This window comes from Streptomyces sp. NPDC107562 (genome assembly GCF_055657325.1).
In genome coordinates, this window is sequence record NZ_JBVKBE010000015.1 from 55,670 (window position 1) to 110,943 (window position 55,274).

At 69.1% G+C, this 55,274-nt stretch carries 60 protein-coding genes and 4 pseudogenes (1 of these 64 cut by a window edge); 21 read left to right on the forward strand and 43 right to left on the reverse strand.

The window, feature by feature from the left end; all coding sequences use genetic code 11:
- Positions 1-126: 126 nt before the first annotated feature.
- From ACZ7LV_RS31635 to ACZ7LV_RS31655, 5 genes are all read right to left on the reverse strand, one after another.
- Positions 127-696, reverse strand: coding sequence for a hypothetical protein (locus ACZ7LV_RS31635; protein ID WP_471944388.1), 570 nt, complete (start codon positions 694-696; stop codon positions 127-129).
- 92 nt (positions 697-788) lie between these two features.
- Positions 789-1,160 (reverse strand): hypothetical protein, encoded by a 372-nt coding sequence (locus ACZ7LV_RS31640; protein ID WP_471944390.1) that lies wholly within the window; start codon positions 1,158-1,160, stop codon positions 789-791.
- Positions 1,161-1,207: 47 nt separating this feature from the next.
- Complete coding sequence (locus ACZ7LV_RS31645) at positions 1,208-1,639, reverse strand: hypothetical protein (RefSeq protein WP_471944392.1); 432 nt, start codon at positions 1,637-1,639, stop codon at positions 1,208-1,210.
- A gap of 38 nt (positions 1,640-1,677) precedes the next feature.
- Positions 1,678-2,409, reverse strand: a complete 732-nt coding sequence (locus ACZ7LV_RS31650) for a hypothetical protein (protein ID WP_471944394.1) — start codon at positions 2,407-2,409, stop codon at positions 1,678-1,680.
- Positions 2,410-2,415: 6 nt separating this feature from the next.
- Positions 2,416-3,324, reverse strand: a complete 909-nt coding sequence (locus ACZ7LV_RS31655; RefSeq protein WP_471944396.1) for a hypothetical protein — start codon at positions 3,322-3,324, stop codon at positions 2,416-2,418.
- Positions 3,325-3,525: 201 nt separating this feature from the next.
- On the opposite strand from ACZ7LV_RS31655, the gene ACZ7LV_RS31660 reads away from it, so the two are divergent.
- The 3 genes from ACZ7LV_RS31660 to ACZ7LV_RS31670 all read left to right on the forward strand — a co-directional run bounded on the left by ACZ7LV_RS31660 (position 3,526) and on the right by ACZ7LV_RS31670 (position 9,002).
- Positions 3,526-6,558, forward strand: coding sequence for a Tn3 family transposase (locus ACZ7LV_RS31660; protein ID WP_471944398.1), 3,033 nt, complete (start codon positions 3,526-3,528; stop codon positions 6,556-6,558).
- Positions 6,559-7,107: 549 nt separating this feature from the next.
- Positions 7,108-8,631: a gamma-glutamyltransferase gene (locus tag ACZ7LV_RS31665; protein WP_471944400.1), complete on the forward strand. Its 1,524-nt coding sequence runs from the start codon at positions 7,108-7,110 to the stop codon at positions 8,629-8,631.
- A gap of 113 nt (positions 8,632-8,744) precedes the next feature.
- Complete coding sequence (locus ACZ7LV_RS31670) at positions 8,745-9,002, forward strand: hypothetical protein (protein WP_471944402.1); 258 nt, start codon at positions 8,745-8,747, stop codon at positions 9,000-9,002.
- Between the two features lie 8 nt (positions 9,003-9,010).
- On the opposite strand, the gene ACZ7LV_RS31675 is transcribed toward ACZ7LV_RS31670, so the two are convergent.
- From ACZ7LV_RS31675 to ACZ7LV_RS31685, 3 genes and pseudogenes are all read right to left on the reverse strand, one after another.
- Positions 9,011-10,609 carry an ISL3 family transposase gene (locus ACZ7LV_RS31675; RefSeq protein WP_471944404.1) on the reverse strand — a complete coding sequence of 533 codons (1,599 nt, stop codon included), beginning with the start codon at positions 10,607-10,609 and terminating at the stop codon, positions 9,011-9,013.
- A gap of 247 nt (positions 10,610-10,856) precedes the next feature.
- Positions 10,857-11,369: a hypothetical protein gene (locus tag ACZ7LV_RS31680; RefSeq protein ID WP_471944406.1), complete on the reverse strand. Its 513-nt coding sequence runs from the start codon at positions 11,367-11,369 to the stop codon at positions 10,857-10,859.
- A 63-nt stretch (positions 11,370-11,432) separates the two neighbouring features.
- Positions 11,433-11,666, reverse strand: a pseudogene (locus tag ACZ7LV_RS31685) (transposase); the annotation flags it as partial.
- Between the two features lie 696 nt (positions 11,667-12,362).
- Here ACZ7LV_RS31685 and ACZ7LV_RS31690 point away from each other — a divergent pair.
- Positions 12,363-12,842: a hypothetical protein gene (locus tag ACZ7LV_RS31690; protein WP_471944408.1), complete on the forward strand. Its 480-nt coding sequence runs from the start codon at positions 12,363-12,365 to the stop codon at positions 12,840-12,842.
- Positions 12,843-13,094: 252 nt separating this feature from the next.
- On the opposite strand, the gene ACZ7LV_RS31695 is transcribed toward ACZ7LV_RS31690, so the two are convergent.
- Complete coding sequence (locus ACZ7LV_RS31695; RefSeq protein WP_471944410.1) at positions 13,095-14,102, reverse strand: hemolysin family protein; 1,008 nt, start codon at positions 14,100-14,102, stop codon at positions 13,095-13,097.
- Positions 14,099-15,433 (reverse strand): hemolysin family protein, encoded by a 1,335-nt coding sequence (locus ACZ7LV_RS31700; RefSeq protein ID WP_471944412.1) that lies wholly within the window; start codon positions 15,431-15,433, stop codon positions 14,099-14,101. Before ACZ7LV_RS31700 ends, ACZ7LV_RS31695 begins: the two co-directional genes overlap by 4 nt.
- Positions 15,434-15,815: 382 nt before the next feature.
- Between ACZ7LV_RS31700 and ACZ7LV_RS31705 the strand changes: the two genes are divergently transcribed.
- From ACZ7LV_RS31705 to ACZ7LV_RS31720, 4 genes are all read left to right on the forward strand, one after another.
- Positions 15,816-16,034 (forward strand): hypothetical protein, encoded by a 219-nt coding sequence (locus tag ACZ7LV_RS31705; protein ID WP_471944414.1) that lies wholly within the window; start codon positions 15,816-15,818, stop codon positions 16,032-16,034.
- A 92-nt stretch (positions 16,035-16,126) separates the two neighbouring features.
- Entirely contained in the window at positions 16,127-17,149 is a 1,023-nt protein-coding gene (locus tag ACZ7LV_RS31710) for a sporulation protein (protein WP_471944415.1), read from the forward strand.
- A 110-nt stretch (positions 17,150-17,259) separates the two neighbouring features.
- Positions 17,260-17,715, forward strand: a complete 456-nt coding sequence (locus ACZ7LV_RS31715) for a tellurite resistance TerB family protein (RefSeq protein ID WP_471944417.1) — start codon at positions 17,260-17,262, stop codon at positions 17,713-17,715.
- Between the two features lie 101 nt (positions 17,716-17,816).
- Positions 17,817-18,080: a GlsB/YeaQ/YmgE family stress response membrane protein gene (locus tag ACZ7LV_RS31720; protein WP_471944419.1), complete on the forward strand. Its 264-nt coding sequence runs from the start codon at positions 17,817-17,819 to the stop codon at positions 18,078-18,080.
- Positions 18,081-18,170: 90 nt separating this feature from the next.
- Here ACZ7LV_RS31720 and ACZ7LV_RS31725 read toward each other — a convergent pair whose 3' ends face one another.
- The gene (locus ACZ7LV_RS31725; protein ID WP_471944421.1) at positions 18,171-19,610 is read right to left on the reverse strand and encodes a SulP family inorganic anion transporter; all 1,440 of its coding nucleotides are present in this window, start codon (positions 19,608-19,610) and stop codon (positions 18,171-18,173) included.
- 379 nt (positions 19,611-19,989) lie between these two features.
- Between ACZ7LV_RS31725 and ACZ7LV_RS31730 the strand changes: the two genes are divergently transcribed.
- Positions 19,990-21,369 (forward strand): hemolysin family protein, encoded by a 1,380-nt coding sequence (locus ACZ7LV_RS31730; protein WP_471944422.1) that lies wholly within the window; start codon positions 19,990-19,992, stop codon positions 21,367-21,369.
- Positions 21,366-22,385, forward strand: coding sequence for a hemolysin family protein (locus ACZ7LV_RS31735; RefSeq protein ID WP_471944423.1), 1,020 nt, complete (start codon positions 21,366-21,368; stop codon positions 22,383-22,385). The genes ACZ7LV_RS31730 and ACZ7LV_RS31735 overlap by 4 nt, the downstream gene beginning before the upstream one ends.
- Positions 22,386-22,450: 65 nt before the next feature.
- Here ACZ7LV_RS31735 and ACZ7LV_RS31740 read toward each other — a convergent pair whose 3' ends face one another.
- The 6 genes from ACZ7LV_RS31740 to ACZ7LV_RS31765 form a co-directional block, all read right to left on the reverse strand.
- On the reverse strand, positions 22,451-22,606 hold the full coding sequence (locus ACZ7LV_RS31740) for a hypothetical protein (RefSeq protein WP_471944425.1): 156 nt from the start codon (positions 22,604-22,606) through the stop codon (positions 22,451-22,453).
- Positions 22,603-22,992: a TerC family protein gene (locus tag ACZ7LV_RS31745; protein ID WP_471944427.1), complete on the reverse strand. Its 390-nt coding sequence runs from the start codon at positions 22,990-22,992 to the stop codon at positions 22,603-22,605. The genes ACZ7LV_RS31740 and ACZ7LV_RS31745 overlap by 4 nt, the downstream gene beginning before the upstream one ends.
- Positions 22,993-23,035: 43 nt before the next feature.
- On the reverse strand, positions 23,036-23,428 hold the full coding sequence (locus ACZ7LV_RS31750; RefSeq protein ID WP_471944429.1) for a hypothetical protein: 393 nt from the start codon (positions 23,426-23,428) through the stop codon (positions 23,036-23,038).
- A gap of 81 nt (positions 23,429-23,509) precedes the next feature.
- Positions 23,510-24,397 (reverse strand): universal stress protein, encoded by an 888-nt coding sequence (locus ACZ7LV_RS31755; RefSeq protein ID WP_471944431.1) that lies wholly within the window; start codon positions 24,395-24,397, stop codon positions 23,510-23,512.
- A gap of 164 nt (positions 24,398-24,561) precedes the next feature.
- Entirely contained in the window at positions 24,562-25,494 is a 933-nt protein-coding gene (locus tag ACZ7LV_RS31760) for a M56 family metallopeptidase (RefSeq protein ID WP_471944433.1), read from the reverse strand.
- 6 nt (positions 25,495-25,500) lie between these two features.
- Positions 25,501-25,902 (reverse strand): BlaI/MecI/CopY family transcriptional regulator, encoded by a 402-nt coding sequence (locus ACZ7LV_RS31765; protein ID WP_471944435.1) that lies wholly within the window; start codon positions 25,900-25,902, stop codon positions 25,501-25,503.
- A 689-nt stretch (positions 25,903-26,591) separates the two neighbouring features.
- Here ACZ7LV_RS31765 and ACZ7LV_RS31770 point away from each other — a divergent pair.
- From ACZ7LV_RS31770 to ACZ7LV_RS31785, 4 genes are all read left to right on the forward strand, one after another.
- A complete protein-coding gene (locus tag ACZ7LV_RS31770) occupies positions 26,592-27,167 on the forward strand; it encodes a TerD family protein (protein ID WP_471944437.1) in 576 nt (191 codons plus the stop codon).
- 327 nt (positions 27,168-27,494) lie between these two features.
- Positions 27,495-28,076: a TerD family protein gene (locus ACZ7LV_RS31775; RefSeq protein ID WP_471944439.1), complete on the forward strand. Its 582-nt coding sequence runs from the start codon at positions 27,495-27,497 to the stop codon at positions 28,074-28,076.
- 92 nt (positions 28,077-28,168) lie between these two features.
- The gene (locus ACZ7LV_RS31780; protein ID WP_471944631.1) at positions 28,169-28,438 is read left to right on the forward strand and encodes a twin-arginine translocase TatA/TatE family subunit; all 270 of its coding nucleotides are present in this window, start codon (positions 28,169-28,171) and stop codon (positions 28,436-28,438) included.
- Between the two features lie 233 nt (positions 28,439-28,671).
- Entirely contained in the window at positions 28,672-28,842 is a 171-nt protein-coding gene (locus ACZ7LV_RS31785) for a hypothetical protein (protein ID WP_471944441.1), read from the forward strand.
- Between the two features lie 48 nt (positions 28,843-28,890).
- Here ACZ7LV_RS31785 and ACZ7LV_RS31790 read toward each other — a convergent pair whose 3' ends face one another.
- Positions 28,891-29,331, reverse strand: a complete 441-nt coding sequence (locus ACZ7LV_RS31790; RefSeq protein ID WP_471944443.1) for a GFA family protein — start codon at positions 29,329-29,331, stop codon at positions 28,891-28,893.
- Between the two features lie 183 nt (positions 29,332-29,514).
- On the opposite strand from ACZ7LV_RS31790, the gene galE reads away from it, so the two are divergent.
- Complete coding sequence (gene galE / locus ACZ7LV_RS31795; protein ID WP_471944445.1) at positions 29,515-30,510, forward strand: UDP-glucose 4-epimerase GalE; 996 nt, start codon at positions 29,515-29,517, stop codon at positions 30,508-30,510.
- 16 nt (positions 30,511-30,526) lie between these two features.
- On the opposite strand, the gene ACZ7LV_RS31800 is transcribed toward galE, so the two are convergent.
- From ACZ7LV_RS31800 to ACZ7LV_RS31825, 6 genes are all read right to left on the reverse strand, one after another.
- On the reverse strand, positions 30,527-31,264 hold the full coding sequence (locus tag ACZ7LV_RS31800) for an alpha/beta hydrolase (protein WP_471944447.1): 738 nt from the start codon (positions 31,262-31,264) through the stop codon (positions 30,527-30,529).
- Positions 31,265-31,331: 67 nt separating this feature from the next.
- Entirely contained in the window at positions 31,332-32,093 is a 762-nt protein-coding gene (locus ACZ7LV_RS31805; protein ID WP_471944449.1) for a sugar phosphate nucleotidyltransferase, read from the reverse strand.
- A gap of 13 nt (positions 32,094-32,106) precedes the next feature.
- Complete coding sequence (locus ACZ7LV_RS31810; protein WP_471944451.1) at positions 32,107-33,159, reverse strand: DUF2332 domain-containing protein; 1,053 nt, start codon at positions 33,157-33,159, stop codon at positions 32,107-32,109.
- 12 nt (positions 33,160-33,171) lie between these two features.
- A complete protein-coding gene (locus ACZ7LV_RS31815) occupies positions 33,172-33,837 on the reverse strand; it encodes an RraA family protein (protein ID WP_471944452.1) in 666 nt (221 codons plus the stop codon).
- 16 nt (positions 33,838-33,853) lie between these two features.
- Positions 33,854-35,062, reverse strand: a complete 1,209-nt coding sequence (locus ACZ7LV_RS31820) for an SIS domain-containing protein (RefSeq protein ID WP_471944454.1) — start codon at positions 35,060-35,062, stop codon at positions 33,854-33,856.
- Between the two features lie 21 nt (positions 35,063-35,083).
- Entirely contained in the window at positions 35,084-35,977 is an 894-nt protein-coding gene (locus ACZ7LV_RS31825) for a dTDP-4-dehydrorhamnose reductase family protein (RefSeq protein WP_471944456.1), read from the reverse strand.
- A gap of 220 nt (positions 35,978-36,197) precedes the next feature.
- Here ACZ7LV_RS31825 and ACZ7LV_RS31830 point away from each other — a divergent pair, with 220 nt between their 5' ends.
- The gene (locus ACZ7LV_RS31830) at positions 36,198-37,511 is read left to right on the forward strand and encodes an XRE family transcriptional regulator (protein ID WP_471944458.1); all 1,314 of its coding nucleotides are present in this window, start codon (positions 36,198-36,200) and stop codon (positions 37,509-37,511) included.
- Between the two features lie 481 nt (positions 37,512-37,992).
- Here ACZ7LV_RS31830 and ACZ7LV_RS31835 read toward each other — a convergent pair whose 3' ends face one another.
- From ACZ7LV_RS31835 to ACZ7LV_RS31845, 3 genes are all read right to left on the reverse strand, one after another.
- Complete coding sequence (locus ACZ7LV_RS31835) at positions 37,993-39,660, reverse strand: IS1182 family transposase (RefSeq protein WP_471944460.1); 1,668 nt, start codon at positions 39,658-39,660, stop codon at positions 37,993-37,995.
- Between the two features lie 143 nt (positions 39,661-39,803).
- Positions 39,804-40,796 carry an MSCRAMM family protein gene (locus tag ACZ7LV_RS31840; protein WP_471944462.1) on the reverse strand — a complete coding sequence of 331 codons (993 nt, stop codon included), beginning with the start codon at positions 40,794-40,796 and terminating at the stop codon, positions 39,804-39,806.
- A gap of 30 nt (positions 40,797-40,826) precedes the next feature.
- On the reverse strand, positions 40,827-41,627 hold the full coding sequence (locus ACZ7LV_RS31845) for an SPDY domain-containing protein (protein WP_471944464.1): 801 nt from the start codon (positions 41,625-41,627) through the stop codon (positions 40,827-40,829).
- Between the two features lie 232 nt (positions 41,628-41,859).
- On the opposite strand from ACZ7LV_RS31845, the gene ACZ7LV_RS31850 reads away from it, so the two are divergent.
- Positions 41,860-42,057, forward strand: a complete 198-nt coding sequence (locus tag ACZ7LV_RS31850; RefSeq protein ID WP_471944466.1) for a hypothetical protein — start codon at positions 41,860-41,862, stop codon at positions 42,055-42,057.
- A gap of 138 nt (positions 42,058-42,195) precedes the next feature.
- Here the strand turns inward: ACZ7LV_RS31850 and ACZ7LV_RS31855 are convergent, their stop codons facing one another.
- The 16 genes and pseudogenes from ACZ7LV_RS31855 to ACZ7LV_RS31930 form a co-directional block, all read right to left on the reverse strand.
- Positions 42,196-43,062: an SPDY domain-containing protein gene (locus ACZ7LV_RS31855; protein ID WP_471944468.1), complete on the reverse strand. Its 867-nt coding sequence runs from the start codon at positions 43,060-43,062 to the stop codon at positions 42,196-42,198.
- Between the two features lie 28 nt (positions 43,063-43,090).
- A pseudogene (locus ACZ7LV_RS31860) lies at positions 43,091-43,264 on the reverse strand (HAD-IA family hydrolase); the annotation flags it as partial.
- Positions 43,255-43,926: pseudogene (locus ACZ7LV_RS31865) on the reverse strand (ATP-grasp domain-containing protein); the annotation flags it as partial. The pseudogenes ACZ7LV_RS31860 and ACZ7LV_RS31865, both read right to left, overlap by 10 nt.
- A gap of 51 nt (positions 43,927-43,977) precedes the next feature.
- Positions 43,978-44,280 (reverse strand): hypothetical protein, encoded by a 303-nt coding sequence (locus tag ACZ7LV_RS31870; RefSeq protein WP_251100332.1) that lies wholly within the window; start codon positions 44,278-44,280, stop codon positions 43,978-43,980.
- 31 nt (positions 44,281-44,311) lie between these two features.
- Entirely contained in the window at positions 44,312-45,547 is a 1,236-nt protein-coding gene (locus ACZ7LV_RS31875) for an MFS transporter (protein ID WP_471944470.1), read from the reverse strand.
- Positions 45,544-46,059 carry a regulator gene (locus ACZ7LV_RS31880; RefSeq protein WP_471944472.1) on the reverse strand — a complete coding sequence of 172 codons (516 nt, stop codon included), beginning with the start codon at positions 46,057-46,059 and terminating at the stop codon, positions 45,544-45,546. The genes ACZ7LV_RS31875 and ACZ7LV_RS31880 overlap by 4 nt, the downstream gene beginning before the upstream one ends.
- On the reverse strand, positions 46,056-46,898 hold the full coding sequence (locus tag ACZ7LV_RS31885) for a winged helix-turn-helix transcriptional regulator (RefSeq protein ID WP_471944474.1): 843 nt from the start codon (positions 46,896-46,898) through the stop codon (positions 46,056-46,058). The genes ACZ7LV_RS31880 and ACZ7LV_RS31885 overlap by 4 nt, the downstream gene beginning before the upstream one ends.
- 43 nt (positions 46,899-46,941) lie before the next feature.
- On the reverse strand, positions 46,942-47,355 hold the full coding sequence (locus ACZ7LV_RS31890) for a hypothetical protein (RefSeq protein WP_471944476.1): 414 nt from the start codon (positions 47,353-47,355) through the stop codon (positions 46,942-46,944).
- A 10-nt stretch (positions 47,356-47,365) separates the two neighbouring features.
- A pseudogene (locus tag ACZ7LV_RS31895) lies at positions 47,366-47,808 on the reverse strand (hypothetical protein).
- Positions 47,805-48,287, reverse strand: coding sequence for a hypothetical protein (locus ACZ7LV_RS31900; protein WP_471944477.1), 483 nt, complete (start codon positions 48,285-48,287; stop codon positions 47,805-47,807). The pseudogene ACZ7LV_RS31895 and the gene ACZ7LV_RS31900 overlap by 4 nt, the downstream one beginning before the upstream one ends.
- 96 nt (positions 48,288-48,383) lie before the next feature.
- Positions 48,384-48,737 (reverse strand): SH3 domain-containing protein, encoded by a 354-nt coding sequence (locus ACZ7LV_RS31905; protein ID WP_471944479.1) that lies wholly within the window; start codon positions 48,735-48,737, stop codon positions 48,384-48,386.
- Positions 48,738-48,882: 145 nt separating this feature from the next.
- On the reverse strand, positions 48,883-49,626 hold the full coding sequence (locus tag ACZ7LV_RS31910) for a hypothetical protein (RefSeq protein WP_471944481.1): 744 nt from the start codon (positions 49,624-49,626) through the stop codon (positions 48,883-48,885).
- An 18-nt stretch (positions 49,627-49,644) separates the two neighbouring features.
- A complete protein-coding gene (locus tag ACZ7LV_RS31915; RefSeq protein ID WP_471944483.1) occupies positions 49,645-50,340 on the reverse strand; it encodes a hypothetical protein in 696 nt (231 codons plus the stop codon).
- A gap of 18 nt (positions 50,341-50,358) precedes the next feature.
- Positions 50,359-50,844, reverse strand: a complete 486-nt coding sequence (locus ACZ7LV_RS31920; RefSeq protein ID WP_471944485.1) for a hypothetical protein — start codon at positions 50,842-50,844, stop codon at positions 50,359-50,361.
- Positions 50,841-51,392 carry a DUF4913 domain-containing protein gene (locus ACZ7LV_RS31925; RefSeq protein ID WP_471944633.1) on the reverse strand — a complete coding sequence of 184 codons (552 nt, stop codon included), beginning with the start codon at positions 51,390-51,392 and terminating at the stop codon, positions 50,841-50,843. The genes ACZ7LV_RS31920 and ACZ7LV_RS31925 overlap by 4 nt, the downstream gene beginning before the upstream one ends.
- A 249-nt stretch (positions 51,393-51,641) precedes the next feature.
- Positions 51,642-52,397, reverse strand: coding sequence for a DNA-methyltransferase (locus ACZ7LV_RS31930; RefSeq protein ID WP_471944487.1), 756 nt, complete (start codon positions 52,395-52,397; stop codon positions 51,642-51,644).
- A gap of 513 nt (positions 52,398-52,910) precedes the next feature.
- Between ACZ7LV_RS31930 and ACZ7LV_RS31935 the strand changes: the two genes are divergently transcribed.
- The 4 genes from ACZ7LV_RS31935 to ACZ7LV_RS31950 all read left to right on the forward strand — a co-directional run.
- Positions 52,911-54,041 (forward strand): C40 family peptidase, encoded by a 1,131-nt coding sequence (locus ACZ7LV_RS31935; protein ID WP_471944489.1) that lies wholly within the window; start codon positions 52,911-52,913, stop codon positions 54,039-54,041.
- A 174-nt stretch (positions 54,042-54,215) separates the two neighbouring features.
- Positions 54,216-54,581 carry a hypothetical protein gene (locus ACZ7LV_RS31940; protein WP_471944491.1) on the forward strand — a complete coding sequence of 122 codons (366 nt, stop codon included), beginning with the start codon at positions 54,216-54,218 and terminating at the stop codon, positions 54,579-54,581.
- A 213-nt stretch (positions 54,582-54,794) separates the two neighbouring features.
- The gene (locus ACZ7LV_RS31945) at positions 54,795-55,109 is read left to right on the forward strand and encodes a DUF6112 family protein (protein ID WP_471944493.1); all 315 of its coding nucleotides are present in this window, start codon (positions 54,795-54,797) and stop codon (positions 55,107-55,109) included.
- On the forward strand, positions 55,109-55,274 hold the beginning of the coding sequence (locus ACZ7LV_RS31950) for a hypothetical protein (protein ID WP_471944495.1). 527 nt of this gene lie beyond the right edge of the window; 166 of the gene's 693 nt are visible here — the first part of the coding sequence; its start codon is at positions 55,109-55,111; its stop codon lies beyond the right edge, outside the window. Before ACZ7LV_RS31945 ends, ACZ7LV_RS31950 begins: the two co-directional genes overlap by 1 nt.

Sequence of the window (55,274 nt, forward strand, 5' to 3'; positions counted from 1 at the left end):
ATCGAGGTTCATCTTTCTCGCGCCGAGGTCGGTGCTGGATTACATTCAGTGAGGCGCTTGCACCGGGTTCCTTGCGGCACGGCAAGTGCTCTGGTGAGCGTTCTGTCGCCGAGCGCCGAACTCCGTTTACAGTTGGCGGCGCCAAAAGGGCAGCCACGCTCGCCGGGCCGGCGCCTCGTGGTCACCAACCTTGAGAGCGGATCTGGCTACCTTCAAGAACAGGTTGTGCTGGCCGTGGTAGGCACCGGACAATCTGTTCCGATCCGCCATCTGTTGGCCCCGGTCTCTTCGTACCGTGCCAAGCCGGACTGGTTCTGGGGCATGGTCGTAGAGGAGAGACTGCCGAAGCGCAGTGGCCATATCGACTAGGTCCATCGGAGCGCGAAGTTCGAGTGCAGCGAAGGCCCGCTTCAACGGTTGCGGATCCAGGTCCCGGGCCCGGCGCTCCATCTCGTCCCAGCGTTGGTTGAACGCGTCTTCGTACATGGCTTGATAGTCCTGGTAGACCTGCTCCGCCTGGAGGAGGAACTCTGCGCAGAGAGAGGGCAGGAGTTCTCTGATCCATGGGGCATCGGCTTGGTAGCGTGCCGCACTGGCCTGACTGCGTCCGGCTATAGTTACAGCACCGGCGCCCAGGAGAGCTCCGCCGAACGCCGCTCCCGCAGCGATCAAACCGAGCAGGAACTCGCTGTTCAAAAGCCCTCCAACTCGCCATGGAAACCGGCAAGTTACCACGGATGAACCATGCTGATCATTTGGGTTTCGGTCGATGCGCGTTACCTCAGTAGTCAGGCGGTGTCGAATGCGTGGTGACCCGCGAACGCTCGCGATTTCATGTTTCGGCACGGCGAAGTCGCCGAAGATCGATCGCGGTCGAGGCGCCCGTTCTCCGACGGGTAGAAGCCGGTGATGTGATAGCGGACCTGGTCGTGCCAGAGGTCGAGTTCCATGACCCAGGACTCGGCCAGGTCATCCACGACGGTCAGTGCCGGGTGAGTTCCAGCGGTGGGCCGGTACAGGAGTATGGCCACTGGAACCGGGCATTCGCCGAACACGGAGTCGGCATGGAAGGCCCTGGCTGTCACCATGTGCTCCACGAGCGCACCGGCCGCGTGGAATTCGGCCGGCACCCGCTGGAGGAGACCGTCCAGCTCGATCACGATGATGCGGTAGCGCTTTTCGGCGCCTCTGCGGCGTGGCTGCAAGGTCACAGGGTCACCGCCGGGTGCGAGGCGAGCGGGGTGTCGTAGCGCATCCATGAACGCATGGCAGCAGCGGTGTGGGGCTTGCCGGAACCGAGAGCGCGGTATCCGTCAAAGATCCAGCCCGTCACTTCCAGGAAGGTTCCGCGGCCCGTGCTGATGTCCAGTTCCGTGTTGAGGAAGGCGGGCCGTTTGGCCACCGCGAAGCCCTGCCAGGCGCGGTCCCAGCGGAACAGTGTGCCGAACTCCGGGTCGTCCCAGACCAGGAGGCGGTTGCGCGCCCGTGCGGCTCGGCAGTCGAGGATCCAGAGGTCTGTGTGGGCCTCCCGGCCGGCGACTTCCACCAGGGCAAGAGGGTGGGCCTGGATCTCTGCCCGCTTGCCGCAACGCAACAGGCAGTCGGCTCTGCGGTTCCCGAGTGCGATCTCGGTGGCCACACCCCAGTCCTTGACTTCTTTGTGCCACGCGGACTCGGTCACAGGGCGCCCGCGTACCGGAGGAGTTCGGCGTCTTCGTTGTCCAGGCCAAGGGCCTGGGCTCCGACCTCGGCAAGGTAGTCGGCGAGGTTGAAGATGCCGGGGATGCTGTCGATGCCGACGACGAGCCGGTCGTAGCGCTTGAACAGGGCGAGGATGCGGTTTCCGCGGGCCCTGTGTTCCTTGGCTCCTTGGGCGGATTCCTTGGCCGCACTCTCAAGCCGGTCCGCTTCCATGAAGTCGCGCTCGGCAAGAGGAGGCAGAACTTCCATGATGCGGTCGAGGTCTTCCAGCACGAGTTGCTGGGCCGATTTCTCCGTCAGCTCGCCGCCCTCACCGATCAGGAGCTTCGCGACGACCCTTTCGTCGTCGGATCCAGCGCCGGGAGAGCCGGGAACCGTAGCGTCGCCGGGGCCTGATGCTCCGGTTCCGCAGCTCGGACCCATGACGGTGGGGCCGCCCTGTGTGGGTCCGGCTGGGCCAGCGAGAGCGGCGATACGAAGTTCCTTGGAGACCTTGTTGAACGAGGTGGTGCACATCGATCTCACCGCGCGGTCGAACACAGGACGGTATTCCGCAGAGAGCACGTTGATCTTCGACCGGACGACGCTTTGCATCCGGGCGAGCTGCTCGGCTTCGCTCCCGCCCTGGCGGATGCACCGCAGAGCCTCCCGGTCGAGGACGTCGCGTACGGCGTTGGGGTAGCGGCCGGCGGCATTGGGGATAGGCACGGGTTTCTACTTTCCGGAGAGTAGTCGGATCGTGCGGGGACGCTTCTCCAGGACACGGCCGGCCCAGGAGACGACCGAGTCACGGATGGATTCGACGGACTGCCACACGTCGGGGTCGTCGACGTCTGCGAAATCGTCGGGACCCAGCAGGAGGATTTCCCTGCACTTGTGGACCAGGCCGAAGTAGCGGATGGTCCAGTCGGCACGCGGATCGCGTTCGTCGTCGCCGATCAGCTCGTTGAGCAGTTCTTCGTCCGGATCCGGCAGAGGGCGCATCTGCTCGCGCACGTACCGGGCGACCTCCTGGTCCTGGAGGACCTCGCGCACGGTCGGCTGGCGCAGGATGGACAGGACAGCTTCCGGTGTTTTGGTCAGTTCGGCGACCACGGCCTCCCGCACCCCTGCACGGCCGAGTTGAGCGACGATCTCGCCCGGCGTCTCCGTGCCGCAGGCCGCTCCGTCCGCCAGGCCCAGGGCCCGGCAGTACTCCCCGGCGTCGAGTACGGCTGGCCATCCCGCCCGCTCGGCGCTGGCGATCCGCCCGAGAAGAAGCCCGACACGACGCGAGCGCTCGGCCGGGTCGGTTACACAGGCCGCGACCACGCACTTCCACGGCACGTGGACGCAGGACGTGGCGAGACGTTCACGGAATGCCGCGCCTGCCAACGCCGTGACGCGCTGGTATCGCTCAAGCGTGTCGGCCGCATAGCCGAGTTGGCGTGCCAGCGGTTCCAGGGCACTGCTCACCGCCAGGCTGGACTGCTCAGCGATCTCGGCGCACACGTCGCCGAGTCCGAAGCGCGCCGCAAGCTGCACCCGCGTCGCCTGGACGTCCTGCTCCGCGAACCCTCTCGCGCGTTTGAGCTGATCGTCGGTGTAGCCGGGATCTGCGCTGCTGCCCGGCTCGATCCACACGTTCTCCATGGCCGAGGACGGTAGAAGCCCGAACCATCAGAAATGGCTGCGAGCCACTCGAACAGCCGCGCAGAAAACGGTTCGACGGCCAAGATCTCAAAAATGTGTCCTAAGGCCGATCACCCCCGAAGTCCGGTTTGACCCGGCCCAGTCGTGGGCCTGAATCTGCCCCGCGTGACAATCCGATCGTCAGGAGAGGTAATGCTCGGCGCAGAGGAGCGGCAGGAGTTGAGCGCGGGGTACCCGTCGTTCGTCAATGGAATCCCGGAGCGCGACTGGCCCCATCTTCGGCTGGGCGAGGAAGACCAGCGGCTGATCCAGAGCAAGCGGGGCGAGCACAACCGTCTCGGTCTCGCCGTACAGCTGACGGTCGTACGCTTCCTGGGTCGGTTCCAGACTGACATGGAGAGGATCCCCGAGGAACTGGTACTGCGCGTGGGCGAGCAACTCGGCATCTCCGACCCGCTCGCCAAGATCAGCCTGTACGCGAAGAACGGCGACACCGTTCGAAAGCACGTAAGAGAGATCAGACGGGAACACGGTTGGACTTCCTTCGTGGAGGGCGAGGCCCAGCTCGTGGCCTGGTTGGAAGACCGGCTGAAGTACACCACGGACGGCCCGAAGGCGATGACGCTCCAGGCCCTGGTCTGGCTCCGCGGGCAGCGTGTGCTCCTCCCCCGATACTCAACGCTGCGTGACCTGGTGACGCTCTGCCGGGGTAGAGCCGAAGACGCGGTGTCGAAGGAACTCGTCTCCAAAATGAGCCGTCAACAGGTCCGCATTGTCGACCGGTTGATGGAGGCTCCCGCCGACGCGCGCACCAGTCATCTGGACGGCCTGCGTCGCGGTGTCGGCATGCCCTCGTGGGCGAACTTCGTGAAGGCCCTGTCACGCGCGGACGAGATCCGCGCCCTCGGGTTCATTGATGTGGATGTCTCGTCCATCCCCGACCGCAAGTTGGCGCAGCTAGCCGATCACGCCTTGACCGAGCGGGTACCGCGCCTGAAAGAGCAGACCGGCAAGCGGGCCGCAGTACTCGCGGCCATCAAGCGCCTGGAGACGAGCGCCCTGGACGATGCCATCGACATGCTCGACAAGCTGATCACCGAGGGCTTCATCGCCAAACCCAAGAGGTGGGCCGACAAGGCCCTCCTCGACGCCTACCCGAAGTTCGCCCCTGACGGCACCCTGACCGCACAGGCACTGCTCGCCGTCCTTGAATCCGTGGCAGAGAGCATCGACCACGACAGCGGTGAAATCACCGACCCAGTCACCGACACCGACTCCACGCGCGCCGTGCTGGAGACGGTCGCTGACCGGGACACTCTCCTGCGGGCGGCCAAGAATCTCCTGGAGTACATGCCGGCCCAGGACTCCGATACCCATGAGGCCCGTCGTACCAAGGCACTGGAACGGTTCCGAGACGTACGGACGTTTGTACCCGTCCTTGTCGGCAGGGTCCGCTTCGGCGCACGTCCCGCAGGCCAGGCCGCACTGACCGCGCTCCACGCTTTGCCGCCTCTCCTGGATCGCGAGGACGTACGGCTCGATGACATCGACAGCAGGTTGTTGAAAGGTTCCTGGAAGCGCCTCGTGGAAGGCGAACCCGAACAGTCCGACGGCGCGGTGAATCTGGCGGCATACGCCCTGTGTGTGGTGGAGACCTTCCACCGGCGTCTGTGCAAACGAGAGATCTTCGTTCAGGGCTGTTCCCGCTGGGGAGACCTGCTCGCGCGACTCCTGTCAGGCGAGGTCTGGGCACAGGCCCGGCCCAGCCTGCTCACCAGCTTGGATCTGCCCGAAGACCCCCGCGCCTACCTCGACCGCGCGGGCAGAAGCCTGCACGCCGACCTCACCAAAATCGCCTCCCGCATTCCCGAGGGCACCCAAATTATCCTCGGCAACGGCGACTTGGCCCTGCCGAAGGGGCGGCCACCGCGTCCATCGAGCCTGAGTCGCCAAGTGGAGAAGATGCTCCCCAAGGTAGAACTGCCCCAAGTGGTGCTGGACGTGCTGAGCCGGACCGGCGGGATCGCCGCGTTCACCACGCGCAACGGCAACCCCTCCCCCTACCCGGAATTCGAGCTGTCCGTAGCCGCCGTGATGGTCGCGTACGGCTGCAATATCGGCCTCGAAGCCGTCGCGAACGAAGAAAAGGACGCCCTCAAACTCGACCGCCTCACCAGCATCAGCCGCGAATACTTCCGCCCCGATGTGATCGAGGCGTGCACCACCCTCATGCTCGGCGCGGAGAGCGACGCACTCACCACTCTGCAGTTGGACGGGGAGCGCCTCGCCTCCGTGGACGGCCACAGCTTCGTCATCCCCACACCACAGCTTGACCTGCGCGTCGCGCCCGAAGGCAATTCCGAGGTCACCTGGCTGACCATGCTGACGGAGCAGGCCATCCAGCTGTCCGGGCGCATGGTCAGCGGCCGGCCCAGCGCTGCGCTGGAGGCACTCAACACCCTTACGACGTACCGGGACCAGACCAGCGTCCCGGACAGCCGACACCCCGATGCCATCGTCGCCGAGGCCGGAACGAACGAGGACCTCGTCTTCGGCCTTCTGACCCTCTCCGGCTACTCCTACCAGCCCGCCCCGCACCAGATCAACGACACCAGGCTATGGCGCATCGACAGGTCAGCGGACTACGGACCTCTCCAGGGCGCAACACGTCGGCAGATCGGCCTTTCGCAGATCGCGGCGCACTGGGAAGACATCCTGCGGGTGATCGGCTCGATCCACCACGGTGCCATCAGCGCACACGACGCGCTGCGGATCGTGACCCGCAACGGCCAGCCCACCGACCTCGGGTCAGCAATCATCTCCTTCGGGCGCATCGCCAAAACACGTCACCTGCTCCGCCTCTACGACAACCCCGAGTACCGGCACGGGATCGAAGCACAGAGCCGGCTGCACAAAGAACGCGCCGACCTCGCCAGGCGTATCTGTCACGGCATCGACGGCCCCTTCCCCGACTACTACCCCGGTCTGGAAAACCGGCTCGGTGTTCTCGGTCTCGTCCTCAACACCGTGGCCCTCTTCAACACGGTCTGCATCCAGAAGATCGTCGAGAAGATGCGCGCCCAGGGCAAGGTCATCTCCCAAAGCGACCTCCGCCAGCTCCCTCGGATGATGTACGGACACATCAACATGCGAGGCCGATTCCACTTCGAGCCGCCTACCGACACGATGTTCGAGATCCCCGACGTGGAACCGGATCCCACCTGACGACCGCAGGCCCGGGTGGAGCCGTCCCTGAACTATGAACGGTGAGCCCCTCCGCCTCCCACCCCAGCCGGTACCTCACCGAGGTATCGGCTTCGTCCTTGCCCGCCCATGTCCACGTTCACCAGCCCGTGAAGGGTGCCCCCTTCGCACCCCGACGCCGCGTCAACTTCGATGGGGTTGGAGCAGGAGGAACTCCCGTTCTCAGTCCAGCCGAGTCAGGCCAGACCTTTGACCAGGCAACACACTCCTTAACCCACATTTTTGAGATCTTGGTCGCCGGACGGCAAGGCCAGGGTGAAACGAATAACCCACAGGGAAACTGAGCGGCGCACCACGGAGATGGCCACCGTGCACAGACGGTTAACGGCCACCGCCCTGGGACATCCCGGAGATCGGCACCTCACGGCATCGGGATGAGTTGAGCTCCCACAGCCTCGGATGTGTCCGAACCCCAATCCCGGAGGGCAGGGTGATCACTCCCATCGCGGCCTCAGAACGCTCGGTACCCGGCCGCCCCGGGCGATCTGACCCCGTGCCAGAGTGATCCGCATGATCCCCGCGCACGTTCCCGATGAGCCACCGCTGACGTACGTCGACAGCTTCGACATACCGGTCCTATTCCGTAACGGGCCTGCGAAGAAGCCTCGGAGGCAGTGGCGGACAGCCAAGCACAAGGTGTGGAACGGATCGCAAGGGTTCCCGGCTGCCGACGGCTGGTATGCCCCGACCACCACATGGCGGGAGATCATCAAGGCCGCCACCGAAGTCGGCCGCGACGTCACCCCTCACCTGAAGAATCAGCCGTGCTACGCACACAGGGAACTCGTCGCCCGGGTCTCGCCGCTGTACGCCTACCTCGGCGCGCACCCCGTGAAGCCCCGGCATCCCGTACCGGGCGCCAAGGGCCGGCGCCTGACCTGGAACCCGGTCTACGCGCACGGCACCGAGCGCAGTGCGAAGAATGCCGCTGGCTACCGGCTGGGCATGACGATGACCGAGTGGGCATGCCGCTCGCTGCTGGGCCTCGGCCAGACTCAGCACCTTGAACTCGGCGGCCCCGTCCCTGCCCTGTACAGCACGTTCAATGATCCGAAGAAGAAGCTGCCCGACCTGTGGGGGCTGCACGAGGCGGAAGAGTTGTACTGGCTGATCGAGGCCAAGGGCGGCGACGTGGGCCTCGGCACGCTTCGCAAAGGTTGGGCGCAGCTGGCGGCCGGCAGCAAGGTGCTCGGCGCGTACGGGCACCGCACCGTCCTGGTCGGGGCGTCCGTACGGCCCGGCGATGATCTCTTCCTCACCATCGACCACGACCTGCGCGCCGGCAAGCCGCCGCTCGCCCTTGCCGGGTCCGATGCCGACGACGAGGCGGCGGGCCCGGGTAACCTGGAGGACCACCTCGGCGATAGCGACGACGCGCTCATCGGCGCTGCCCGAGCCCAGATGCTCGCCTACCTGGCGCTACGCTCCGCTCCCGCCTCGCAGCTGCGCACCGTGCCCGTGCCCGCCGACCGCTCTTCTCGACACCGACGCTCCGGGCTGACCACGCCCCTGGAAGACGACGGCCTCACTCTCGCCATGCGGGCCGACGCCCGCGGGGCAGCGGCCGACTCGGACCAGCACACTCTGCGCGCCGGAATCCGCTCCATGGGCCTCGACGACTTCCTGAGCTGCCGTATCCCCGGCACCGAGGTCCACCTCGGCATGTCGCGAAAGCTGTTCGCCGCCTGTGAGCGCCTCCACGAGGAGGACCTCACCATCGCCCGGCGCACCCCAGGGCTGCGCGCCGAGGACCAGCCTCCCGCCGACCTGGAACTCAGCGACGAAGCCCAGGACGAACAGCGGCTCACCCAGCGGCGCATCTTCCGCGAACAGCAAGAGGAAGCCCGCCCACGGCTGCGCCCCCTGCTCCGCGACGCCTACGAGCGAGGTGCAGCGAGCGACTGGAGCGACCTTCTTCGTCGTTCCCAGGAGCCGGAACTCGACCTGGAGGGCGACGAGAGTCTCCTCGAAGCGGCGACGCCGGAGACCTACGTTGCCATCAGCCTCTACGACCTGCCCCCCGCACTCGCCTAGATTTCCCTCGCGCAACGACCGTGGCGAGGAACGAGCTGTCCCTTCGCAGGCCGAGCCTGGCTTTATCGAGCAGTAGTGGCTCTGGTCCACTTTCAGTGGAGGGCTCACTGAGAGTGACGTCAGAGGTGGCGGAGGCTTTGGTCGACGTCCTGTGGTTCGTTGAGGGGTGCGAGGACGAGCAGATGGATCCGGATGACGCTGTGAAGGTCTTGGAGGGTGCCGGCCATCTGATGACTCAGCTCTCGAGTGATCAGCGAAGCGAATTCATCGACCTCCTCGGTTGGATGGCTGTGAAAGAGACTGATCCTTCGCGCCGCGCGTTCCTGGAGGGGTTCCCTGAAGGTTTCGGACTCGTAGAGGATGATTCCTGACCTGGGATTTATGAAGAGAGCAGGACGCGCTTGCGGAGGAGTTCGAATCCTGCGCGGCCGAACATCTGGCGCTTGAGCATCTTGATCCTGTTGACATGGCCTTCCACGACACCGGAGTTCCAGGGCAGTGTGAGGCCAGCGATGACAGCGTCGAGGTCGCGTTCGAGGTGCTGGGCGAAGTGCCGGAGGCTGGGCAGATCGGTAGTGGAACTGGCCGCTTCGATCCAGTTCGGCAACTGGTCGCCCTGGAGATGGGCGACCATGCGCCCGAAGGAACGCACGTGCTCGGCAAGTGCCGTCCGTTCGGGGCAGTTGGCAAGGACGGCTTTGAGCTGGAGTCTGTCGCTTTCGGGCAGAGCGTCGGGGTGGGTGAGGAGCCAGCGTGTGACGGCGCGGGCCGATGGCGGGCGGGGGCCGACCGGTTGGGGCTTGCCGCGAAGATTCCTGCTGACGTAGTCGCGGACACTGGCGTAGCCGCGGGGATAGCCCTGTTCCTTGATTTCCTCCCATAGTCTCCAGGCGTTGGTGCAGCCTTCCTGCCAGCGCTGGTCGAGGTAGGGCTTGAAGTCGTCGAGCCTGGTTGCACGGCTTTGCCACTGGCCGGTGAACATCTCCTCGGGGGTGGCGGCGCGGGAGAAGCGCAGGATCGTGTTGAGCGTCATGCCGAGCTGTCGGGCGACGGACCGCTTGCTGTGACCGGCGTCGAGGAGAGCGTGGATGGTGGCGTGCTTGGCCCGGGTGCGTTCGGCGAACCGGTGTCCCGTCGGCCAGGGCGACGACGTGACCGGCTCCGGCTTCTCTGGAGGTTCATCCGGCTGTTCCGGCGCGGGGCGCAAGCAGCCGCGGTGGCGGTAGACGCACTTCTCCGCGGTTTCGCCCAGGTTGTGCCAGAGGTGCCACCGGTCGGCGACCTGGAGGGCCTGCGGGGCGCCGCGGGTGGCGCCTTCGGCGAAGAAAGGGGCACGGTCGCGGCAGACGATCTCAATGCCGGGCCGCTCGGCGAGCCAGGCCGCGAGTGTGTCCGCCTCCCGGTCGGGAAGGAGGTCGACCGGCCGACGTGTCTCGACGTCGACGAGCACTGTTCCGTAGGTACGGCCCTTGCGCTGGGCGTATTCGTCCACGCCGACCACGCGGGGTGCTGCGGTGGCGGGGTCTGGAAGGGAGGCGATCAGCCTCAGCAGAGTGTTCCGGCTGACCGGGACCTTGAAGGCGTCCGTCATTCGGGCGCCGGCCCGGCCCGCGAGCGCAAGACCGACCGACACCAGCGTCGACCGCAGCCGCTCGGTCCGTCGCCCGAACCTTCGGGTCAGGCCGGGTACTTGCTCGGCGAAGGTCTTCCGTTCGCAGGACTCCTCCTCGCAGACGAACCGGCGCACCCGCAGCGACACCACGGCGAACTTGCCCGCTGTCGGCAGATCGCGAGGGAACCGCAGATAGGAGCCCTGTATTCGCCCCGACCAGCATCCACACCCAGGACAGACCGCCCGCCCTGCGGTCGTACGGGCCTCGACCTTGACGACCGTGGCGGTCACCTCTACGGACTCCACCACCACGCCCTCGACCGAGGAGAACAGCAGCTCGTCCAGCTGCGGCAGCACTGGGTTCACGGCCAAGGACTGTCGACCACACCACCATCCAACCGAGCGATTTTCGGGCGAAGTCAACCGCCATCACTCGAAGATCGCCAGTCACCCTGCGTAAGCGACCACATCAAGTGGACCAGAGCCATTTCTCGTCAACATCCACGACCTCCAAGATCATCAACTGCCGCCCGAACCCGCAGATAAACGCTGCTACTGGAACGGTTCTGGCACGCTTTCCGTGAACCGGTCACGGTGGGTCATGCGACGTAGCTCAAAGGCTGTGTTTCTGGTGCGCTTCTGTGGCGAGAAAGTCTCGCGCCGCGGAGGTGACCCGGTCGCGAGTGTGCTGCTGGTCCGGAGGTTGATCATTCGGCAGGTCGAGTGCTCTCACCAGATCAACGATGGGTTGCAGCGCGTCGGGGTAGTCGAGTTCGGCTGCAGCTTCCTGGTAGATCAGCTTCGCTCCGTGCACGGGATCGAGTTGGCATGCCACGATCTGGCCGGCCCACCACTGGGCCGCTGTCCATCGCGCCTCAGCAAGATCTTCGGAGATCAGCGGCAGCAGACCCAACTCTTCCAGCACAAGGCCGAACAGCTCGCGCGCCCGGGGATACTCACCACGCGCGAGGCCAGCCAGCAGGGGCAGCGAGGGAGCCTCAATGTCGGCCATCAGGGCGTCCAGGCCCAACTGGACCAGGTAAGCGTCCGAGGGGCGCTGCCAGGGTTCCATGGCCAAGTCCGCAGCGGCCATGCGGATCAGGCTGATCGCTACTACTGCGTCCACGCTGTCGCCTTCTCATCGTCTTTCCGTAGAGGAAAGTCCTATCACCGAGAGCCGGGTGGTTGATCAGGTGGCCAGCAATACGCGCTTGCGTAGCAGGCTGAAACCGGCTCGGCCGAACATCTGGCGCTTGAGCATCTTGATCCTGTTGACGTGTCCTTCGACGACGCCAGAGCTCCAGGGCAGGGTGAGGCCGGCGATGACGGCGTCGCGGTCTCGATCGATGCCGGCCGCGAGAGTGTGGAGGCTGGGAAGGTCGTCTTGGCGGACGGCGTCGAGCCACTGCGGGAGTCGTTCCCCCTGCCGCTCGGGGAACCACCAGATCCCCCAAGTCACGACGGCGCTGCCGGCGGCGTACGCAGCACCTCGGATCATGGCGAACCCCGCAGCCCAAAGCATGTGTCGAGACCCCTTGCGGAAACGCGTCACCATGATCAGGTCCGAGCCGTCGGCGACGGAGGTGAGCTGAGTGCGGCAGCGCTGGCAGGATCCTCGGCGAAGCGTCGGCCAAGTGGAGAAGTAAGTCGGCTCTCCTGCCGGGCCCGTCCACTTCAGGGCGCCCCTGTGGAACCCGACCCATGCCATCGTCGGCGAACCGGACAACCGCGTTGCAGTGCTCGCACGAGCACAATTCCCTGTCAAATCCTTGTGTTCACATCTTGTGTCTCCTCTTGGTGGCGGCGTGCGGCGGTGGCTGTGGAAGGGATGAGCCAGCCACCCAACGGTCTGGACGAGCGGTGCCTGTCAGATCGACTGTGCCTTGCTCGCCGACTTGATGTGCAGCCGCTGCCGATGCTGAACATGTGCTTGAGCTGCCCGAACTCGCGCCGGTCGGCAGTCCACATTCCGCGGATACGGCTCAACCCGCGAACTGGCTCACGAGGAGTTCAAAAACATCCGAGGCGTCCCGGTGCTGCAGGAAGCCGCCATCCGAGAGTTCGAAACCACCCTCGATGCCATGATCGCCGAGTTGCACGCCGAGGAAGGCAGCCCCCTGTGACCGGTCCCCGCACCACCCAGACCGTCTTCGCCCAGCTCTCTCGCGAGCATGAGCTGTCCGACATGGACCGCGCCATCATGCGGGCCTTCGAACAGCTGCTGGGTGGCCGCCCAGAGATCACCGACGGCTCCGTCAACGTGGTCAACATCGCCACCGAGGCGGGCGTCTCTCGCGCGTCCTACTACCGATCCCCCGTCGCCGGCGCCATCAAAGAAATCCTCGCCGCCCCCAGCACCAAGCGGCCAGAGGTCGACGAGCTCAAGGCCGAGATCATCCGGCTGCGGAAGGAGCTTCGCGATTTCCGCCGGGAGAAGGCCGAGGAGGTCCGTGATCTGAAGGCCACCCGCGCCACCTATGCGAATCAGATCCAGGTCCTGGCCCTACGCAATGCCGAGCTGGAGGCCGACGCAGCCACCCTCCGCGGCCAGATCGCCGATGCGACCAGTGGCACGGTCCGGCCGCTTCGGAAACCGTGACTCGGCCCGGCGACCGAAGGTCGCCGGGCCCTCGGCACCACGCCATTCCGGGTCTGAGTCGCGGTACAGCTGAGGTGCTGCCTCGCCCCGTTCTGCATGGGCGGGAGGCGTGCAGGGTTTACCCCTTCGTGCTGGTCGCGGCGGCCACGGCGACGGGCAGTGGGCTGGACTCCACCCGGCCGGGACCGGGCGTGCGGCCGAGGTGGCCGGCACCCGAGTAGTCGGGCGCCAGCCCCGGTTGCGTATATCGGGTCAGGCGCCGACGAGTTCTTCCAGGACGTCTTCCATGGTGACGAAGCCCAGGACGGTGCCCTTGCTGCCCGTGACGGCCGCGAGGTGGGTTCCTGCCGCGCGCATGGCGGTCATGGTGTCGTCGAGCGGGGTGTCGAGGGCGACCTTGACGATCGGGTGGAAGGCGCTGCGCTGGAACGGCGCTGTCCGGTCCATGAGGCCGAGGGCGTCCTTGATGTGGAGGTAGCCCAGGATCTCCTCGCCGGGGCCCGTGACCGGCAGGCGGGAGAAGCCGTGGGCGGCAGCCGCACGCTCCAGGCCCTGCGGGGTGGTGTCGTGGCCGACGGTGGCCATCTTGTCGAGGGGGACCATGACTTCGCCCGCGGGACGGGTGCCGAGTTCGAGGGCGTCCTGGAGGCGCTGGCCGTCTTCCGGGGTGAGGAGACCGGCGGCGCTGGAGTCCTTGATCAGGCGGGTGAGTTCGTCGTCGGTGAAGACGGAGCTGACCTCGTCCTTGGGTTCGACCTTCAGCAGCCGCAGCAGGGTGTTGGCGAAGGCGTTGATGCCGAAGACGAACGGGCGCAGGCCGCGTGTGAGGGCGACCAGGGGAGGGCCCAGGAGCAGTGCGGTCGGCGCGGGGGCGGCGAGCGCGATGTTCTTGGGGACCATCTCGCCGATCAGCATGTGCAGGTACGTCGCCAGGGTCAGGGCGATGACGAAGGCGATGGGGTGGATCAGCGCCTCGGGCACGCCGATCGCGTGGAAGGGGGGTTCGAGCAGGTGGGCGATGGCGGGTTCGGCGACGCCGCCGAGGACGAGGGAGGAGACGGTGATGCCGAGCTGGGCGGTGGCCATCATCGCCGAGAGGTGCTCTAGGCCCCACAGGACCGTCTTCGCCCGCCGGTTGCCCTTGAGTGCTGCGGGTTCGATCTGGCTGCGGCGTACGGAGATCAGGGCGAACTCGGCGCCGACGAAGAAGGCGTTGGTGAGGAGGGTGAGGGCGCCGATCAGCAGCTGAATGGCGGTCATCGGCTCATCTCCTGGACGTGGACGGGCGCGGCGGCCGGGGCGGTGATGGCGACGCGGTCGGCGCGGTGGTGCTCGATGTCGAGGACGGACAGTTCCCAGCCGTCGACGGTGAGGGTGTCGCCTTGGCGGGGGATGCGTTCGAGTCGGGTGGCGATCAGGCCGGCGAGGGTTTCGTAGGGGCCCTCGGGCGCGGTCAGCCCGATCTCTTCCAGCTCATCGAGGCGGACGCTGCCGTCGGCTTCCCATGCAGGGCGGCCGTCGTGGTCGGGGGCCTGGATGAGGTCCGGGATCTCCAGCGGGTCGTGTTCGTCGCGGACCTCGCCGACGACCTCTTCGACGATGTCCTCGACGGTGGTGACGCCGGCAGTGCCTCCGTACTCGTCGATGACCACGGCCATGGTGCGGGCCTTGCGCAGCCGGCCGAGAAGGGTGTCCACGGGCAGGGAGTGGGGCACCAGCAGGGGCTCGGCCATCAGGTCGGTTACCGGCGTGAGTGGCCGCTTGTGCTCGTCTAGGGCGAGGACGTCGCGGATGTGGATGGTGCCGATGACCTGGTCGAGGATGTCGCGGTAGACGGGGAAGCGGGACAGGCCGGTGGCCAAGGTCAGGTTCGCGGCGTCCGCGGCGGTGGCGTGGGCCTCTAGGGCCTGGACGTCGATCCGCGGGGTCATGACGTTCTCCGCGGTCAGCTCGGCCAGGTGCAGGGTCTTGACGAACAGCTCGGCGGAGTCGGCCTCGATCGCGCCCTGGAGGGCCGAGTGCTGAACGAGCGCGACCAGCTCCTCGGGGGTACGCGCGGAGGCCAGCTCCTCGGCCGGCTCCAGGCCGAACCGGCGCACCAGGCGGTTCGCGGTGCTGTTCAGGTGCCGGATCAGCGGTCCGAACGCGGCCGTGAAGGCGCGCTGCGGGCCGGCGACGACCTTCGCGACGGCCAGCGGGCGGGAGATCGCCCAGTTCTTCGGCACCAGCTCGCCCACCACCATCAGCACGACGGTGGAGATCGCCACACCCAGCAGAGTGGCTGTCGTCGACACCGCACCTGCGGGCAGGCCGGCCGTCTCCAGGGGCTCGCGCAGGAGGGCGGAGACGGAGGGCTCGGCGAGCATACCGATCACCAGCGACGTCACCGTGATGCCCAGCTGGGCACCGGACAGCTGGAAGGTCAGGCGCTTGGCGGCCTTCAGGGCGCCTTCGGCGCCACGCTCACCCGCCTGGGCGGCGCGTTCGAGTTCGCTGCGCTCGACGGTGGTGAGAGAGAACTCGGCGGCTACGAACACTGCGCACGCCAGCGTCAAGGCGAGGGCGAGGAGCAGCAGCAGGACTTCGGTCACCGTGCCACCCCCGCTCCCACTCGATTCTGCGGGCAAGGCGTGGCACGGCTCGTACTGGGAGGTTCACCCATTGCGGGTCTGCTGCTCCTTCTTCACTCGGTCGGACCGCGTCACGGTCCGAGGACATGGGCGGACAAGTATCCGCACGACAATCGTAAAGGGCCGGTAAAGGCCCCGGCCGGGTGGGTGGGCGCCGTATGCGGAGTGTCCCCTCTTTTTCGGACTTTCCCGCCGGGTCTCCCGCCCATGCGCCCCACAGTCACCTTCCTCTCCTATGCTTCTACATGCTTGTAGATAACGCCAGGGTTGGCGGGGGATCCGCGCTGCCCTGGCGCAGATGCGCGCGCTCTCCCGAGCGCGCGGAGTCAGGAGGGGAACGAGCATGGCTTCGATCGATCTGGACAAGGTGCTGGACAAGGCGTGGGCGGACAAGAGCCTGCCCGAGGTGCTGGCCGCGCCGGTGTCCGCGCTCAAGGGGGTCTCGGACCGGCAGGGTGACCTGCTCAAGGAGGCGTTCGGCGTCAAGACGGTTGCCGATCTCGCCGAGCTCAAGTACGTCGGCTGGGCTCAGGCCCTGGCCGCCCTGGATGCGGCGAAGTAACACCCCTGGTGAGCGGTGCCGCGGACCGGACCTGTCCGCGGCACCGCGCTCACTGCAACCACACGCACGTCTGACGAAGGAGAACCCACGCGATGGTGTTCAAGCGACTACTCGGCTCGATGGGGGTCGGTGGCCCCGCCGTGGACACGGTCCTTGCGCCCGAAGCCGTCCTGCCCGGCGGGAGTCTGACCGGTGAAGTCCGCCTGACCGGCGGCCGGGCGGACTTCGACATCGAGCACATCACGCTCGAACTCGTCGCCCGCGTCGAAGCCGAACACGACGGCGGCGAGCACGAGGGTACGGCCGTCTTCGAACGCTTCAACGTCGGTGGCGGCTTCCGCCTCGCCGAGGGCGAACACCGCACGGTGCCGTTCGCGATCACCCTGCCCTGGGAGACTCCCGTCACACAGTTGCACGGCCAGCCACTGGGGATCGTGCTGGGGGTGCGCACCGAGCTCGGCATCGCCGGCGCCAAGGACAAGGGCGATCTCGACCCCCTCGCGGTAGGCCCACTGCCGGCGCAGGAGGCGGTCCTGGAGGCGTTCGGGCAGCTCGGCTTCGGCTTCAAGTCCGCCGACCTCGAGTACGGCCGCATCGGCGGGACCGGCCAGCAGCTGCCGTTCTATCAGGAGATCGAGCTCACCCCCGCCCCGCAGTATGCCCACCAGGTGAGCGAGATCGAGGTGACCTTCCTCGCCAATCCCGGCGGGATGGAGGTCGTCCTGGAGGCCGACAAGCGCGGCGGGCTGTTTTCCGGCGGCCATGACGTCCTGGGGCGGCATCACGTCAGCCACGAGGGCGCCGCCCACCGGGACTGGAACGCGGTCGTCGGATCCTGGATCACCCAGCTCCTCGACGCCCACACCGCCCGCGCCTCCCACCTCCCCCATGGGCACGGCGATGTCCACGGCGCCCACGCCCACAAGGGCGAGCACGGCCACCACAGGCACGACAGCCACCACGGCGGTCACCGCTCGGGCCCCGGCATGGGCACCGTCGTCGCCGCCGGCGCAGCGGGCCTGGCCGTCGGCGTGGTCGCCGCCGAGGCCGTGGATGAGATCGGCGACTTCTTCGAAGGCGACGACGAGGAAGACGGTGGGGACGAGGAGGCGTAGCGGCTCCGCCCACCACCCGATAGCTTCTACAGTGGTGTAGAAATAACTCTGTCCGGGTCGGCACCGTCCGTTCCCGGCCCGGACACCCGTAGCGATCCAGTGGAGTTGGCATGGCCCTGTGGGACCGATTCAAGCAATCCGCCCAGCAGATGCAGATGCAGCTGGAGGCGAAGAAGAACGAGCTGAAGTCCGGTGCGTTCCGCGACGCGAGCATGGCGATGTGTGCCCTGGTCGCCGCGGCCGACGGCACGATCGACGACTCCGAGCGCCGGAGGGTGGCCCACCTGATCGCCACCAACGAGGTCCTGCAGAACTTCCCGGCCGCCGATCTGCAGAAGCGCTTCGACGACTACCTCAACACCCTCACCGCCGACTTCGACTTCGGCAAGGTCAGCATCCTCCAGGAGATCGCCAAGGCGAAGAAGAAGCCCGCCGAGGCCCGCGCCGTCATCCAGATCGGCATCGTCATCGGCGGCGCCGACGGCGACTTCGACAAGACCGAACGGGCCGTGGTCCGCGAAGCCTGCTACACCCTCGACCTGCCCCCGCACGAGTTCGACCTCTGAGCGAATCTCCCGTCGGCCGCGACCTGCGGGGAAACCACCCGTGTGAACAGGTGCCGTAGCGGATATCCGCACATCACCAGATGGAGAGAGTGGGGCAGGGTATGGAGATTTCCGGAGTGATCAGCGCGATCGTGATCGGCATCCTCATCGGCACACTGGGACGGCTTGTCCTGCCGGGCCGCCAGCGCATCGGTGTGCTGTGGACGATCGCCGTCGGCATCCTCGCCGCCTTCGTCGGCACCGGTATCGCCGCGGCCTTCGGAGTCGCCGACACCAAGGGCATCGACTGGATCGAGTGGCTCTTCCAGATCGCTCTCGCCGCGGCCGGCGTGGCAGCCCTGGAACGCATCAAAGCCCGGCGCTAAAGATTCCGCCCAAACGCCTCGCCTCCCGGCGCACGGGAGGCGAGGCGTACGCGTATCGGGCAGTGGAAGGTGCTGCGGGCCTCTCCCCGGCTACGGGGACGCGGCGGGCGGTATGGTCACCCGTACCGCTTCGGTTCCGTCCCCGTTGTGCTGCTGTGCCCATCTGGTCAGGGCGGTGTGGCAGGCGTGGTCCAGGTGGCGAAGGCCGGACAGGTCGAGGTCGATGGACCGGTTGGTCGGGAGTGCCTCCAGCGTGTCCAGGATCTTGGGCAGCCGCAAGAAGGTGGCGTTGCCGGTCAGCCGGACACGGATGCGCCGGGCCTGGATGTCGTCGACTGCTACGTGAACGACGGACGTCTCCCAGGCCGTCTTCGCCACAGCCATCGGCAGCCCGAACAGGACACCTTCGAACATGTTCGTCGCCACGATGGCGAGGGCGGTCACCACCAGGACGACGGCCTCACCGCGGTGCTCGCGCCACAGCGGAACCAGTTCCCCGACCGGGATCAGCTTCGCTCCCGCGTGGATCAGCACACCAGCGAGCGCCGCCAGCGGGATGACTGCGAGAGCCGCGGGGAACAAGGCGGCGAACAGCAGCAGCCACACCCCGTGCAGCACCCGCGAGACCTTCGTTCGGGCGCCGGCCCGGACGTTGGCGGAGCTGCGCACGATAACCGCGGTCACCGGCAGCGCGCCGAGCAGCCCGCACACCGTGTTGCCCACTCCCTGGGCCATCAGCTCCCGGTTGTAGTCGGTGCGCGGACCGTCGTGCATCCGGTCCACCGCCGCCGCGCTGAAGAGGGACTCGGCGGAGGCGATGAGAGCGAAGGCCACCACTGTGCCGAGCACCGCCATCTCACCAAGACGGGAAAGGTCGCCCGGGCCCAGCAGCTGGAGCGACTCGATCAGGCCCTGCACCTTCACGGTGGCAACCGGCAGGTCCAGCACGGCCACGGCCGCCGTCGCGAGCGCGACGGCCGCGAGCGGCGCGGGAAACGCCTGCGCCAGCCGCCCGGCCACCCGCGGCCACAGCACCAGCACCGCGATCGTTCCCGCCTCCACGCCGAACGCCGACACAGCCCGCGAACTGGAGGCGATGTCCACCACCAGAGCCGGAAGGCCGCCGATCTTTTCCAGCCCTCTGCCCGGAGCCGTCAGATCCGCCATGGCATACGCCTGGCCGAGGATGAGGACCAGCCCGATCCCCGCCAGCATGCCCTGCACCACCGCGACCGAGATCGCCCTGAACCAGCGCCCGCACCGCGCAGCGCCCAAGGCCAGCTGGAGAACGCCGGAAGCGAGCACGATCACCCCGAGGGCGGCCATCCCGTGCGCCTGGACCGCCTCGAACACCAGCACCGTCAGACCCGCGGCGGGACCGCTGACCTGCAGGGAGCTGCCCGGCAGCATCCCGACCACCAGGCCGCCGACGATGCCGGTCACCAGGCCCAGCTCCGCGGGCACACCCGAGGCGACCGCCACCCCCACACACAGCGGCACGGCGACGAGGAAGACCACGAGCGAAGCCATCACATCGCCGCGCACGACGCGCGCGGGCGGGGCGGGTAAAGGGGAGAACGTCAGTCCCTCACGGTGAGGTGGTCAGGACGGAGGCGGCGGCGCGGCCTGGGCAGGTTGCCCGCTGCGGCCCGGAACCCGCGGACCCACCCACGAGTTCTCTACAGACATGTAGAAGCATAAGGTTGCCCCAGCCGGTCGCGTCCATGACGCGACACCTGACGGAAAAATGTCCGAAAAGGTGCGCCCGTCGGCGTATTGCCTGCCGTACCAGGTGGATCATGTGAAGGAGAAGATCGTTGTCCGCCTCTTCGACGGACCCCTCGGGGGACAATCCCCGAGCGTCCAGCCAGGACCCGGCTGATCACGGCGCGCTGCGCGGTGGTGTCCTGTGAGCGCCGCTCTCGGCTTGCTGGCCGTATTGGTCCTGACCGCCGGTACGGGCTACTTCGTGGCCCAGGAGTTCGCCTACGTCGCAGCCGACCGCCTTGCGCTGGCCCGCGAGGCCGCAGCCGGTGACAAGCGGGCGGCCCGGGCGGTGAAGGTGCTGGAGCGGCTGTCGTTCATGCTCTCCGGTGCCCAGCTGGGCATCACCGTCACGGGCCTGGTCGTCGGCTTCCTCGCCGAACCCGCCCTGGCCGAGCTCCTGCGTCCGCTGCTGAGCGGCATCGGGATCCCTGACGCCGCGGTGAGCGGGATCGCGCTGGCGCTGGCGTTCGCCCTGGCCACGGTGATCCAGATGGTGCTGGGGGAGCTGGCGCCCAAGAACCTCGCGCTCGCGATTCCCGAGCGTCTGGCCAAGTCGCTGGGCGCCTCCACCCTGGCCTACCTGACGGTCGCCGGCCCCCTGATCCGCGTCTTCGACGCATCCGCGAACAAGATCCTGCGCAGGGTCGGCATCGAACCGGTGGAGGAGCTGCACCACGGGGCGACGCTGGAGGAGCTCGGTCACCTGATCGGCGAATCCCACGATCACGGGCAGCTGCCCCGGGCCACAGCCGACCTGCTGGAGAGCGCCCTGGAATTCTCCGAGCGCCGCCTCGCCGAGGTGATGGTGCCCCGGGTGGACGTCGACACCATCCCCGAGGCCGCCACGGGGGAAGACATCGCCTTGCTGATCGCCCGCCGCGGCCACTCCCACTATCCCGTCATCGGACAGCGAACCGACGACGTCGTGGGCATGGTGGGAGTCCGTGAGCTCATGCCGCTGGCAGCCGGTGAGCTCGCCCAACGGACCTCCCGGTCTCTGGCCCGCCCGGCGCTCTTTTTGCCCGACACCCTTCCCCTGCCACGGGCGATCGAGCAGATGGAAACGGCCGGCGAGGAGTTCGCGGTCGTGCTGGACGAGCACGGCGGGCTGGCCGGGATCGTCACCTTCGAGGACATCGCCGAAGAACTCATCGGTGAGATCACCGACGAAAGCGACCGCGTCGTGCCCTTGGCCGTCCGCGACGGCAACGGCTGGCTCATCGACGCCGGCCGCCGCATCGATGAAGCAGCCCAGGCAACCGGCATCGCCCTGCCCGAGGACGACGCCGACTTCGAGACCGTTGCCGGCCTGGTCATTGACCGGCTCGGGCGCCTGCCCGTCATCGGCGACCAGCTCACCGTCGCCCTTGCCGACGGCGGCCGGGCCGCGATCGAGGTCACCGAAGTGGACCGGCACGTGCCCGAATGTATCTGGATCAAGCAGCTTCCCGAACCTGTGCCCGACGCGAGCCAGGACAGCACCGGGACCGAGCCCGACCGCAGCAAGGAGCGGCCCGCATGAATCCGCTGATGGCCGCCTTCGTCACCGTCCTGCTGCTGATCGGCAGCGGCTTCTTCGTCGCCGCTGAGTTCGCCCTGGTCGCCGCCAAGCACCACCGCATGGAACAAGCAGCCGCCCAAGGCCGGCGCGGCGCCCGCTCGGCGCTCGCGGGCATGCGGGAGCTGTCCCTGATGCTGGCGGGCGCCCAGCTGGGCATCACCATGTGCACGCTGGGCCTGGGCATCGTCTCCAAGCCCGCCCTCTCCCACCAGATCGACCCCCTGCTCCTGAGGCTGGGCCTGCCCGCCGGGCTCAGCTATGGCATCGCCTTCGCCCTCGCCATGGCCGTCGTGGTCTTCCTCCACATGGTGCTGGGCGAGATGGCTCCCAAATCCTGGGCCATCGCCCACCCCGAAAGCTCCGCGATGCTCCTCGCACCGCCCTTCCGCGCCCTGATCCGCCTGGTGCGGCCCCTGATCTGGGCCCTCAACCAGGTCAGCAACGCCCTGGTGCGGCTGTGCCGGGTCTCCCCGCGCGAGGAGCTCACCTCGGTCCACAACCGCGAGCAGCTCACCCACCTGGTCGCCGAGTCCCAGCGCCTCGGGCTGATCAGCGCCGGCGACTCCACCCTGATCACCCGCTCCCTCACCGAACCGCAGGCCCCCATCGGCGCCCTGCAGGTACCCGGCGACCGAATCGCGCAGGTGCCCGCCACTGCGGACGCCGATGCGATCCTGGCCGCGGCCACAACGGCGGACCGCACCCGGCTCCTGGTCCGGGACGGTGAGCAGGTCCTCGGCTCGGTACATGCCCGCGACGCTCTCGCGGCCCGAGTCCAGGGCCGCACCGTCACGGCCGGTGAGCTGGCCCGCCCCGTGCCCGACCTCACCCAGGACACCACCGCCGCCCAGGCGGTCGAGGCACTGCGTCGCCACCGCGCCTCCCTCGCCGTCGTACGCGGCACCGACGGACAGCTGACCGGTTTGGTCAGCCTGGACGACCTGATCACACGCCTGGTGGGCCCGCACAGCACCTGACGCGAGACTCCGGGGAATTGCGCGGGCGGCGACGGCTTGTGAACCGGGCGTTCACCCGCGCGGCCTCAGTCCTGGCGGCGCCGGCCCTGGCCCGCCCCTGCAGCCGTCGTGGCGTGCGTTGCCCGCCACGACACGGCGAAAGTGACCGCAAGCACGGTGACGATGAACGTCAGCGACATCCAGATGGGCACCTTGTGCACGTCGGAGATGAGGAGCTTCACGCCGACGCCGGCCAGGATGATTCCCAGGCCGGTCTGCAGGTAGCGGAAGCGGCGGGCGGCGCCGCTGATGAGGAAGTACGCGCGGCCCGCATGCCGGGCAGCGAGAAGGCGTTCGCGGTGAAGACGATGAAGGTGTTCTCGGTGACGGCGAAGATGGCCGGGATGCTGTCGACGGCGAAGACGACATCCGTCGTCTCGATCACGACCAGCGTCGCCAGCAGGGGCGTGGCGGCCCAGCCGGCAGCGGTGCGTACCAGCAGGCGCTGTCCGTGCAGTTCGTCGGTGACCGGCAGCACGCGGCGCATCGCCCTGAGCACGGTGTTGCGTTCCGGGCGGACCTGCGCGCCGCCGTGCCGCCGTGCCGCCGTGCCGCCGTGCCGCAGCACTTTCCAGGGGGCAGGAGCAGGATGGCGCTGAAGACGTAGATCGTTATGTGGAAGACGTCCAGAAGCGAGGCACCGACACCGATGAACACCGCGCGCATCGCCGGGGCGCCGATGATGCCCCAATCAGGGCCCGGTGCTGGTACTGGTCGGGGATCGAGAAGTAGGTGAAGATCAGCGCGAAGACGAAGATGTTGTGGACCGACAGGCTCTTCTCGATCAGGTAGCCGGCCAGGTACTCCTCGGCCGCCACCGTTCCCTGCCACCACAGCAAGATGGCCCCGAAGGCTAGGGCCAGGACCACCCACAGCGCGCTCCACCACGCGGCTTCCCGAAGTGAGATCACCGTGGCGTGGCGGTGGATGACGAACAGGTCGAGCGCCAGCACCGCCACCACGAACGCGACGAAGATGACCCACGCCACGAAGGGCACGTCCATATCGTCAGCTTTTCCGGTTTCGCCTGGAGTGAACCGGCTACGCAGCGCAACGCCCCTGCGGGGGCAGTGTCGGGAGTGGCGCTACAGGCCGGAGCGCACCACAGCGACAGGGCAGCCCGCGTGATGGAGTACGGCCTGGCTGACCGAACCCAGGAGCATGCCGGTGAAGCCGCCGCGTCCGCGTGCGCCGACCACCATCAGCTGCGCTCTGCCGCTTACCTCGATCAACGCCGGGCGGGTCCGTCCGCGGACCATAGAGGTACGTACGGTGAGCTCTGGGTACCGCGCGCGGTGCTCGGACAGGGCCTCGGCAAGAAGTCGTTCCTCCTCTGCCTGGATCTGGTCCACGTCACCGATCAGGTCGGTCAGATCCACCGCATCGCCGAAGCGGTGCTCACCGTGGTCGGCCCAGGTGGACCACGCGTGCACGGCCAGCAGGTCCGCGCCCCGCAGGGCGGCTTCGTCGAAGGCGAACGCGACGGCGGGCTGCCCCTGCGGGGAGCCGTCCACGGCCACCGCCACCGGCCCGGCCGGGTCGGGGCGGCCCCTTATGACCATCACCGGGCAGCGGGCGTGCGCGCTCAAATGAACTGCGGTCGATCCCAGCAGCAGCTCCAGGAAGCCGCCCGAGCCGCGGTGGCCCACCACCAGGAGCTGCGCGGTGCGCGACTGGGCTTCCAACGTGGTCACCGGCTCACCCGGGATCACCGCGGAGCTCACCTCTACTCTCGGCGCCGCATTTTCGGCCCGCTCGGCTGCCTGCGACAGCAGGTCGTCAACCGCCTCGCGCAGCGCCCCGGCGGGAGGGCCGAGCGGCGACGTGCCGTGCGGGGCGTGCATGGCCGGCCATGTGAAGGCATGAACCACCCGCAGCTCCACCTCCCGCAACAGCGCCTCGCGCGCCGCTACGTCCACGGCGGCGAGCGCGGAAGGAGAGCCGTCCACGCCAACAACGACCGGCGCGCTCATGTTGCGCCTCTTCCTGCCGGCAGGCACAGCTGGAAGGGCGGGACGGCACACGGCCCCGCCCTTCCAGCTTCTCCCGCAGTCACACCGTCCGCCAGGCAACGCACCGGCCCCAGCCCTCGGGCAGCTGCCACCCGCCCCAGGCGACCCCGCGAGGAGTCCGTCCGCTACAGGGGGGTGGCGGCGTGGAGGATGAAAAAGAGGGTGATGGCGGAGTTGGCCGAGGACAGGGCGGAAGCGGTGGTGCCTGCTGCCGCGCCCCAGGCGGCCAGGCCGACCGCGGTGAAGGCCGGAGGCCAGACGCTACCGGCGGGTGCCGGTCCCAGGAGGGCGGCGACGCGGCGCGGAACCGGTCCGGCGGCGGCGATTCCCGCAAGGGTGGCCAGCGGGGTATCCCGGCTGATCAGAGACGCCTTCCCGATGGCCACGGCTACCGTGCGCCGGCTGCCGACCGCGGTGGCGGCTTCTTCGTCCGCCCACCGTTCGGTGGTGTAGGTGACGGCCGAACGCAGCGGGCGCAGGAAGGGATTGGCACGGGCGGCGAGCTGCACCATGAGGAGGAAGCGGTGGTGGCCGGCGGCCAGGTGGGCGCGTTCGTGCGCGAACAGGGCCCGCCGCTCACGTGAGTTCAGGGCGGCGAGCATGCCGGAACTCACCACGACGCGGTCGCGCCGCCTGCCGGGCAGCGCGTAGGCGTACGGCACGTCGTCGGCCAGGACGGCCACCGCCGTGGCGGGCAGCCCGGCAAGCGCCCTGCTGCTGCGCCGGCGCACCCGGTGGTGGCGCCAGGTTGCCGATGCGCAGGAGGCGAGCACGGCGAGAAGAGCCGGGATGGCGGCCTTGCCCGCCACCTCGTCATAGGGAACCGCTTCGCGAACCTCGGGGTCGGACCATCCGTCCGGCAGTGGGTTTCCGGGCAGCTGGGCGGTGCCCACCACCATCAGCAGGGCCAGGCTCAGGGTGCTGCACACGGCGAGCACGGCGGCCACGACGGTCAGCAGCCACGTGGCCGCACGCGGGTGGAGGTGGTGCTCGGCAAGGCGCGCGATCGGCCATGCCGTTAAGGGCAGCACCAGCGGCAGGAAGACGAAGAGCCCCATAAGGCGTCAGTCTTCCCCTTCTTCGGGTGTTTGGGCCAGCAGGTCCCGCAGCACCTGCTCGTCCCTGGCCGAGAGCGCGGTGACGAAACTGGCCAGCACGGCCTGTCGGTCGCTCTCGCCGTCCAGGACCTTGCGCATCCGCAGCGCGGCGAGCCCGGACGCGTCGGCGACCGGCGTCCACTCGAACGATCGTCCCGCCCGCTCCCTCGCGACCGCGGCCTTGGCATGGAGCCGGGTGAGGATGGTGATCACGGTGGTGTAAGCAAGGTCGCCGCCGAGCCGCTCCTGCACCCAGCCGGCGGTCACAGGCTCCTGTGCCTGACGCAGTGCCGCCAGCACCTCCGCCTCCAGCGCGCCCTGCCCGCGCCGGCGGGGATGCCCGGCGCCGCCCGTGTTCTGATCCGCCATGCCGTCAACCTCCCGCCGCAGGGCCCCAGCTCTCGCGGGGCGGTTCATCGTACAGACCGCATGATCCACCGATAACCCTCCGTCCTGGCCCGAGTTCGCCTCAGCCGTGGTACTTGCGTCGGCCAGGCCGCTCCCGAGGTGTGAAGCTCATCGGCGGTGAAGCGCGTGCGCTATCGCCTGATCCAGCTGCACGGCACCCACACCACGGCGGGCCCAGCAGTGATCACGGTGCTCACCACCCGACGGGCCAGCGTGGTGTCGCCGAGAGCCGGCCCCACTCGCGGCCAGGGCGCTCGACGTCAGTCCCGGCCCACCGGCTTCGCCAGCCGACGGCAGGACACGCCGTTCGTGACCCACAGGCCTTCTGCCGCCCCACTATCTTCTACGGCATTGTAGATCTCCGCCTCTCGCCGCCGGAAGCGGCCGCTCGTACTCGCACCGCCGAAAGGCCGCCGAGGCAAGGGCAGGAGTAGAGCCGGCCAGCCGGCCCTGCCCTTATTCGGCCGCCGTGCGCGCATCCGCCCCGGCGCGCCTTCCCGTCGGTTGAAGCCGGCCGGCCATCGAAATCGTGCGACGCGGCTGCTCTGCGTTCGCATGCCTCCACCTCACTTCTACAGTGCTGTAGATTCTACTTTGAGTGGACGGGCCGGTCGAACGCCGTCCCGCGGACACTGTGAAAGGGATGTCGCATGGGTGTGAGCCTGTCAAAGGGTGGCAATGTTTCGCTGAGCAAGGAGGCCCCGGGCCTGACGGCCGTACTGGTCGGTCTGGGCTGGGACGTACGCACGACCACCGGGGTGGACTTCGACCTCGACGCCAGTGCCCTGCTGGTGAACGCGTCCGGGAAGGTCCCCTCCGACCAGCACTTCGTCTTCTACAACAACCTCAAGAGCCCCGACGGCTCCGTCGAGCACACCGGAGACAACCTCACCGGTGAGGGCGAGGGCGACGACGAGGTCGTCAAGGTCAACCTCGCCACCGTGCCCGCAGACGTCGACAAGATTGTCTTCCCCGTCTCCATCCACGATGCCGAAGCCCGCGGCCAGAGCTTCGGCCAGGTCAGGGGCGCGTTCATCCGCGTCGTCAACCAGGCCGGCGGGACGGAAATCGCCCGCTACGACCTCTCCGAGGATGCCTCGACCGAGACCGCCATGGTCTTCGGCGAGCTCTACCGCAGCGGCGCCGAGTGGAAGTTCCGCGCCGTCGGCCAGGGCTACGCCTCCGGCCTCGCCGGGATCGCCGCCGACTTTGGCGTCGGCGTCTGACTCCCTGGAGCACCTGTGGGCGGGCCCTATCGGGGCCTGTCCACGGGATGCGCCGGCTGACCCCCATCGCTCGTTCGGGTGGTCTCCATGAAGCCGCCGATATCCCTCGCGGTGAGGCCGACCTCCTTGGGAGGCAGGGGCGCACAGGCCCTCGGGCGCGGGTGAGTGCAGGCAGTCGCACATCCCTCGATCGCACGAGCGCGCCTTGAGCGACGCCCCTTGCAGCGGCCCCTCTGCCATCAAGTTCTACAGTGCTGTAGATTCCCGATGTTGCATCAACGCTATACCGGGCCGTTGCGCTTCGGCTCCGGGTGATGAGGAGGACCAGTGGGAATCGATCTCAGCAAGGGCCAGCAGATCAGCCTGGAGAAGCCCGGAGGCGGCACCCTGAGCGTGGTGCGGATGGGGCTGGGGTGGCGGGCTGCCGCGCGCAAGGGATTCCTCGCCCGGATGACCGCCCGGGAGATCGACCTGGATGCCTCGGCCGTGCTCTTCGCGGGCAAGGAGCCGGTGGACGTCGTGTTCTTCCAGCAGTTGGTGAGCAAGGACGGATCGGTGCGTCACACCGGTGACAACCGTGTGGGCGGCGCCGGCCAGGGAGGGGATGACGAGTCGATCCTCGTGGACCTGGGCCGCCTGCCGGTGCACGTCGACCAGATCGTCTTCACCGTCAACTCTTTCACCGGGCAGACCTTCGCCGAGGTGGACAACGCCTTCTGCCGCCTCATCGACGAGAGCAGTGGCCAGGAGCTGGCCCGCTACACCCTCTCCGGCGGCGGCAAGTACACCGCGCAGGTCATGGCCAAGGTCCACAGGTCCGCCGCAGGCTGGAGCATGTCCGCGATCGGGGAGCCGGCCGACGGCCGCACCTTCAAGGACCTGCTGCCCGCCATCGCCTCCCACCTCTGACCTGACCCGGCAGTAACGAGCCCGGGCCGGCTACCCGCTGCCGGCGACTCCGACGGCAGGACCCCCGCGCCCCATTTCCGGAGGCAATGACCATGTTCGGCATCAGTGAGATAGCGATCATCTGCATCGTCGTCATCCTGATCGTCGGGGCGAAGAAACTCCCCGAACTCGCCCGCTCCATAGGCAAATCCGCCCGCATCCTCAAAAGCGAGGCCCGCGCCATGAAGGGTGACAGCGGGGCGGGGACAGCCGGTGAACCGTCTGTCGGCGGCAACGCCAAGCCAATCATCGAAGTAGCACCCGGCGACGTGATCAGTCCCCGGCGCCCCGGGCCGGGCGACACCTCCGCCTCACGACACTGACCAGCCTGCCCCTGCCGTCGGGCTTGGCGCCTTCGCCCCCGCGCTGCTGTAGGAAGATCTCGACCATTGATCCGGGCAGTGCCTCACACCCCGGGCCGTCACGCGGTACAGCCAAATTGCCTCTTTGCCGCTCTTCCCGGCGACCGGAAAGCCCACCTCGCCGGGAACGGGCGGCGACCTGAAACGGTGTACGGCCCTCCGGCTCACTTCACCCAGCACCGATGAGGGAGATCATGTCGGAGACCTGGATCGGCATCGCCTTGGCCTCGGCCGGGACCCTCATCACGATGGCCGGTGCGGCCCTCTACATCCTTCCCGGCCCCGGCCTGCCCCTGCTCGCCGTCGGCATCGGCTGCCTCGTGATCGGTGTGACCATGCTCGGCACGGCCGCCACCCGCAGATGACGCGGCACCGACCGCCAGCCCCGGGGAATCGCCTGGGTTGCCTCCTCTTTAGGGGGACATCAGCGCCTCCGCGCCGTCGATCACTGCCGTGCAGCGTGGCGTGCCAGGTCCGGGAGCGATACGGACGATCACAGGCAGGGGCAAATCGTGGCCAGCTCTCCAGTGACAACCGCATTCGTGAGACACAGTGTGCCTGGACACGTGTTCCGCTTGCATAACGCAGCTCGGGCAGAAGCCGCGCTTCGCCTCGCCTTCGAAGGTCTCGTACCAGGTTGGCTCGCCGCCCTCTCCGGTCCAGGTGACCGTCTCGAGGCCCACCCACCACATCACGGGTGTGCCGCCGAGCTTCTGACAGTGGGGACAGGCACAGGTGTGGGCAAAGACTGCCGGACCCCGAGTGGTGAAACGGATGCGGCCGCACAGGCAGCCGCCGGTACGGTCCCCAGCTGTGTTGGCTCCCTGGGTGTCGGCGGCGGGGGTGGCGTTCATATGGTGATCTCCCGGGCGTGATAGGCAAGTTGGGCAGATCGGTGTGTCATCGCTGCCGTGATCGCCATGACGCTGTTGGCGGCTCTGGCGTGGCCCGCTGAGACTGCCCCTCCCTGCCTGGATTCTTCGCTAGCCTTGCTGCCGGTCGCCTACTGGCTGGAACGAGGCTGGGAGAGAAACGTCGTGGTGAAGGTCCTTATCGCAGGGGGAGCCGGCTACATCGGCAGCACGGTCGCCTCGACCTGCCTGGACGCGGGCATCACCCCCGTGATTCTCGACAACCTCGTTCGGGGCCGCCGCGAGTTCACCAAGGGGCGCACCTTCTACGAAGGCGACATCGCGGACGGCGCGCTGGTCGACCGGATCTTCTCGGAGCACCCGGACATCTCCGCCGTGGTGCACTGCGCGGCGCTGATCGTGGTGCCGGAGTCCGTCGCGGACCCGATCGGCTACTACGAGGCGAACGTGGCCAAGAGCCTGGCCTTCGTCAGCCACCTGCACCGCAACAGCTGCGACCGCATCATCTTCAGCAGCTCGGCCTCCATCTACCGGGCCGAGGACGGTTCGCCCGTCAACGAGGACTCGCCGCTGGCGCCGCAGAGCCCGTATGCACGGACCAAGGCCGTGTGTGAGGAGATGTTCGCCGACATCGCCGTGGCCGGGCCGCGCGTGCTGTCGCTGCGGTACTTCAACCCGGTCGGGGCCGACCCGCAGCTGCGTACCGGGCTCCAGCTCAAGCGGCCCAGCCACGCCCTGGGTGTGCTGATCCAGGCGCACCAGGAAGGCCGTCCGTTCCCGATCACCGGGACGAACTACCCGACGCGCGACGGCTCGGGCATCCGCGACTACGTGCACGTCTGGGATCTCGCCGCGGCCCACATCGCGGCGATCGAGCGCTTCGACTCCATCCTCACGGGGTCGAAGCGCTCGATCGCGATCAACCTGGGCACCGGCTCCGGCACCACCGTCCGGGAGCTGTGCGCCGCGTTCAACAACGTCGTCAGCACCCCCCTGGCCACCATCGACGCGGAACCGCGGCCCGGTGACGTGGCCGGCGGCTACACCAAGAGCGACCGGGCGGCCGAGCTGCTGGGGTGGACGCCGAAGCTGTCCCTGGAAGACGGCATCCGCTCCGCCCTGGACTGGATCCCGGTGCGCGACGAACTGCTGAAGGATTGATCCCTCCCTCCCGCCTTCACTCCTCCCGGGCGATCGGGCCCGGGAGGAAGCCGGCTTCGAGGGCGAGCAGGTGTTGTAGGGCGGGGGCGAGCCATGCGGTGTCCCACCGGTGGTCTGCCGGTGCGTTCCGGTAGGCGTCGTGGGGGATGCCGAGCGCTTCGAGGAGCTGGCGGCCGGCCCTCCAGTCGGCTTCCAGGGTGCCGATGCCCCCGAGCGCGATGCGGCGGGCCCCGTGGAGGGCTTGGGCGTGGCGGCGCAGGTTCTGTCGTACGTCGTACTCGTCGAGCCGTGCGGTGCTGCCAGCGACGTCCACGAGCTGCGGGTGGGGTGGCCAGTCGCTGAGCAGTGAGGCATCCCAGACGCTGGCGACGGCGAAAAGGTCGGGGTGCCGGGTCAACAGGTTGAGGGCGGCGAAGCCTCCCTTGCTGAATCCCAGCAGGTGCACCGGTGGCCGCATCTGCGTGCCGAGCAGCGTCAGGACGGTCGGTACGACCACGCGGACGAGGTGGTCCTCCTGCTGGCAGTCGGCCCGGGTGGCGTGGTTGACCGGCCAGGGCGACTCGCTGAACGTCGGTGCGGCGAAGACGGTCCCCTCGCGCAGGTGAGCCGGGAGCCGTCCGATCTCGGCGAGGCTGTGGCCGTACTTGCGCCCCTCGCCCTTCTCGACGGGCAGGGCGAGCACCACCCTGCGCACCCGCTGCTCGGGCCAGATCACGGTGACCTGCGTGCCGGGCTGCTGGAACGGGCTCTCCAAGAGGACCAACCGGGTACCCGCGGGCAGGGGATCGGAGTCGTGGACGTGCGCTTAGCAGTGCGGGCGTTCATGGGCGGAGGGCGGCGACGGCATCGTGGTAGGTCTCCCAGTTGTCGCAGTTGAACCGGAGGTCGTCCGGCCGGAGCGGCAGCGCCGTGAGGTGGTTGCCGGCGGCGATCCAGCGCCGGATGGCGTCGATGAGGTAGAGCTCGCCGCCCGGTCGGGGCGGGCACGCGCGCAGGGCCGCGAAGACGAACGGCCCGAGCACCCAGCGGGCTGCGCAGGCGTGCACCCACTGGGCACCGGCGTGGTCCAGGAGGTCCCTGCCGAAGGCGACCGCAGCTGGCCCGCGCACGTCGGCCGCGCCCAGGAGAGTCTCGTGCGCAGGGATGCTGTCCGCGGGGAAGATGCGGGTCAGGACGGAGCAGTCCGCCGTGCCGGAGACGAGCCGCTGGAGCGGTGTCTGACTATCGGCGGCGCCGCAGATCAGGTTGTCCCCGAATGCGAGGATGAACGGCTGGCCTTGGGTCCATGTCTCGGCGGCGAGGACGGGGGCGCCGGGGCCGGCGCCGTCCTCCTGGACGCGGTAGGAGAAGTCCATGCCGTAGGCGGCCCCGCTGCCGAAGTAGGCCGGGATCTGCGGCTTGCGTGCCGAGATCACGAACAGCACATCGGTGGTCCCGGCCGCGCGTAGCTCGTGGATGAGGTGTTCCAGGATTGGCATCCGCCCGACGGGCAGCATCTCCTTGGGAAGGGCGCGGGTGATCGGGGCCATCTTGGTCCCGGCCCCGCCGGCGGCCACGACCGCCCTGGTGATCGTGCGCGACATGACGTCCCTCCTGTCAGGCACCCGGCTTGGCCAGCCAGTCGAGCCAGGTGCCGTAAACGTCGCAGTGGGCCACGATGTCCGAGCGGCTCACGCCGCCGTAGTGGCTGGCCATGATCATGCGGGGGGTGGCGTTGCCGAAGTGCCCGATGGAGATCTCGTGCAGCGGGCGGCGCCGGCTCAGCTCGGCGAGGGTGTCTACGAGGTGTTCCCGGCCGCCCGGCGAGCCGAAGATCTGGTAGATCGACCACGAGAAGACGAGGACCAGGTGCTGGTCGTCGGGGGTGTCGGCGACGAAGTCGGTGAGGTGGTCCTGGGCGGTGCCGGCCAGGATCGTCGGCGGAGTGCGGGCGGCCAGCGCCAGGGCGGAGTTCAGGGTGCGCATCCGGCCGGTCTGTTCGGGCCAGGTGAGGCTGATCAGCCACTCGGTGGCCACGGGGTCGGTGACGTCCACCGGATGCGGTTCGATCCCGACCGGAGGTGCGAACCGCTTCGGATCGAGAGTCAGGGGCGGCGTCCCGCCCCTGACCTCGCAGTGCAGGACCGTGTCCGGGTCGCTGCCGGGCAGGGTGAGCCGGTGCCCGTCGTAGTCGTAGGTGTACCGGTCCCAGAGCAGGGCCAGCCCGGCGCTGGCGCCCACGTCCACGATCCTGATCGGCCGGCCGTCGTCGAGCTGCTGCTGGAGCGCGGCGAAGGCAGGCAGCAGGACGGTACAGCGGTTGACCTCGTTGGTCTGGACGGCCCGGGTCGAGATGATCTGCCGGATGGCTTCAGCGTGACGGCGGCAGAAGTCCGTCAGCAGGTCGGCGGCTCGGTCGTCGGTCAGGTCCTCGCGGCCGGTGAAGCATGGGGCGAGCGAGTGCTTCACGCCGCGGCGGAGGATGTGGTGGACGGCCCCGAGCAGCATGTTCGGGGCGGGCTGTCCCGGCCGGGTGAGGGCCGCGAGGTCGAGCAGCTCGGGGGTGCGGGCGATGGCGCGTGACAGGGTGGCGTACAGCGGAGACGGACCCGTGGCCTGCTGGTCGGCGAACCGCCGGAAGGTCTCGGCGAGCTGGGTGTGGTCGGTCATCGGGGGATCTCCTCAGAGGATCTTGTAGCCGCAGTCGGCGAGCTGCTGCACCGCGCCCAGGCTCTGGCCCCGGCGGCCCCACCACTTCTCCTCCTCGGCGGCCATGGACGCCTGCGCCTTGGCGATGACGGCCGCGACCTGGTCGCGGGGCACGATCACCGCGCCGTCCTCGTCCCCGACCACGACGTCCCCGGGGGTGATGCAGACGCCGTCGATGTCCACGGGGACATTGACCGCACCGTCCTCCCGGCCGACGGGGTAGCCGAAGTTCAGCGGAGTGGCGCCGCGGGCAACGGTGGGGAAGGCGATGCGGCGCAGTTCAGCAAGGTCGCGGACCATGCCGTCGACCAGAACCCCGGCGATGCCCCGGGTCTGCATGTGCGCCGCGGTCACCCCGCCGAAGCACGAGCGTTCCTTGCCGCCGCCGGCCGCGACCACGACCACGTCGCCCGGCTGCGCCAGGTCGATCGCCGCGCGGCGCACGGTCACGTCCGGGCCCAGCGCTGTGACGGCGCTGCCGCACAGGACCAGCCCGGGGGTCTGAAGGCGCAGGCAGTGGGAGAGGGCGCCGGTCTTGCCGAGGGCGTCCACGATCGATGCGAATGGGATCCGCGACAGGGCGGCGATCTCGCTGCGGTCGGGGTGGACGATGTCGGTGTGGATCTCGCGTATGGGCATGGTCGGTGCCATTCGTTCAGAGGGACGGGGTGTCAGAGAGCTCGCGGAGAGGCGCCAAGTCCTGCGCCATGAGGTCGTCGGTCGACAGCACGCCGGCCTGATCTGCGTCGAGGGCGGCGCGGGTGGTCCGGCACAGCAGATGGGCGATGGACTGCACCAGGGCCGCGAGGACGAAGTCGTCGACGTGCGGCAGCCGGAGGCCACGCGCCCCGGCCCCGGAGCGGCTGGGGCCATCCCGGTGCAGGAGGAACGGCCGGGTGCCTGCCGCGGTCGCGGCGGTGACGGCCTCGCGGGTCGTCCTGCCGGCCGAGTCGTAGGCCAGGAGGAAGACCACGTCCTCGCGGCTGGCGCTGCTGAGCTGGTGGCGGACGCCGTGGGCGGGGTCGGGGTGGTCGTTGAGGATCGCGCTCATGTCGGCCAGCGACGGATCGCAGACGACGAGCGGGGGCTGTACCCCGTCGACGCCGAGCGGTGCGTCCCAGCGCAGATTGTGCGCGAAGTGCTCGCCGACGAGAGCGAGCGGCCCGCCGTCCGGGCACAGCACGTAGATCCGGCGCCGGCCAGCGATCGCGTCCCGGGCGGCCTCGGTCGCCTCCCGCAGGAAGGCCCCCAGCAGTTCGGTGTTCACCGCGGCCAGGGCGTCAAGGTGCCGCTTCGCCCGGGCCGGCAGCGGCTCCGTTCCGGGACCGAGCGCGGTGGCGGCGGCCAGGGTCAGCACGGTCAGCATGGCGTCCTCGCTGATCTGCTGATCCGTGGTTCCGGTCGCCCAGACCATGCCGCTGGCCGGCTCCATCTGGGTGCCGTCGCCGCCCACCAGCGCCAGCACCGGCACGTGGTGTTCGGCGCAGAGCCGGACGACCTCAAGGATGTTCGCCGACCGGCCGCTGACGCTGGCGATGATGACCAGGTCCACCCGGCCGATGCCCCTGGCGAGCGACCGAGCGAAGGCCGTGCGGTACTCGTCTCGCTGCGCGGTGTAGGCCAAGGTCGCCGGGCTCATCATCGCGTCGTTCACCGGCACTCCGGCGTGGGCGTGGAGCTGGAGGAGGGCCGAGCGGACAATCGCGGAGGAGCCGCCGTTGCCGAAGGCGCGGATCTCGCCTCCGTCGGCGGTGGCCTTGGCCAGCAGGTCGACGGCCTCGGTGCCGCGTGCGAGCATGCGGCGGACGGCTTCGCCCACCTCGGTCACGTAGGCGTGGGCGAAGTCCTTGTACACCGTGGTCACGATGGGTCCTTCCTTCGTCCCTCAAGTGGGCCCGGAGACGGTGAGCCAGGGCTCGACTACGGGCGGGAACTCGATGTCGAACAGGCGGCGGGCCGGGCCCAGGGCCGCGGGCAGGTCCTGGCAGTCGAGGCGGCAGTCGACCGGCCGGGCCCCAGACGCCGCGTCCGCATCCCCGGCGCGAACGTGATCGGCGGGCAGGTGGAACCTGTGCGCGATCAGCAGCGCCATCCGGTACTTGGTCATGCCCTGCTCCGCACTCCAGTGGGCAACCGAGCCCAGGCACTGCCCTTGCAGGAGGGCCCCGGCGAGCCAGCGGCACACCTCGGCAGCCTCGTCCGCGTGCGTGGGGTAGCGGACACATACGTCGTCCAACTCCACTGGGGCGCCAACAGCGACCTGGCGGGCGATCTCGGTCAGGTTCGTCTCGGCCGCGAACCGCACGGGCCCATACAGCACGGGCAGCCGCAGGATCGCCGCGTCCGGGCAGGCCCCGCGCACGGCGTGCTCGGCCAGCAGCTTCCACCAGCCGTAGGCGTTCAGCGGACTCGGGAGGCTGTCGGGCCGGTAGGGCGGCGCCGTCCCGTCAAAGACGTAGTCGCTGGAGATGTGCACCAGATGGGCCCCGCACCCGCGAGCGCCCGCGGCGATCAGCCGGGCCGCATCCACGTTTCCCGCGCGGGCCCTCTCCGGTGCATTAGCCCACACCGCGGGGCGGCGCTCGCCCACGCAGTTCACGACGACGTCCGGCCTCTCCCGGCCGAGCAGCCGCGCGATGGCGCCAGCCGACGTCGCATCGACCGCGACCAGCGCGCCGGCGGCCCGGCTGAAGGCGGTGCCCGTCACGGTCATGTCGCCGAAGGCCCGCATCACAGAGCGGCCCAGGAGCCCGGACGCACCGAAGATCAGTGCTCGCATCCCTCACCTCCACGGTCCTGCGAGGTGAGACAGACAAGCGGAGGCAGATACATGATCGGGAGAGGTCGCCGCGGTGTACCCAGTGCACACACCAAGTCGGTGTACGGGCACCGACGTTGCTGCCTGGTGTACGTACACCAGGCCCCATTCGTCCCATCTTCTGGCAGTCCCCTGAGCGGTGGTACCTTCCGGCCAGGACCCCGCCGGACTTGGAGTGCCCATGGAGCCAGCAGCGGTTGACGCCCCGCCGGCCAACGTGCTCGGCGCCCTGTTACAGCAGCTGGGGATGCGGCCAGAGCAGCTCATCGCCCGCATCAACCAGCGGCGGGCTCGTCGCGGCTGTTCCCCCCTCAGCCCGAAGGCGGCCTACCCCTGGCTACGCGAGATCCCCTCACTTCCGCAGCCCGACAACCAGGCGGACGCCCTGGCCGTCCTCACCGCCAGGGCTGGACGGTGCATCACCACGGCCGACGTCGGATGGGACCTGCCTCGCCCCCGGACCCGTCACCGTCACCTCGACGCGCCCGGCGACGCCCCCCTGGAGGCCCTGCTCCAGGAGATCAGCCAAGGAGACCTGATGGACCGCCGCAACCTGCTTATGCTCACAGGAGCCGCAGCCACCGCCCCCGCCCTCGCGCTGCTGCTCGGCCCGATAGAGGAAGCCTCCGCCGCCCCTTCCGGCCAGCTGAACGAACGGCTCGTCGGGTCGATCGAAAGGGCCGTTCGCGACCTGAGGGAGATCGACGACTCCACCGGCAGCGCCAGCGGCGACCTCACCTGGGGCATCGGCATCTGGCAAAGCGCATCCCGGGTCGTGGCTCAGGCCCGCGGCCAAGGGCCCCTCACCGACCGGCTCCACACCGCCTACATCGAACTGAGCGAACAGGTCGGCTGGATGTGCTTCGACGCCCGCCAGCACCCCCAGGCACAACGCATCTACCACACCGGCATGCGCCTGGCCCGCGAGGCTGGCACGTCGCTGACCACCCGTCACGCGACCGCCAACCTCGTCGCCTCCACCGCGTACCAGGCTGCATGGCTGGGCCACCACAACGACGCCGCCGCACTCCTCGACATCGCCGCCCGCACCCCGGAGCTTCCGCCCGCCGCCGCCGCGGTGATCGCCGATAGGCGTATCTACGCCGCAGGACGGCGGCACGACCCTGACGCGATCCTCCGATTCCGCGACGAAGCGCTGGGGCACCTCGGCTCTGCAAAGGAGCGCACACCCTGGTGGGCGACCTGGCTCACGAAGGACTCCGTGGACGCCGCCACAGGCCGGGCCTATCTCGCCTGCGACCAGCCCTCCCGGGCCGTCCCCTTCCTGCGCAGCCGCGTCGAGGCGACCGCCCCCGACTACCCGCGCGACCACCTCTACGCCGTCCTCGACCTGGCCGACACCGTCCACCAGTGCGGCGACGGCGACCAGGCACGAGAACTCCTCGACCAGGCCGAAGGACTCATCGGCACCGTCACCTCTCAGCGCATGGTTCATCGGTTCGACGCCCTGTCGTCAGCCGTCGTTGCCGCGTGAAAGCCGGATTCGACGCCGACGCCGCAGACGAGTAGGCGACACGGATCGGGCCCGGCGGTCGATGCACCTGTCACCGTGCCCCGCACGGGGAGGGGAAGGCCGCGGTGACCGAGAGGGACGCGGAGGTCGAGGACCTGGTCACCTGGGACGACTCTTGGCTGGCCCTCTCTACTCGGTGGATGGGCGGAGCGGGATGACATTGTCGGAGGCAGCTGGGTTCTGGCTGTCGGATTGCCGGAGGATGAGGACGGCTGCTGCGAGGGCCATCTGCTCCGCTCGATGCCGGGGGCCGGCTTCGGCAGCGCGGGAGTCTTTGAGAGCTGACAACCTCTTTGCGAAGGCGCTTTTCGACTTCCGGTGTCTGGTTCGTTTCCGTACGCACCCCAGTTACACCGCTCGTTTGACCCCTGCGTCTCCGGTCACGCACGACGAGGCCCCCGGAATCGGGGCGGAGACGCTGTTGGCGAATTCGGGGGCTCGGTCACTTCGCCCCGTCGAGCGTGAGCTCGACGGGGCGAAGTGCTGCGAAGTGGCTGGTGCAGGTGCGGGCTCGCGGTGTTTCGGTGAGGTGGGCGTCAATGCGGGCGAGGTTGATCGCGGCGCCAGTGAGTTGGTGTTGCAGCGCGGTCTTCGCGAGGCCGAGGTAGCGGGATCTGCGCAGGCCGCACCGCTGGGTGGCTTGGGAGATGGTGCCTTCGACACCGGCGCGGGTCTTGTAGCGCTCTTTCCAGGTGTCGGTGTCCTGGTCGGCGCGGGCCTGGCGGAGGGCTTCGTGTTCCTCGCGGGGCCGAAGGGTCAGGCGGCGGCCGACGCTGGAGGTGGTGCACTGCTGGCGGACCGGACAGGGCCGGCAGTCGGTTCTGTTGAAACGGACCCGGATCACGGGGGTGCCTTCGGGTGAACGGTCCGGATTCCAGCGGGTCGTGGTCCTGCCTCCAGGGCAGGTGACCTGCTCGTTTTCCCAGTCGATGCCGAAATCGTCGCAAGTGAATCCGCCGCCCGCCGCAGTCTGGGGACTGATGGCCAAGGCGGCCGGGCCGGTAAGGGTGAGGCCGTACTCGCGGCGGGCTCGCACGAGCGCATGCGCATCGACGTATCCGGCGTCGACCAGGTGCTCGGCGGGCAGACGGCCTGCCTCGGCGAGCTGGGCGTGCACGGACTCGGTCATCGACACGTCGGGCACCGTGGCGCCGGTGGTGGCCACATTCGTGATCAGGTTGGGAGTGTCCGGCTCACAGGTCTCGGTGAAGTGGACCTTGTATCCCGCCCAGGAGGTATCCCGCTTGACGCTGTTGCGGGCCTCAAGGTCGTAGGGGTTGACCAGGCATGTCGTGCCCGGCGGCCGGTCTTTTGGGTCCCGCCGCCTCACCTCGCCTTCGACCTGGTGGAAGTTCTGCACCCACATCTGGCGCAGGTGCTCCACCTGGTGGAGCGTGCGCAGTTGCGGCGGCGCCTGGCGGGACCAGACGGCCAGAAGCAGTCGTGTCCCGTCCCGTCCGATCCGCAGCCCCATCTCGTCCCGCCGGACGCGGGCCTTGGGGAACCGGGAGTCCTCGGCCCTGCTCGCGTAGTGCTTGAACCAGTCCGGCTCGGCCACCTGCACCAGCCAGTCCGGGGCCGCCTGGGCCAGGGCGTTCAACGCTGACCGCCAGGTCTCCGCGACCCGCTCCAGCCAGACGACATCCCGGGCGGCTGTCAGCACGTGGGTGGAGTCGGTCCTTGCCCGGCCGGCCGTCTTGAGCAGCCCTTTCTCTCCGGCCGCGGCGAGGATGCCGTCCAGAACACGCCGTCCCGCATCCGCCTCCACCAGACGGTCCCGGAACTCTGACAGCACCGAGAAGTCGAACCCGGGATCACTGAGTTCCAGGCCGAGGGCGTACTTGAAGTCGATCCTTGCCCGCACTGCCTCCGCAGCCTGCCGGTCGGTCAGCCCCTCCACGAACTGCAACACCAGCACAAGCGCCAACCGCCCCGGTGACCAGGCAGGCTTGCCGCGTGCCGGGAACAGGTCCGCGAACTTCTCATCCGTGAACAGCGGCCCCAACTCGTCTCGGACCCGGATCGCCAAGCTGCCTTTGGGGAACGCGGCCCGCGCCACCCGCACCGTCTCCGCCGGGACCTCACTCGGCCCGCTCGGCTGCATCGACATCCGCACCCACCCCATACGACAACGTCGGCCTTCAAGACCACAACCGGGTCTTGAAGGCCGACGTCACGCGAGCCCCCGAATTCGCCAACAGCGTCTCGGGGCGGATTCCGGGGGCCTCGTGCTGTAAGTCGGATGGACCAACTCTAGGCAGAGCCATTGTCGGTGGAGTTGTCCGTGCGCTGGCGGCGGGCCATGGCGAAAGCGCCTCCGCCTGCGGCGATCAGAACTCCGGCACCTCCGATCAGCCACGGGGTGGCGTCGGCGCCTGTGTGCGCGAGCGAGCCCGCGGGGGCAGGTGCCGCGGTACTCGATCGGGTCTCGTCGGCTGTCGGGGTAGCCGAGGCGTGCGGAGCCGGGACATCCTCGTCCTCGCCGTGCTGGCCCGGGGAGGGCCTGTCGCTCGGCTTCTCCGTGGGCTTGCCTGCCGGCTTATCCGTGGGTGGCGGGGTGGTGGCGGTCCTGGCGTTGGTGACGGTCACGGTCACGGGGGCGCCCGGCTTGGCCTTGAACTCCTTCGAGGGCTTGTGGATGTCGTAGCCGGAGGGTGCCTTCACCTGCTTGACCCAGAATTCGTTGCCCGTGCCGGAGTTGATGGGTAGCTTGCCGCTGGCCGTGCAATCGGAGCCGGTGGTGAGCATGAGGAGGGTTTTGTCGCCGCTGCCGATGTTGACCGTGGATCCGGCCAGCAGCTTGCCGGTCTCGTCGTCCTTGGCCTGCAGGAGGACCTTGGCGGCCTTAAAGGGGTCGGTGATCGTCAGCCGTGTGGTCGCCCTCGGGGTGACTATGACGTCCTGGTCGGCGACGACCTCGTGGAGCGGGCTGCCGGAGGCCGTCTCCTTGAGCCGGTAAACGCCGGGCGCGAGGTCGGAGAAGATCAGCTTCCCCTGGTCGTCGGTCGTCCCGCGTCCGGCCTCCTGGCCGGCGGAGTCGAGCAGCAGGAACACGGCGCCGGGCAGGGCGTCTCCGGCCGTGTCCTTGGTGGTGATCTCGACGCTGCCCGCGTCCGGGGCCGGCGTCTCGGCTGAGGTCGAGGGGCTCGGTTCGGACGGCTCGGCGCTTGCGGCCGGCGCCCAGGTGAGGGTTCCGGCCGCGGCGACGACGAAGGCGGCGGCGGATCGAACGAGACGTGCGTGCACGAGGAAGAAGACTCCTTGATCGGTCGGGGGTCATCGGGTGCGACCGGTCGTATGGCCGGTGAATGGCATCGCGGGGGCCGGACGGTTGAGTGGCTGCGGGACCCCAGCGGGTGCGACGTAGAGGTGACGACGGGTGTGGAAGGGGATCTGTTTCACGGCCCGGTGCAGCGGTTCGGTGGAGATCAGCGAGGCGGTGAAGGCCGCGGCGAGGGTGGTGGGCGCGGCGGCGGAGAACCGGGCCTGCCAGTGCGGTTCGCTCGGGTATCCGCCCCAGGCGCGCCAGATCGGGCCGTCGGAACCGGTGGTGGCGTACCGGTGGCCCACGCCGCCGAGGCCATCCGGGGGGAGGAAAGTCTGTGTGCCGTCCGTTTTGGCGCTGTGGCTCCAGCCGTGGGTAAGGAGCGGCGTGTACACCTCGTGCGGGGCCGTTGCGTCCTCGAACAGGTGGTCCTTGTCGCTGTGGCGGTCTTCGAGGTACAGGTCGAGCAACTCGGCGTGGACGTCGCGCAGGAGTTCGGCGGGGGTCGTGGCGTCGAAAGTGATCTCCCAGGTCCGTGGGCCGAAGGGGACACGGCCCATGCCGATGGTCCACGTCCCTTGGCCTCGCTCCTCGGGTTTGGGAGCAAAGCGGGTCCACAGCCGGGCGCAGGGGCTGATGGCGAACACCATTCCTTCGAGCCCCTGGTGCAGATGCCAGCCCTCGTCGAAGGGAAAGGGCCAGATCGTCTCCAGGTCTGCTTGGCCGGGACCGGCAAGGTGACGCGGGAGAACCCTCACGGTCTGGGCGGCGTCGAGATCCTTGAAGGGGTCGGAGGGCGGATCGGGCAACACGAAGAGAGGCTCCTGCTGGGTAGCTGGCGCGGGATGCGGGGATCGGGATGAGGATCAGCGGGTGCGGGTGGCCCCGGCGGGGGCGGTCGGGGGGCGGAGTTCTGCGCGACGTGCGACCGGCCGCTTGCTTGGGCGCGGAGGCGGCCCAGGCGCCGGGAAACCAGACGACCGTGTACCGCTCGATGGCATCGCGCAGCCCGGTGGTGACGGCTCCCTCCCACGGGGGCTGCCCGTGCTTGTTGAAGGTGCCGTACTTGTCGCTGAGCCGGGAAGTGTTGTTGGCTTCGTCGCGGCGGTGGAACGTTCCGTGGCCCACGAAGCTGAGCGCCACAGCGTCGATCTCGCCGCGTTCCGGGTGGACGACTGCGACACGCAGCCCGTCAAAGGTGTCTGCGTAGATGGTGTGGGTGAAGTCGATCCGCAGCCGTAGCGGCGTGCCCGGGACGGGAGCGGCGTAGTAGGTGTTGCCCACGACGGCGTGGTCGTGGAAAGGGAGGCACAGCTCGGTGAAGAACTCGGGGGCCTGCAGGGACACGAGGGCTACGTCTCCGGTCGGGGCGGGTTGGGGTCAGCGGCGTGGGCCGGGCAGGGCAGGCCGGCTCGTGGTGCTCCAGCGCGTGACGCTGGCCGCGGGAAGCGCGGCCGGGCGGCGGGACGCGGTGGCCCGCCGGACGTCCAGCGGGGTGGGCGGCGTCGGACTCGGCGGGAGGATCGGAGTGAGCTGGGCGTGGTCCTTGACGTAGCTGTCGGTGTCGTCCCGCCAACGAGGAAGGGGTGCGGGGTCGGCCACGGCGTCGGTCACGGCCCGCAGAAGGGCGGCAGGGGTGTCGGTGCTGGCCGTGGCGTACCAGAAGGGCCGGGCTGAGGAGGTGCCGGCCCACAGGTGCCAGCGAGCGTCGCGGGATTCCAGTTCGATCGCTGGGTCGAGGTTGCCGGTGGTGTACTCCAGCGTGGCGAGCCCGTCGGGTGAGGTGATGGCGAAGGTGCTCGGGTCCGGGCGGTCGAGCTGCCAACCGTGGTTGATGAGTGGGGTGACAGCCAGGAAGGGGTGGTGGTCGAAGCTTCCGGCGAGCGGCCGGGCGAGGTACTGGTCCGGGCCCTGCCGGTATGCCTCGGTGAGGGCGGTGGTGAAGGCGGTGACCAATTCGGTGGGCGCGGCGTCGTTGAAGCAGACGCCCCAGGCCGGTGGGCCGAAGGCGTCCTTGTAGGCGTTGATGCGCCACAGTCCGTCGTCGTCGCCTTCGGGGAGGTATCCGAGGCGGACCTTGCCGTCGGGGGCCGTGAGGTAGGCGTTGCCGAGGTCGTCGTGGTGCAGATCCCAGCCGAGGTCGCGTAGCGGGTCGAGGCCGGGGTCACCGACCGCGGTGGAGCGGGCCAGGTGGCGTGGGGATACGTAGACGTCGCCGTCGATGGTGTCGTGGTCGTCGTGGAGCACTGAATCCTGGGGGAAGGCGGGAGGCGGGTCAGTTCGGGGACTGCAGGGCGGCTGCGAGGTCGGTGGGCCGGCCGGTGTAGTGCAACGTGCGCAGGCCCAGACGGCGGGCGGCGTGGCAATTGTCGGCCCGGTCGTCCACGAAGAGGACGCGGTCGGGGTCGGCGGCGCCGGTGGCGTTCATCGCGTGCTGGTAGGCAACTGGGTGGTCTTGCGGTTGACCGCGACCACCGTGGTGGCGCCGCGGTAGGTGACGCACTCCACGGAGATCTCCGGCCCGTCGAGGAACTCCTCGACGAGCACGCGGGTGCTCTCGGTGCCCTGGCCGGCCGTCCGTTCGGCTGCCCGGTAGGCGGCCGTGAGCTGGCCACGGTCTTCGACGCGGCGCACACCGATGGCACCCGCGTGTGAGGCGGGCTTCAGCACCACGGGATAGCCGATCCGTTCGGCGGCGGCTTCGGCCTCCTGCCGGGTACGCACGCTCACCGAAGCGGCCGAAGGCACGCCGTGGCGGGCGAACAGCGACCGAGCGGTGGCCTTGTTGCGGCACCCCTGCATCACTTCGGGTGCGGTGGTGGACAAGCCGAGCTGGCGAGCGAGGCGGGCGGTCGGGACCACGCTCCACTCGTCCCAGGTCATGACACCGGCGAGGTCGTGGCGTCCGGCCAGGGCCCGGCCCCCCGCCAACAGCGCGGCAGGATCGCTGAGGTCCACGACGGCGTGATCGATGATGTGCGGCTTCTCCCACGACGGTTCGGTGCCGGTGAGCAGCACAACGTCGTAGGCGTCGGCGACCTGCTCAAGGCAGTAGCCGCGGTAGTTCTCATCTCCGGGAGCAACGACAAGTACAACAGGGCGAGCGGACAAGAGGAGATTCTCCGTAGCGAGGGACAGCAGGGCAGGAAAAAAGGGGGGTGTTCAGGCGGCGCGGCGACGGCGCAGCTCGAACGCGTCGGCCCAGTGGGGGTGGTCGTCGATCAGACGGCGGGCGTAGAGAGCGGTGAAGTTGTTGTTCAGCCCGGCGACGCCGTACGGGAGTTGGCGGCGAAGGTCCTCGAAGAGGTCCTTGAGGCTGATCCGGGTGGCACCGGCGGCCAGGCGGCGTGCGGCCATGCGTTCCAGAGCGCGGTATACGTGCGGGTTGCGGGCATCGAAGGCGTGGAACTGCTCGGTGATGGTGCGGCCGGTCGCTCGGTGCGACCCGAGGGCGGCGATGGTCATGAGGGTTATCCACGGGCTGGACACAGCCGGGTCAGGTGCGCAGGGCAGGGTCGGTGCGCAGGCGGGCGAAGGCGCAGAACAGGCCGAGGGTTTGCAGGGCGGCGCACGCGGTGATGACGCGGCCCAGCGCGTCGGGCGGGGTGAGCGCAGTGAGCACGCCGGCGACCGGGAAGGGCAGCAGAAGGATGAGGATGGTGGCCGACAGGGTGCTGCCGAACGCCTCTGGAGGGATCAGTCGGGAGCGCAGGGTGCGCAAGACGACCGCCAGGCCGCCATCGGCCGCCATCAGGACCGCGACCATGACCAGGTAGGACAGGTAGTCGGGGGCCAGGGCGGCGGCGAGACAGGCAAGCGAAGCAATGGCGGAACAGGCGGCTCCCACTGGCCACAGGCCCAGGCGGTCCAGCACGAACCGACAAATGGTGACGGCCGCCAGGGTGGCTGCCGCTGCGGCGGACCACACCAGGCCGACGGCCGTAGTGGACTGCCCGAAGTGCTGGACGACGATCACCGGACCGGCTGCCTGGAGAAGGCCGACAGACAGGTTGGACAGGGTCAGCCCGGCCACCAACCAGCCGAGCGCGGGGAGCGCGCGGATGGTGCGCCACCCCGTGACGAGCCCGGCGCCGGGCCGCCCCTTCGGCGCGCGGGCCGGGGCAACGGGCGAGGACGGTGTGCGCAGGGCGAGCAGCGCAGCGAGCAGCGAGAGCACGGTGACCACTGCGAGCATCGACGGCGGCCCGGCGAGCAGCAGCACGCCGGCGAGCGCCGGTCCGGCCAAGGTCGCGGTCTGGTCGATGCCGAGCAGGACGGCCTGGACACGGTGGGCCCGGGGTCCGGCTCGGCGGCCGGCGGCGGCTCCGGCGGTCTCGGTCGCGATGTAGCTGAACTCGGTGAGCACGCCGGTCGCCGCCGCGAGCACCATCGCTGTCGCGCTCGCCACGGTGCCGGATGGGAAGAGGTACAGGAGCACCGCGCCAGCGGCGAGCGCCAACGCCCGCCCCAGGGAAGCGAGGTGGAAGACCACCGAGGCGCCGCGCCGGTCGACGATCGATCCGGCCCAACCGAACGCAGCCAGGCGCGGGATCCACTCCAGGGCGAAGGCGGCCCCCGTCAGCACGGCGGAACCAGTCGTGGCCAAGACGAGCAACGGGATGCCGTAGGTGGACATCGCGAACGCCAAGGCATCCGCCGTGCGCGGCAGGTAGATGCTGCTTATCAGCCCGGCCGTGTGGCGTGCGTGCCGGGGTGTGACCGCTGCGCTCACGCGGCCCGCTCGGGCTCAGCCCTGGCAACCGGGGGGTTGCTAACCAGCCACTGGACCAGAGACGTGCGGGCACGGGCCAGCTCCTCCTCAGCCTCCACACTGATGGGGCGCACATGGGCCAGAGGGCCGGGGCGGTCGGCATTCCCAGGAGTGAGCGATGGTGCTAGCAGGCCGAGGCCATGCCTGACACGGCTGCTGAATTCGCAGACGGCGGCGGGGACCGAGTGACGCCGCGCCCACCGGGCTAGCGCGTCGTACAGGTCAGCCAGTTCCCGCCCGGATTCGGTCAGTTCCAGGCCGGCGCCGGGCGCGACCCGGACGAGACCGTAGGTGCGGGCCGTGTCGGAGGCGCTTCGCAGCTGGTGCGGGGAGAGGTCGGACAGAGTCCCGGCCAGACGTCGCGGCGGTATGGCGCCGTTGTCGTCGATCTCGGTGACCAGACGGATCAGGGAGCGCGAGGCGAGCACGTCGACAGCGTGGCGCGCTGCGGCAGAGGCGAAGAAGGTGCTCATCGGCGCGTGCCTCCCGCCGGGATGGCTGCCTTCGGGTGGCTGGTCACGGTGTGCGAGAAGAGGTCGCGGTGGTGCCACGCCGGGGACGACCCAACCGCACGAGCGGGTGGCAGCGCTGCGGGCGCCGGCCGTGATGGGCTGCTGACCCACGGCCTCGGCTTGCTCTTGGCCTGCGGCTGGCCCCAGACGGGGTGGTGGGCCGCCTGGTCGAGGGGTTGCCCGGCGGACCAGGCGAAGAGCGTGCCGAAGACGGGGCCCAGGGCGTCGCCGGCGGCGGACAGCCGGTAGGGCCGGCCGTTGCCCTCGGTGTCGGCCAGACCGTCGGCAACGAGCTGGCGCAACGGCGGATAGATGTTGGTCCAGTCGCTGCTGGGCATCACGATCCGGGCCAGAACCCGGCCGCTGACCTCCTCGCGCGACTTGAGCACCCACAGGATGGCAGCGGCGTGGCGCCGGGTGAGCAGGGTGAGGCTGTCCTCGATCTGCTCGATGGCGGCCAGCGGGCGTTCCGCCTTCTCCAAGTGCTCCTCGGCCCAGGTGACGATCATTGGCAGGATCGGCAGCAGGGCAGTGGCTCGCTCGGTGTGGCCGTAGGTCACGTGGCGTGCGGTGTGTTCGGTGCGCTCGACGAGGCCGGCGTCGCACAGTGACTTGAGCTTGGGGTGGAGCTGGCCGTTCTGCAGCCAGGACACCTTGGCTGCCAGTTCGCTGTAGCGCAGCGGCGGGCCGGAAAGGGCCAGCAGGATCCTCACGTTCCAGCGCGGGGTGATCATGGCGAGGGCCTCGGTGACCCGGGCGATGTCGGCGTCGGCATCGGGGGGCAGAGCGGTGATGGCCAAGGGAGAAACTCCTGGGTGAAAGGAAAGGGGGGTTGCCTGGGGGTCAGCGGCTGTGTGCCGCGCTCTGCGCCACCGGGGGCGCGGCCGGAGCAGGCGGCGAGGGAGTCGGCGAGGCAGACGTCGGGGCCGGGGCGCGGGCCAGGCACTGCAGGACGGCGGCAACCGACTTGGCCTGGATTTCGCGGATGGCGACGGCTTCGGCGAGCCGGCGGGTACCGTCGAGGAGGTGGGAGACCTCGTGCGGGCCGATCTGCCGCTCGGGGTGGATGAGACGGGCGAGGTGATCGCGGTGGAAGTCGATGCTGCGCTCGGCCACGGCGAGGGCGTCGTGCATGCCGAGCAGGGCGGAGAGCATGCCGGGTGGCTGGTCCTGTGCATGGGCCTCGAGGTCGGCGAGCGGTGCGCCGTACAGGTCCTCGATCCGTCCGGCTATGTCGGTGGACGTGAGGTGGGGCAATCGGGGGCTTTCACGGTCGGCGGGCCCGGGCCGCCCCGGCACGCTGGGGTGCCGGAGCGGCAGACGGGGGCAGGGTGGCGGTGGCCCTGAGCTGTGCCGTAGGGACAGGCCGGGCCTGCTGGGCAGGCGGGGGCATGGTGCGCAGCAGCTCGCCGAGGGCGGCGCGGTAGCCGTCGCGGGCCTCCAGTGCTGCTTCCAGCCACTGCGCGTCGAAGCGGAGCTTGTCCGCCGACAGTTCGTCCATGTCACGGTCGGGATTCATGTCGGCGTGGACACGGTCGCGGACGCGGGCGTCCTGCTCCTCGGTGAGCGCCAGGAACGAGCACAGCTCCAGAGCGCGGCGAATGCGGGCGGAGCATCGTGGCCGGAAGCCGCCTCGTACAGCTCGGGGACCGGGTTGCCGAAGACCTTCTGCAGGTCGGTGTCCATGGTGCTGGCCTTGTCCCGGCTCATCGGGTGGACCTTGCCGGCCGCCATGCCGACGCCGGCGCGGGTGTCCCTGCGGGACGGTGGGGAGCGTTGGTCGGCACAGCCGGGCCGCTTCGGGGCCGGAGGCGGGCCAGGCGCTCTGCGGCGAGGTCCTTCTTGCCCGGAGCGTCCGGGTCGAGTAGCCATCGCACGACCATGGCCCGGCCGTCGCGGGTGGTGACGGCTGCGTTCACCCGGTGGGCGAGGCCCATCGTCGGGTCGTCGGCCTCGCTGGGCTGGGTCTGCAGGGCCGCGAGGAGGTCGTCCTCCGCGCGCTCCAGCACGGACTGGGCCTCGACGAGAAGGCCGTGCCACTTGACGACGTCGGTGGCGTCGGGGTTCGCGGTCGGAGCGGCGGCGACCGCGGCCTTCAGCTGGTCCATGCCCATGTTGAAGCGGGCCTCGATCCGCTCGGTGAGCACGCCCACGACATCCGCAGACTCATCGGATATGCCGTCAGTCAAAAGGGATCTCCTGTTCTGGAAAGGCAGATGCCTGGGGAATGCGAGGGGCGGCTGTACTCGGCGCCCCCGCCGCTGAGCGGGACGTGCTGGATCCGGTCAGTCCAGGCAGATGCGGACGTCGCGGTAGACGTACGTGCCGGAGACCCAACCCTTGACGCCGGTCGTCTTGTCCGTGATGTAGAGCCAGTTGCCGCTCTTCTTGGACACGCTGAACTTGTGGCTCTTGTAGAGCACGCCGAGCGCGGTGGACTTCGAGCTGGCCTTGGACCGGATGGTCCCGGCCTTGGCGTGCACCGCGTACGGGAGCGGCGGCAGGTTGTGGCAGCTCATGGCAGGAGTGGCGGTTGCTGCGGGGGGTACGGTCGCGGCGCTGGCGGGGGTGGCGGACAGCGCCGGCAGCGCGAGCGCGCCGAGCATCGCCGCAGATATGGCAATTCGGGTGGAGCGCATGCGGAAGAAACCTCCGTGAAGGCACAGGGAATGCGAGGAAGAGGCCGCAGGAGTTGTCCCGGCGGCTGTAAGAGTCCGGAGAATCGCCGGTTTGGCTAACCGGCGATCGTCGGCTATGTTGCGCCGCCCGCGACTGGAATAGCGCTCAGCGAGAACGACCGGGCGGGCGCGGGGCAGGGCCCTTCGCTACACCTGCCGGGCGGCTGGCGGCGGCTGCCGGGCGGACCGGCGGGAGCGGCCCGGCCTTGCCGGTGAGGCGGTCCTCGCACCACTGCAGGGCTTCGCCCACCGTGTCGAAGCCGCTCTCGCGCAGGGTGTGTGTCCAGGCGTCGGTGTCGACCTCTTCGACCACAACGCGAAACGGTGACGGGGCGCACTCGTCCATGGCGCGCAGGACCACCACGACGACCATGTCTTCCGGGTCGTCACGGGTGTAGGAGTAGCCCATGGCGTAGTGGTCGCCGTTGCCGGCGAGACGTCGCTCCAGCGCTCGCGTGGCCTCGTCCGCCGGTGGTGGTCCCAGCTCGGGGTCGAGGTCGATGGCGTCGGGCGGGCAGCCGCGGTGGATGAGCCAGGACTGCGCCATCGCGGGCAACGGCAGCGGAGCCTGCTCGAAGCTGAACGTCTGCTTTTCGTAGTCCCGTTGCAGATACACGGCGAGCACCTGGGGCATGCCGGGGCGTCCCCAGGTCGCGGTGCGGTCGAACAGGACGTAGTAGCTCTGCGGCCCGTCGTGGTGTTGGGCGAGGGGGACGAGCATGTCCTCGCAAACGCCGACCTGGCGGTAGAAGTCGAGGTACCTCTCCTCGTCGGCGTCGAGGTCGTCCAGGTCGAAGTCGACTTGAGGGATGGGCTTCCGGACCGGCGCCGGTTCGGTGGGAGACAACAAGGGGCCTTTCGGTGGAGTTCAGCGCCGCTGCGCCGGAGTTGACGGCGATGCGCTCGGGCGAGCCGGGCTCTTCGGCGCATGCGTCGGAGGAGTCCTGCGGGCGTCCAGCAGTGCGGCTCGTCCGACGTCGGTGAGGGAGACGGGCTGGCTGGCGTGCACAGGGTGGCTGGTGTCCCGGATAGTCAGGCCAGCGCGTTCCAGCTGCTGCATCTGGGGATAGGGGATGCGGGTGCCGGAGGAGGCGGTCACGGACAGTCGGCCTGTCAGCAGGTGTTTGTGGAGCGCACCGCCAGCGATGGCGAGCAGTGCCGCCCGGTCGTCAGTCGAGAGCCGTCCAACATCGGGCGTCGATGCTGCGGCGGCGGCCTCAATGGGCTCCAGGGCGGCGAGCACCTTTTGGGCGGCGGCGTCGCGCGCGTCGGCGGCTTCCTCCAGCTGGTCCACGGTGCGGTCGATACGTGCGAAGAGAGCGCCGTCGACAGGGAACTCACCGCTCGTGAGCCGGTTGAGCAGCTTGAGGTAGAAGGTGACGCCGATCTGGGCGTTGGCCAGGGTGCGATGCCGGTCGACCAGCTGGGCGTGCGGGTCGTCGAGGACGCCGCGGTCGCGGTAGGCCCACAGGGTGTCGATGTCGTGGCCGGTGACCGCTTCGCGGCGGTGGTCGAGCTGCGTGACCGCACGCCGGGCGGGTGTCGGCGCGGCTTGAGGGGGCATGGGCGACGCTCCGTGCGTTCAGCGGGTGGGATGGTGCGCGGGGTTGAGTGCGGGACGGGGCAGACCCGGCAGTGCAGCAGGCGGCGGACCGGGCCGGGGCACGGGAGCACGGGTGGCCAACTGCGGGGAACGCGAGCGGGCCGCGTGCGTCCGAGCGCTCAGCGGGCGGCGGGTCATCCCCAGGCGGCGGCCGACCTCGTCGTAGACGTCGTTGCCCGCACGCGGCCGGATCGCGACGACGTGGATCTCCTTTGGGTGGGCGGATTCCGCGGGCGCCGGGCGGACGCCGTAGACGACGCGCCAGTCCTTGCGGCGGTCCACGAACAGCTTCCGGAATCCCTCCAGGTCGCCGTCGAGGCGCTGTCCGAAGCGCTGCGCGTTCACGACATCCTGCAGGTAGGCAAGGGTGAGGTCACGGATATCGCTGGGGGCCTGGAGGAGATCGGTCAGCGCGCGAGGGTCGAAGCTCAGGGCAAACGCGGGCTGTCCCGCTCCCGCGCTCATGGCGTCGGCTCGCCCGGCTCGGCAGTGCCGACGCCATCCGCCGTGGCCGCCGTCTCGGTGCGCACGGACGGCGGCGGGCCGGGCAGGAGACGGTGCGCGGGCCGGTCGGGGGAGGTCATGCAGGCCGACAGCGGTCCGCCCGGCACGCGGATCGCGGCGACAGCGTGGGTGAGGAAGTCCCGGTGCCACACGAACAGCCCGGAGAGCCCAGCTTCGGGGTCCCTGTGCTGCTGATAGGCGAGCCACAGGGCGTGGAGCCAGGCCACGACGTCGTCGTGTTCCTGCCACTGCAGGCACCAAGGCGCCGCGGTGGTGACCTCCGCCCCGTAGACCGGGAGGAAGAAGTCGTCGACCCAGTCCGAGAGGGCGTCGAGTTCGTCTTCCCGTTCCTCCCCGTCGAGTTCCAGGATCGGGCGGGGCTCCGGCGGAGCGGCGGCCGGAGGCCCGCCGAGTCCCGGCATGCCGAACGCGGCGAACGGTGACCCGCTCGGCGCCGGCGCGGAGGCGAGGTGGTCGAGCTGCTGAGCCTGTTGCGCCGACTGCTCCATGAGCCGCCGCACGCTCGCCTCGATTCCCTCCAGCTGCGGATCCGGAATGCGAACCGGTTCCAACTCGCCATCGTCAGAGGGCTTTGCGGATTCGGACATTGAAAGTTCGGCCTCCTACGAGACGCGGGATAAGAGAAGGGCGAAAGCGTCCTGCACGGGCGGACGGCGAAATCCCACGTCCGATCCGGCGGTGCTCCGCCAGAGGCTCAGCAGGGAGCAGGTTGCGTTGGCGGCAGGAGAGGACCCGGATCAGGTTGCGAGAACCACGTCGTCCCTGGTGAGGGTTGCGCGGATCGTCTCGGTGAGCCGGTCGGCCGCGATCGACGCGTAGTGCTCGGTCTTCTCCACGCCGATGAAGTCCCGGCCCTCCAGCAGGGCGGCGACGCCCGTGGAGCCGGAGCCGGCACAGAAATCGAGGACCGTGCCGCCCTCGGGGCTGATCTTGACCAGCTCGCGCATCACCTCGACCGGCTTCTGCGTGATGTGCTGGCGCTTGGACCCCGAGGGCTGCGAAGCCGAGTACATACCCGGCAGGTAGACCGGGTTCCGGGAGCTGTCGATCGGCCCCTTGGACGCCCAGACGATGAATTCACAGTTCTGGGTGAACCGACCCTTCTGGGGCCTGGCCTGCGGCTTATGCCAGGCCAGCACACCCCGCCACAGCCACCCGGCCGCCTGAATAGCGTCCGTGGTCGTGGGCAGTTGACGCCAGTCGGTGAACAGCAACGCGGTCCCGCCGGTCTTCGTCAGCCGGTGGGCCTCAGTCATGATCTGCGTCAGCCAAAAGCCGTAGGAGCGCTGATCCATGTTCTCGCCGGTGAAGTCGGCAAGATCATTCTTGGAATCGGCGGAGGTGTACTTCTGCTTCGCGGAGCGCGTGGTGCGCTCCTTCGCGGTCCGGCCGCCGCTGTTGTACGGCGGGTCGGTGATGACGGAGTCGACGCAGGCGTCCGGGAGACCGGAGAGAACGGCCAGAGCGTCGCCCTGGTGCAGGGAAAAAGTCAAAGAGGAACCCCAATTCGGGTGCGGAAACGCGGATGGAGACCCCGCCTCGTACAGGAGTCCCGGACCGGAAATGGGCATGCAGAAGCCCATGGCCACAGGCGGAGGAAGGCGAGGGGGAGTCCAAAAACTGTAGAGCCGAATCCGCCGACGAACAAGAAGTGCCGTGCAGAGGTGCCGGTCTCCGGCACCTCACGCCGAACTTTTTGGTCAACCGCCGATCCGCGCCTACTGTTTTTGAACGCCCGGCGCACACCGCCGCTGGCTACTCCCGTGCCACACCTTACGGAGGTACCCCCTGCCCCGGCATACCTAGCTCACGGCACGGCCACACACGGAGCGAGCGGCAACTCGCCCCCACCGGCCCGCCTCCGATCGCCCACCCTGGCCGCCGCGCCCTTCCACCACGCCTCGCGCGCGCGGCACGCCGGACACCGCACCCCTCAAGGAGCCGTTCATGACGTCTCGCTACCCATCCATGCCCGAAACCGCTGACCGGCGAGCGGTCCGCTCAGGTTGAAGGCGCTCGCCGCCGGCATCGGCGTCGTCTTCCTCTCCCCGATCCTGATCGCCGGCACCGGCATGATGCTGGCCTCCTCCGCCGACGCCGTGCAAAGCAGCGGCTCCTTCAGCGGCTGCCTGACCGACATCGACAGCGACAAGGTCGCCGAGCAGGTAACCAAGATCCTCGACGGCGCCTACGGCAAAGACGTGCACGTCGAAGGCTTGGACTTGCCCGCCGAGCAGGTCCCGAATGCCCAGACGATCGTGGCCGTGGGCCTCTCACTTGATGTCCCCAAAAAGGGACAGATCATCGCGCTCGCCACGGCGATGCAGGAGAGCCGCCTGCGCAACCTCAACTACGGCGACCGTGACTCCCTCGGTCTCTTCCAGCAGCGTCCCTCCCAGGGTTGGGGCAGCGCCCAGCAGATCCGTGATCCGGTCTACGCCTCCGAGCAGTTCTACAAGCGCTTGCTCAAGGTGGACGGCTGGCAGCAGATGACCGTCACCGAGGCTGCCCAAGCCGTGCAGAAGTCCGGTCTCCCGGACGCCTACGCGCAGTGGGAAAGCCTGGCCACCGCGCTGCAGAGCGCCATCGCCAAGACCTTCCCCGGCGCCGGCGACGCGGATGGCAAGGACACGAACCAGGGCGAGAAGCCTTCGACCAGCACGACCGGCTGCGCGCCAGGCCAGGACGGGTCAGGCTTCGGCCGTATCCCCGAAGGGAGCGTTCCCAAGGGCTACTCGATCCCCAAGAACGCCAATCCGAAGGCACGTAAGGCCATCGAGTGGGCGATGCACCAGCTCGGCACGCTCTACCAGTGGGGCGGATCCTGCACGAACGCGCACGGCCCCGACCCCATGGGCCGCTGTGACTGCTCCAGCCTGATGCAGCAGGCGTACGCCCATGTCGGCATCACGCTCACCCGCACCACGTACACGCAGGTCAACGAGGGCAAGGCCGTCTCCCCGTCGAAGCTCCAGCCCGGCGACCTGATCTTCAGCCGCGGCACCGCCGCACGACCCGAGCACGTCGGCATGTACATGGGCGAGGGCCTCGTGATCGAGGCGCCGCGCACCACCAAACCGGTCCGGATCACACCGATCAAGGACTGGGACATTCTCGCCGCCCGCCGCGTCCTCTGATCCCAGTCAGCCCGCAGTCCCGCGAGCCGCCGTCGCCAGGACCTCGCCTTTGGTCTGCCCGATAGCCGAACGCGGAGGCCAACCCCCTCCGCGCTCGCCGTCTCGCCCGGCGAACCGCCCAGCAGGACGAGGCGAACGGCCCACTCTCTATCTCCCTACCCCCGGAGCATCCACGTGACCATCCCCTCCCGCGTTTGGCGCGCCCTCGCGGCCAGCTCGATCGGCCTCGCAGTCGCCGCCGGTGGCCTGGCCAGCGCCTCCACAGCCCAGGCGTATGACACCGGCCACACGACGATCTCGTGCAAGGCGGTCAAGGTCCACAAGGATCCGTCGAAGAAGTCCGCCGTCGTGGGCATCGCCTACCGGCACGACAAGGTCGCCTACAACCAGTTCGCGTACAAGCGCGCAGAGAAGACCTGGTACACCCTCGGCGCGGTGACCCGGAAGTCCGACGGCAAGAAGATCCGCGGATACATGATCTACGACTGCGCCAACCCGTACGAGTCGAACCCGGCGCCGAAGCCGCCGATTCCCAGGTAGCGCGCCCCGACAGCCCTCCCTGGCCCGAGCAGAACAGGCGGCTTGGAAGCCACGCTCCGGCCCGAGGAGCGGGCTCTCCCCGCCTCTGCCCGGCGCAGCTCCGGGCAAGCCGCCGCTGCGGCCCCTTTCGCGCCCCGAGCGCACGTCCCCCTCCGCTTCGCTTTTCCCGCCGGCCCTCACATGGCCCGCGTATGCAAGGAGCCCGCCACACCTATGTCCGTCCCTCTCGCAGACCGCGTCATACAGCTCGCCTACGACCCAGGAATTTCGCCCAAGGGCGGCGGGTTGCCTGGCCTCGCCGTGCTGAAGAACGTGGTCAACAGCATCAACATGTTCGGGATCATCGCCGTCGTCGGCGCGCTCGCTGTCTCGCTCGGCGTATGGGCCTGGGGCCACCACACCGGTGGGCACCAGGCCGAGGCCAACGGGAAGAAGGGTGCCGTCGTCGCCGCCGGCGCCGCCCTCGGTCTGGGTGCCGCGAACGGCATCGTGGCCTTCTTCTCCAGCCTGGGATCGCAGGTCCACTGATGCGGAAACGCTTCCCTTCCTCTTCGCTGTCCTCGTACGGCTCGGGCTGGACGACGAACCAGCGCATCGCGATCGGCGCCACCGTTGTCGCCGTTCTGCTTGCCCTCGCCGGGGTCGTCGCCCTGCTGACCGGCGGTGGCAACGGCCACGAGACTCCCGATGCCG

What these genes read in the sequence shown, in the direction of transcription:
- ACZ7LV_RS31710 (WP_471944415.1), top strand. Translation starts at nt 16,127, where the DNA reads ATGGTGTTCAAGCGACTACTCGGCTCGATGGGGGTCGGTGGCCCCGCC.
- ACZ7LV_RS31725 (WP_471944421.1), bottom strand. Translation starts at nt 19,610, where the DNA reads ATGGCTTCGCTCGTGGTCTTCCTCGTCGCCGTGCCGCTGTGTGTGGGG.
- ACZ7LV_RS31805 (WP_471944449.1), bottom strand. Translation starts at nt 32,093, where the DNA reads ATGTCGCGCACGATCACCAGGGCGGTCGTGGCCGCCGGCGGGGCCGGG.
- ACZ7LV_RS31925 (WP_471944633.1), bottom strand. Translation starts at nt 51,392, where the DNA reads ATGGAGCAGTCGGCGCAACAGGCTCAGCAGCTCGACCACCTCGCCTCC.
- ACZ7LV_RS31750 (WP_471944429.1), bottom strand. Translation starts at nt 23,428, where the DNA reads ATGGACGTGCCCTTCGTGGCGTGGGTCATCTTCGTCGCGTTCGTGGTG.
- ACZ7LV_RS31830 (WP_471944458.1), top strand. Translation starts at nt 36,198, where the DNA reads ATGGAGCCAGCAGCGGTTGACGCCCCGCCGGCCAACGTGCTCGGCGCC.
- ACZ7LV_RS31790 (WP_471944443.1), bottom strand. Translation starts at nt 29,331, where the DNA reads ATGAACGCCACCCCCGCCGCCGACACCCAGGGAGCCAACACAGCTGGG.
- ACZ7LV_RS31945 (WP_471944493.1), top strand. Translation starts at nt 54,795, where the DNA reads ATGTCCGTCCCTCTCGCAGACCGCGTCATACAGCTCGCCTACGACCCA.
- ACZ7LV_RS31705 (WP_471944414.1), top strand. Translation starts at nt 15,816, where the DNA reads ATGGCTTCGATCGATCTGGACAAGGTGCTGGACAAGGCGTGGGCGGAC.
- ACZ7LV_RS31835 (WP_471944460.1), bottom strand. Translation starts at nt 39,660, where the DNA reads ATGTCGATGCAGCCGAGCGGGCCGAGTGAGGTCCCGGCGGAGACGGTG.
- ACZ7LV_RS31780 (WP_471944631.1), top strand. Translation starts at nt 28,169, where the DNA reads ATGTTCGGCATCAGTGAGATAGCGATCATCTGCATCGTCGTCATCCTG.
- ACZ7LV_RS31755 (WP_471944431.1), bottom strand. Translation starts at nt 24,397, where the DNA reads ATGAGCGCGCCGGTCGTTGTTGGCGTGGACGGCTCTCCTTCCGCGCTC.
- ACZ7LV_RS31695 (WP_471944410.1), bottom strand. Translation starts at nt 14,102, where the DNA reads ATGACCGCCATTCAGCTGCTGATCGGCGCCCTCACCCTCCTCACCAAC.
- ACZ7LV_RS31770 (WP_471944437.1), top strand. Translation starts at nt 26,592, where the DNA reads ATGGGTGTGAGCCTGTCAAAGGGTGGCAATGTTTCGCTGAGCAAGGAG.
- ACZ7LV_RS31920 (WP_471944485.1), bottom strand. Translation starts at nt 50,844, where the DNA reads ATGAGCGCGGGAGCGGGACAGCCCGCGTTTGCCCTGAGCTTCGACCCT.
- ACZ7LV_RS31915 (WP_471944483.1), bottom strand. Translation starts at nt 50,340, where the DNA reads ATGCCCCCTCAAGCCGCGCCGACACCCGCCCGGCGTGCGGTCACGCAG.
- ACZ7LV_RS31815 (WP_471944452.1), bottom strand. Translation starts at nt 33,837, where the DNA reads ATGCCCATACGCGAGATCCACACCGACATCGTCCACCCCGACCGCAGC.
- ACZ7LV_RS31880 (WP_471944472.1), bottom strand. Translation starts at nt 46,059, where the DNA reads ATGAGCACCTTCTTCGCCTCTGCCGCAGCGCGCCACGCTGTCGACGTG.
- ACZ7LV_RS31660 (WP_471944398.1), top strand. Translation starts at nt 3,526, where the DNA reads ATGCTCGGCGCAGAGGAGCGGCAGGAGTTGAGCGCGGGGTACCCGTCG.
- ACZ7LV_RS31810 (WP_471944451.1), bottom strand. Translation starts at nt 33,159, where the DNA reads ATGACCGACCACACCCAGCTCGCCGAGACCTTCCGGCGGTTCGCCGAC.
- ACZ7LV_RS31665 (WP_471944400.1), top strand. Translation starts at nt 7,108, where the DNA reads ATGATCCCCGCGCACGTTCCCGATGAGCCACCGCTGACGTACGTCGAC.
- ACZ7LV_RS31825 (WP_471944456.1), bottom strand. Translation starts at nt 35,977, where the DNA reads ATGCGAGCACTGATCTTCGGTGCGTCCGGGCTCCTGGGCCGCTCTGTG.
- ACZ7LV_RS31715 (WP_471944417.1), top strand. Translation starts at nt 17,260, where the DNA reads ATGGCCCTGTGGGACCGATTCAAGCAATCCGCCCAGCAGATGCAGATG.
- ACZ7LV_RS31870 (WP_251100332.1), bottom strand. Translation starts at nt 44,280, where the DNA reads ATGACCATCGCCGCCCTCGGGTCGCACCGAGCGACCGGCCGCACCATC.
- ACZ7LV_RS31765 (WP_471944435.1), bottom strand. Translation starts at nt 25,902, where the DNA reads ATGGCGGATCAGAACACGGGCGGCGCCGGGCATCCCCGCCGGCGCGGG.
- ACZ7LV_RS31735 (WP_471944423.1), top strand. Translation starts at nt 21,366, where the DNA reads ATGAATCCGCTGATGGCCGCCTTCGTCACCGTCCTGCTGCTGATCGGC.
- ACZ7LV_RS31785 (WP_471944441.1), top strand. Translation starts at nt 28,672, where the DNA reads ATGTCGGAGACCTGGATCGGCATCGCCTTGGCCTCGGCCGGGACCCTC.
- ACZ7LV_RS31905 (WP_471944479.1), bottom strand. Translation starts at nt 48,737, where the DNA reads ATGCGCTCCACCCGAATTGCCATATCTGCGGCGATGCTCGGCGCGCTC.
- ACZ7LV_RS31720 (WP_471944419.1), top strand. Translation starts at nt 17,817, where the DNA reads ATGGAGATTTCCGGAGTGATCAGCGCGATCGTGATCGGCATCCTCATC.
- ACZ7LV_RS31760 (WP_471944433.1), bottom strand. Translation starts at nt 25,494, where the DNA reads ATGGGGCTCTTCGTCTTCCTGCCGCTGGTGCTGCCCTTAACGGCATGG.